Raw genomic sequence first — 57,671 nt, 5'->3', positions numbered from 1 at the left:
GGCAATGGCGAATCTGCCAGAGCAGCGCCATCACGCCCAGGCTGCGCTCAGGAAGCTGCGGATCGAAGAAGGTGTAGACCGCAGAAAGGCCGTCCTCCAGTTGGTCGGTGACCGCCACGGCCAGCAAGGTTTCGCCCTGGCGAAAGCAGTAGAAATGGGTGTCTGCCCAGTCACAGGTCAGAAAGTTGGTGAACTGCTCCTCTGAGGGGGGATACATATCTCCGTCACCATGACGTTGATCTATGTAGGCCGCATAGAGGTTGTAGAACTCGCGGGTGTAGCGAGCCGGCTCCCGGTGGACGGCGAGATCCTGATTGGTCTTCTCGATACGCCGGTGGCGGCGACGGGGACGGAAATCCGCCACCCTTACCCGGGCCGGTATGCAGGCGTTGCAGCCCTCGCAGTGGGGGCGATACAGATAATCACCGCTGCGACGAAACCCCAGCAAGCTCAATTCACTATAGAGCTCTGGTGACAGTTTGGCCTGTGGGTCCACAAACAGGGTAGAGGCCTGGCGGTCCTCCAGGTAACTGCAGCTGTGGGCCGGGGTGCGGAAAAATCGCAGCGTGGACAGATCGGTCATGCCTTAAGTGTAGAGGAAATAACGCCAGACGCCAGATGCGCGACGCAGGAAGCAGAAATCATCGTAAGGCGTTGATGCCAGCTGGCATGGACTCTCTAGGCGTCAGGCGTCAGAAGCAAGGACCGGTTCCATTCGGTCTCAGGCCAGCGTTCGGCCGTGGGCGTGTCAGGGATCAGTGCTTTGAGCAATCCCTCGAAGCTGGGGCGGTCGATGAGTTCGGCGCCCAGCGTCAGCAGATGCGGGTTTTCGACCTGGGCGTCGATAAGCTGGATGCCAAGGGCGGGCGCCAGCGCGCGCAAAGCGGCGAAGGCCATCTTGGAACCGTTGGGCCGAGGGGAGACCATGGATTCGCCAAAGAACACCCCGCCCAGCTTGATGCCATAGACCCCACCGGCAATCTGCCCGTCCTGCCAGATTTCCAGGCTGTGGGCGTAGCCAAGGGTGTGCAAGCGCACATAGGCGGCGATCATCTCCTCACTGATCCAGGTGCCCGTGCCATCAGCGCGAGGAGCGGCGCACTGTCGCATCACAGTCTCGAAAGCCCGATCCAGGGTGACGGTGAAATCACTACGACGCAGGTGGCGGGTCAGGCTACGGCTGACATGAATCTTGTGCGGATGGATCACGCAGCGCGGGGCAGGGGACCACCACAGGATTGGCTGGTAGTCCGCGTCATACCAGGGAAAGATGCCCAACGAATAAGCCCGGAGCAGCGTCTCCGGGCTCAAATCGGCCCCGGCGGCCAACAGGCCCTCCGGGTCGCTCAGGGCGGTGTCGGTATCCGGGAACGGGGTTCCCGGCTCCAGCCATGGCACCATGCCTCAGTGGTTCAGGTTGTCCAGGTACTTCTCCGCATCCAGAGCCGCCATGCAGCCGGCACCGGCGGAAGTCACTGCCTGACGGTAGACGTGATCTGCCACGTCGCCGGCGGCAAATACGCCCTCAACGGTGGTCGCAGTGGCATTGCCTTCGATACCACTGTGGATCTTGATGTAGCCGTCATTCATGTCCAGCTGGCCCTGGAAGATATCGGTGTTCGGCTTGTGACCGATGGCAATAAACACGCCCTGTAGCTCAACATCCTTGCTGCCTTCGCCCTTGGTGGACTGGATGCGCATGCCGGTAACGCCGCTGTCATCGCCCAGCACTTCTTCCAGGGTGTGGTCCCACTCAACGCTGATGTTGTCCTTGGCGATCAACTTGTCCTGGAGAATTTTCTCCGCACGCAGGCTGTCGCGGCGGTGTACCAGGGTCACGTGTTCGGCGATATGCGACAGATACAGCGCTTCCTCGACAGCGGTGTTGCCGCCGCCGATAACGGCCACGCGCTGGTTCTTGTAGAAGAAACCATCACAGGTGGCGCAGGCGGAAACGCCGCGGCCCATAAAGGCTTCCTCGGATTCCAGGCCCAGATACATGGCAGTGGCGCCGGTGGCGATGATCAGGGCATCACAAGTGTAAGTGCCGCTATCGCCCTTGAGCGTAAAGGGGCGATTGCGCACATCCACTTCGTTAATGTGGTCGTAGACCATTTCGGTTTCGAAGCGCTCGGCATGCTGCTGCATGCGCACCATCAGGTCGGGACCCTGCAAGCCTTCCACGTCCCCGGGCCAGTTATCCACCTCGGTGGTGGTGGTGAGCTGCCCACCCGGCTGAATCCCGGTAATGACCACCGGCTTGAGGTTGGCACGGGCGGCGTAAACGGCAGCGGTGTAACCCGCAGGGCCGGAACCGAGGATAATCAGGCGATGGTGCTGCACGTCGCTCATTGAGAACTCCAGTTGATAGGTAAGGTCAGGTACTGATGGCTCCCACACAAATGGGGGCGCGGCCCTTCGCATTCAAGGCGTGTGAAAACTACCGTAAAACAGGGGGTTCGTGAAGCCTATAAGTGTCATAGGATAAGCCAACTGCAGCCAGCCCGGGCAGGCAGTCGGGAGGATTTGTGCGATAATCCCCGCCGGCCCGCCAGTGGCGGGGCGACAAAGCTGGCCGCTCCCAGCGGGATTGACTACAATCGCAATAATTTCAATTCGTTATCGGCACTTCTTTAAGACTTTATCAACTCAAGGGGTAAGGCGTGAGTAAAACGGTTGCCGGGCAAGGACAGTCCGGGTTTTCCCGCCATCTCAAGCGCGGCTTGATCGAGGGCATGGTGATTGCTCTGATCGCCCTGTGCCTGTATCTGCTGCTGGCGCTGATCAGCTTCGACAGCCGTGATCCGGGTTGGTCCTACGTGGGCAACGTTGACGCGGTGCGCAATGCTGCCGGCCGTGCCGGCGCATTCAGCGCCGATCTGTTGCTGGGTCTGTTCGGCTATATGGCGTACCTGTTTCCAGTGCTGGTGGGCTTCTGGGCCACCAAGGTGCTGCGTGAACGTCACGCGGGCTTGCCTGGCAGCTGGCCACTATTCAGCCTGCGGTTGGTAGGCTTCGTGTTGACCATGCTGGCCGGCACCGCGTTGTCTTACATGCACTTCACCGTGGGTGATGCACTGCCTGAAGGCGCCGGCGGGATTCTCGGCCACGAAGTCGGCGCCGCGGCGCTGGCCAGCTTCAACCCCCTTGGCGGCAGCCTGATTATGGTTGCCCTGTTCCTGATCGGGGTCACCATCTTTACCGATCTGTCGTGGATTGCCCTGGCTGAAGGCCTTGGCGCCATGGTGCTGGGTGCGTTCGAGAAAATCCCCGCCTGGTGGCAGGCGCGACGCAAGAAACGTGAAGAGGCCCAGCAGAAGAAACAGGCCCATGAAAAGCGCGCCAAGGTAATCAGCGAGGCCAAGAAGAAAGCGGAAACCCGCACACCGCCGAAGATTGCCAAGCCTGCCAAGCCGGTGGAGAAGAGCGCCAGAGTTCATAAAGAGAAGCAGCAGAAGCTGTTCACCACCGAAGTGAGCGGCGAACTGCCGCCGTTGGTGCTGCTGGACCCGATGGAAGAGGCCAAGGGCGGTTTCTCTGAGGAAGCGCTTGAGGGCATGTCCCGCCTGCTGGAAATCAAGCTTAAAGACTTCAATATCGAGGCCGAAGTAGTGGCTGTGCAGCCTGGGCCGGTGATTACCCGTTTCGAGATCCAGCCGGCCCCGGGTATCAAGGTGTCCAAGATTACCAACCTGGCCAAGGATCTGGCTCGCTCTCTGGCCGTGATCAGTGTGCGAGTGGTGGAAGTGATTCCCGGCAAAACCACGGTTGGCATCGAAATTCCCAACGAACAGCGGGAAATGATTCGTTTTACTGAGGTGGTCGGCACACAAATGTTCGATCAGTCACAGTCACCGCTGACTATGGCGTTGGGCAAGGATATTGCTGGTAACCCGGTCATGGCGGATCTGGCGAAAATGCCCCATATGCTGGTGGCGGGCACCACCGGCTCCGGTAAGTCGGTGGGTGTGAACGCCATGTTGCTGTCCATGCTGTTCAAATCCAGTCCGGAAGATGTGCGGCTGATCCTGATTGACCCGAAGATGCTCGAGCTGGCGGTCTACGACGGTATACCTCACCTGCTAACCCCGGTGGTTACCGATATGAAGGAAGCTGCCGGAGCCCTGCGCTGGGGGGTTGGTGAGATGGAGCGGCGTTATCGCCTGATGGCCTCCATGGGCGTGCGTAACCTTTCCGGCTACAACCGCAAGGTGGCGGATGCCAAAAAGGCCGGCCAGCCTCTCAAGGACCCGCTCTGGAAGCCCGACGACCCCATGAATCTGGAGGAAGAAGCCCCTCTGGCGGAGCATTTGCCGTATATCGTCATCGTAATCGATGAATTTGCCGACATGATGATGATCGTCGGCAAGAAGGTGGAAGAGCTGATCGCCCGTATCGCCCAGAAGGCCCGGGCTGCCGGCATCCACCTGATTCTGGCCACCCAGCGCCCGTCTGTGGACGTGATTACCGGCCTGATCAAGGCCAACGTCCCGTCCCGGATCGGCTTCCAGGTATCCTCCAAGATTGATTCCCGTACGGTGCTGGATCAGGGCGGGGCGGAGCAACTGCTCGGCCACGGGGACATGCTTTATTTGCCCGGCGGCAAAAGTGTTCCGGAACGGGTTCACGGTGCCTTTGTCTCAGATGAAGAGGTACACCGTGTCTGTGACGATTGGCGCAAGCGTGGTGAGCCGAACTATCTGGAAGAAATTCTCGATGGCGGCAGCGACCTCAATGCGCCCATGCCCGGTATGGAAAGTGCGGGTGGTGGGAGTGATGACGAAAACGACCCGCTTTACGACGAGGCGGTGGCTTACGTGACCCAGTCGCGCCGGGCCTCCATTTCTTCCGTGCAGCGGAAATTGAAAATTGGCTACAACCGCGCCGCCCGTCTGGTGGAAGCCATGGAAATGGCCGGGGTTGTGACTGAGGCGGGGAATAATGGTCAGCGCGAAGTGCTGGCACCTCCGCCGGTATAACAAGGAGTTTTGATGCGTAATCTGGTAACCGGACTATTGATCATGCCAACCCTGCTGTGGGCGGCACCCACTGACGAACTGTTGTCCAAGCTGCAGAAGCTGGAGTCCATGAAGGGTGAGTTCGAACAGATGGTGCTGGATCAGGGCGGCACCCACATGCAGGAAGCGGAAGGGGAGTTTCAGGTGGCCCGGGGCAACCGCTTTTACTGGTCCACGGAGATGCCCTTCGAGCAACTGGCAGTGTCCGATGGCAATACCGTCTGGGTCTATGACCAGGATCTGGAGCAGGTAGTCGTGCGCCCTCTCAGCCAGGATCTGGGTCAGACGCCGGCCTTGCTGTTTGGTGGCAAGCCCGCGGATGTGGCCGAAGCCTTCACCATTTCCGAGCGCAGCCGGGAGGCAGAAAGGATTACCTATCGGCTGAAGCCAAAAGGCAAGGATCCGTTGTTTGACCAGTTGGATGTGACCTTCCAGGGCGACCAGCCCAGCTCCATGCGCCTTCAGGATGCCCTGGGTCAGCAGACCGTGATTGATTTTCGCGATCTGACCGTTAACAGCGGCATTGATGACTCCCTTTTCAACTTCGTGCCGCCGGAAGGCACGGATGTCATTCAGCAACAGCAATGAACGACCTGTTCGCCACCGATGCTGCCCAGCAGGCCCAGCCCCTGGCGGCGCGCCTGCGTCCTACCTCGCTGGACGAGTACGTGGGCCAGCAGCATCTGGTGGGCGACGGTAAGCCGTTTCGGCAGGCGCTTGAGCGCGGACAACTGCATTCCATGATTCTGTGGGGCCCGCCCGGCACGGGCAAAACCACCCTGGCCCTGATTCTGGCCCAGGCAGTGGATGCGGCGTTTATTACCCTTTCTGCAGTACTGTCCGGGGTCAAGGATATCCGTGCCGCGGTGGAGCAGGCCCAGGTTCGCCTGGGACAGGGCCGCCGCACGGTGCTGTTCGTGGACGAAGTGCATCGTTTCAACAAGGCCCAGCAGGATGCCTTTCTGCCCCACGTGGAAGAGGGCACCATTACCTTTATCGGTGCCACCACAGAAAACCCCTCCTTCGAGCTCAACAACGCCTTGCTGTCCCGGGCCCGGGTATACCGGCTACGATCGCTGACTTCGGATGATCTGCGCGGTCTGCTGGCGCGGGCTCTGGCGGAGCCAAGCCTGAAGGGCATGCAGCTTGATGATGAAGCCCGCGAGTTATTGCTCAACTACGCTGATGGCGATGCCCGGCGCCTGCTCAACATGCTTGAAGTGGCGGCGGATCTGGCCGATGGCGAGACGCCCGTCATTGATGCAGAACTGATGCGCGAAGTACTGCGCGATGCGGTACGACGTTTCGACAAGGGCGGGGATCTGTTTTATGACCAGATCAGCGCGCTACACAAGTCCGTTCGCGGCTCTGACCCGGATGCCGCTCTGTACTGGTTTGCCCGCATGCTGGACGGTGGCTGTGACCCCCTGTACATTGCCCGCCGCGTAGTGAGGATGGCCAGTGAAGAAGTGGCCAATGCCGATCCCAGAGCGCTAACTCTGTGCCTGCAGGCCTGGGATGTGCAGGAGCGGCTGGGCAGCCCGGAAGGGGAGTTGGCCATTGCCCAGGCCATTGCCTACCTGGCGGTGGCGCCTAAGAGCAATGCGGTCTACAAGGCCTACAATCAGGCCCGTGCACTGGTGCGCGACCATCCCACTGACGAGGTGCCGCTGCATCTGCGCAACGCCCCTACCCAGTTGATGAAAGACGAAGGCTTCGGCGCCGAGTATCATTATGCCCACGATTTTCCGGATGCCTTTGTGGCCGGGGAAAACTATTTTCCAGCTAGCCTCAGTGGAACCCGCTTATATGAACCAGTTAATCGCGGGTTGGAGATCAAGGTGTCGGAAAAGCTGGCTCGCCTTCGCGGCCTGAATGCAGAGAGCGATTGGCAGCGTTACGGAGAGGAGCCATGAGTTTGGCGACCCTGGCGCCCTGGTTGGCGGTTGCCGGAGGTGGTGCCATTGGCGCCTGCCTGCGATTTGCCACCACCTTGTGGATCGGCGTGCCGTCCATGCCGACCTGGCCCTGGGCCACCTTCGGGGTGAATCTGGTGGGCAGCTTTCTGTTCGGCTTTCTGGCCGTGGCACTGGCCAGCCTGCCGGTGGGGGAGCTCTGGCGCCTGGCCCTGATGACCGGCATGCTCGGCGCCCTGACAACCTTTTCCACCTTTTCTTTCGAACTGGTTCGATTGGTGGAAATGAAAGCTTTTGGCATGGCGGCGGGCTACGGGCTGGCGTCGGTGCTGGTCTGTTTTTGCCTGGGTGGGCTGGGGCTGCTCTTGGGGCGGCTGCTCTTCGAGTAACCACTGCCGGAAAAATACACCGTAGGAGCTATGCTTGCATGGCGAACTTGCTTGCGATAACGCCCTGACTGGCGTTCGTCATGCAAGCATAGCTCCTACGGGAAAGAATCTTATCAGCGTCTTGCGGCAGGCATCTGGCGTCGGGCGTTTTTTGCTTGGAGTAAAACAAACATGCTGGATATTCGTGCCCTGCGACAGGACGGTGACGCCATCAAGGCAGCGCTGGCCAAGCGTGGTTTTGATCTGGATCTGGACGCCTTTGCCGCCCTGGATGCCTGCCGCAAACAGGCCGACGTGCGCTCTCAGGATCTGCAAGCCGAGCGCAAGAAAGCCTCCAAGCAGGTGGGCCAGCTGATCCAGTCCGGCATGGATGTGGAGCAGGCCAAGGCCCAGGTGGCCGAATCCCTGAAGACCATCGATCAGGAGCTGGATCAGGAAGTGGCCAACGCCAAGGCAATTCAGGAAGAAATCCGTGATTTCCTGATGGGCATTCCCAATGTGCCTCAGGACGCCGTGCCTGCCGGCAATGACGAAGACGACAACGTGGAAGTGCGTCAGTGGGGCACACCGAAGACCTTTACCTTCGAGCCCAAGGACCACGTGGATGTGGGCGAGGCGCTGGGGCAGGGCGGTCTCGATTTCGAGCGTGCCGCCAAACTCTCCGGCAGCCGCTTTGCGGTAATGACCGGTGGCCTGGCCCGTCTGCATCGGGCGCTGATCGACTTCATGCTCGACATTCACAGCAGCGAACATGGCTATGAAGAAGTCTATGTGCCTTATCTGGTGGGGCCGGAAGCCCTGCGCGGCACCGGCCAGCTGCCTAAGTTCGCGGATGACCTGTTCAAGATGGAAGGTGAGCGCGAGCTGTATCTGATTCCCACCGCCGAGGTGCCGGTCACCAATCTGGCCGCTGACGAGATTCTCGATGCGGAGGCGCTGCCCCGCCGTTATACCTGCCATACCCCCTGTTTCCGCTCTGAAGCGGGCAGCCATGGCAAGGACACCCGCGGCATGATCCGCCAGCACCAGTTCGAAAAGGTGGAGCTGGTGCAACTGGTACGCCCGGAAGAATCCGATGCGGCCCTGGAAGCCCTGACCGGTCATGCGGAAGCGATTCTGCAGAAGCTGGATTTGCCTTACCGGGTGGTGATCCTTTGCGGTGGTGATCTGGGCTTCTCCTCATCCAAGACCTATGACATCGAGGTATGGCTGCCTAGTCAGCAGCGTTACCGGGAAATTTCCTCCTGCTCCAATTTCCGCGACTATCAGGCGCGCCGCATGCAGGCCCGCTGGCGCAACCCGGAAACCGGCAAGCCCGAACTGGTACACACTTTGAATGGGTCTGGTCTGGCAGTAGGGCGTACACTGGTGGCGATCCTGGAGAACTATCAGAATGACGATGGTTCCGTGACCGTACCGGAGGCATTGCGCCCTTACATGAGAGGCCTGGAGCGGCTGCAGTAGCACGCTCCTGCTCATTAAAACCGGGAGCATTGATGGAATTCCTACCAATCAGCTGGCGACTGCAGGGCAAATCGGCCCTGCTTGTGGGGGGCGGCGAAGTGGCCCTGCGCAAAGGGCGTCTTCTGCATCGATCCGGTGCAAAGGTGAGCGTAGTTGCTCCCGATGTGTGCGCGGATCTGCGCGACATTGCGGTGCAAAGCCAGGGTGTCATCCATGAGCGGGCCTTTGAAAGTAGCGATCTGACCGGACAGACACTGGTTATCTGCGCCACCGATGACCCGGCGGTGAATGCGGCGGTGGCGCAGCAGGCCCAGGCTCGGGGATTGCCGGTCAATGTGGTGGACAACCCGTCCCTGGGTGACTTCATTTTCCCGGCTATTGTGGATCGTTCGCCGGTACTGATCAGCATTAGCTCCTCTGGCGCCTCGCCGGTACTGGCGCGCAAGCTGCGCAGCCAGCTGGAGTCCATGTTGCCGGCTCGCTGGGGCCGTCTTGCCGACCTGATGGCCAGGTTTCGCCAGCCCCTCAAGGACAAGCTCAACAATGTGGGCGCCCGCCGTCTGTTCTGGGAGCAGGCCCTGGAGGGGCCGCTGGTCGAGAAGGTCATGGCCGGCAAGGACAGTGAGGCGGAAGTCATGCTTGCCGAGGCCATTGAGGCGGCGGATGCGTCACGACTCAGTCGAGGGGAGGTGTATCTGGTGGGTGCCGGTCCCGGTGACCCGGATTTGCTCACCTTCAGGGCTCTGCGCCTGTTGCAGAAAGCGGATGTGGTTCTCTATGACCGCCTGGTGGGTAAGGGCATTGTGGATCTTGCCCGTCGGGATGCGGAGCTGGTCTACGTGGGCAAGGCCCGCGACAAGCATGCCTTGCCCCAGGACAACATCAACGAACTGTTGGTCCACTACGCCAAACAGGGCAAGAAGGTGTGCCGCCTTAAAGGAGGTGATCCTTTTATCTTCGGTCGTGGTGGTGAGGAAATCGACCTGATCGTGGCCGAAGGCATCGACTTTCAGGTGGTGCCGGGCATTACTGCGGCCAGCGGTTGTGCCGCTTATGCCGGTATCCCGCTTACCCACCGGGATCATGCCCAGTCCGTCCGTTTCGTTACTGGCCACCGCAAGGATGGCACGGTGGATCTGGACTGGCCGCACCTGGTCAGTGAAACCGAAACCGTGGTGTTTTACATGGGGCTGGTCGGTCTGCGACAGATCTGCAGCAAGTTGATGGAACACGGTCGCGCCGGGGACACGCCAATAGGGCTGGTCTCCCGAGGCACCACCAATCTTCAGGAAGTGATCACCGGCACCCTGGATAGCCTGCCGGATCAGATTGAAGGCCGCGAAATCCATGCACCCACGTTGATTATTGTCGGCAGCGTGGTGAGCCTGCATTCGCAGTTTGAATGGTTTGGGAAGGGCAATTGATAATTGAGAATGGATAATTGATAACGGCGCGTGAGAGGGAATCAGTCGCTCGTACGCAAGAGGCCGCGCTCATGGCTTGAGCGCGGCCTCTTGTGTTTCAGGTGGTGCCGCGTTGATTCGTAGTTATCAATTCTCAACTATCCATTATCAATTAGTCCCTTGTCCCTGTTTTGCCACAACTCACGTGCCTGCTCCTGCGCCTGCTTCAGGGAAGCCGCCCGGTCCAGCCCCCATAGCGCTACCGCTACGGTCTGGATCACTGCATTTTCGCCATAGTCATCGCTCTGCTCGCCACGCCATACCGCCCGCACCGTTTGTGCATCCGGCTCGCCAGGGGGGCTTTGCCGTGGCATGACGTTGTCCAGAACGGCTGCGCCTTCCAGATGTTCACCGTGGCGGATGCCGGTGATCTGGGTGCGGGCGTCCGGGCGGATTTCCAGTTCGCCGCCTTCGCCCTTGAACAGCAGCAGGTCCTGATCGCCGGCCAGGTCGGCTGCGCCCTGGTGCAGCTCGATATAGGCCGGGTGGAAGACGCTCTGCATGGACAGGGGGGCTCTGGACGGGTTGAGGCTACGCGCCAGGGTGTTGATGGGGGAGCGCAGGCCCAGGAAGTAGCGCAGGGTCAGCAAACGCGATAGAGGCGCGCAGAAGGTCTCCAGTGGCAGATACGCCAGGCCATGTTGATCCAGATGCGCGGCGGCCTCCTGTGGCGAACCAGCTACCGGCAGCCCCAGTTGTGGCAGCAGCTGGTCACTGTAAACCCGGTTGGGAGTGTGGGCGGGGCCACCGTGGAGCAGGGTGCGGATGCCCTGGTTGGCCAGCAACAAGGCAGCCAGCAGGTACCAGGGGTGGTGTTTCTTCTTGCCCGCATAGCTGGGCCAGTCCAGCTGCACTTCCGGCAGGGTTTCCAGTGCCTGATAACAAACCGGGCGGCAGGCATCCAGAAAGCCGGCCAGCTCCTCCGGGGTTTCTTCCTTTACCCGTAGCAGCATCAGGAAAGCGCCAAGCTGAATATCCTCCACCTGGCCATCCAGAATGGCTTGCATGGCCTCCCGGGCTTCCTCCCGGGTGAGGCTGCGCCGGGCCCGTTTGCCGCGGCCAAGCGTCCGTACAAAGGGGGCAAAAGCATGTTCAGTCATGGTCAACCTCGTAGATGCCCGGCAGGAGTGCAAGTTGCGAGCAGCGTACTGCGTGTGAGCGTTATATCAATACCAACTGGTACAAGGGCCATGCTCGGCGACCAGCTCCAGCAGCCGGGCATGGTCGATAACAGGCAAGGGGCTGTCCGGCAGGGCCAGTGCGGGATGCTGAAGCAGGTAGCCGTCGCCCTTCAGGGGTAACCGTGAAGCAAACAACAGGCCCGCATCGCTGAATACGCAGATATCGCCGTCCCGATACAGGCTTTCGAATGCCTGGCGCTGGGGGCTGTCCGGGGTGAAACCAATCAGGTGAATCATCGCCTTAGAACACCAGAACCTGACCGCACTGGTCGCGCAGCGTCTGCAAGGATTGAGAATCCAGAGTCTCTACCGGGATTGGCGCGACTGGCGCCAGCCCGTCAGTGACACAGCGTACGCCGAAGTCCGGCAACTGTGCCAGGCTATCGCTGGGAGCCAGTTGCAGCTGCTGCAGGCACACTTCGGTGAGCCACAGGATCGTGGGCTGGCCGAAGGCTGCCCCGGTTAGCAGCATATCCAGGGTTTCCTGAAACTGGCTGGACAGCGGTGCGCTGCCACTGGCGATATAGAGAATCTGATTAGCCAAACTGTATTACCCGATCGCTGTGAATCAGGGCATCTGCCCACTGGCCCAGTCCGGCCAGGGAGAAACCGTCCGCCAGGGTAGCCGCTACCACTCCCCGGCGCTGTGCTGCCCCCACACAAACCACCGCGTCCAGCGGGTTGTCAGCCAGCCATTGCTGCCATTGCTGGGCCGCATTGGCTTGGGCTCCGTCGGCACTCCAGGCATGACGATGTGCCAGGTGCACGGCATCCCGGTAGAAAAAAAGGCGATATAGTTGGTGATCTGAGTGGCCCAGCAGGGCTTGGGCGGTGTGGAGAGCGGTCAGTGCGGCGGCGGAATCCGCCGCCGCATTGACCAGAAGGGCAAACCGCATCAATCGTCGCCGCCGAGGGCGGTGAGCAGGTGCAGCAAAGACATGAAGAGGTTATACAGGGACACGAACAGGGTCACGGTGGCCATGATGTAGTTGGTCTCGCCGCCGTGAATGATGGCGCTGGTCTGCCACAAGATCAGCATTGAGGACAGCAATACGAAAGCGGCGGAGATCGCCAGGGCCAGTGCCGGTATGGCGAAGAAGATATTGGCGATTGCCGCAACAAAAGCCACCAGAATACCGACCATGATGAAGTTGGTCATGAAGCTGAAGTCTTTCTTGGTCACCAGCGCGATGGCTGACATGGCCACAAAGATGCCTGCAGTACCGCCCAGAGCCATGGTCACGGTTTCCATGCCGCCAGGCATTTGCGCGTACATGTTGATGATCGGGCCAGTGGTAAAGCCCAGCCACCCGGTCAGGCCGAATACGGCCAGGATGCCCCAGGCGCTATTGCGGAGCATATTGGTGGCGAACAGCAGGCCGAAGTAGACGCCGAGGGTCAGCCATACGTTGACGAAACCGATGTTGCTGGCCATGGCAAACCAGGATGCACCGGTAGCGACAATCAGTGACAGCCCCAGCAGCATGTAGGTGTTCTTCAATACCTGGGCCGCACGTTCTCCGGTGACGGCAGCGCCGTGCGAGGAGACGGAATAGGGGTTGGTCTGGTTATTCATGTGTTTGCACTCATCCTGCGAATTGTACCTGTGATCATAAGGGCGGCCGCGTCAAAATCAAGCAATGAAACAAGGGATAAACCGGGTTTGTCAGCTATTTCGTCGGCTTTGCTCGAACAAGGGTTTAACCGGAGCCCCGAGGCGCGCCTGACAGGTTCTTTGCGGCGTCCCAGGCATGCAATTTCGGCCATTAAGAGCAGAGGCAACGCTATGTGACCGAAACATCAGCGAATTTAGTCCTGTTGATGAATGATGAAGGCGATTAAGTGAGTCAGTCTGGTTAACTTTCAACCGTTTACGCTTGCCGAGATTGACTGACCTTACTGCTCATGTATTATTGCTGCCCTGTCCGGAGGGGTGGCAGAGTGGCCGAATGCACCGGTCTTGAAAACCGGCGACGGGAGACCGTCCGTGGGTTCAAATCCCACCCCCTCCGCCAAACAAGAAGCCCGCACTCAAATGAGTGCGGGCTTTTTTTATGCTCAGTGGGCGGCCTGTTGTTTCGCTTGTCATGACGCCAGGCGAGCAAATTCGCTCATTCCTCTGTCGAATGAATTGCTCGCCTAGGCCGTCGGTTCCAGTAGGGCGGCGAACGCCTGTAGTCCCTCAAGCCCTTGAATATCATCTTCCAGCAAAGGCAACTGGACTCTTGGCAGCCCTTTGAGAGCGTCACCCAGTTCGATCATATGTCGTTGCTGGCGTGCCAGTCGGGCCGCGAAGAAGGCGCTGTCGGCGGCATCCGCAAGCACACGGTTGACGATGGCCCCGGCTACCGGGATATGGCTGTCGCGCAGGGTTGCTACGGCACGGGCGGTTTCCAGAATAGGCAGGCGCTCCGGTGTCAGCACAAACAGGAAGGCGCTGTGCGCGGGGTCACTGAGCTGTCTGCGGGTGCGGTGGAACAGGCGTTGTCTGGCCATTAATGTCTCTGCGACGTCCCGGCTTCGTGGATCCAGGTCGGCGGTGGCGTGCTCGGTGGGGTCCTGCAGCGGGCTGTCCAGATCCTTGCCAGGCGTCAGGTGCCCGAGCACCTTGCCCAGGGTCCGAGCTTTCTCATTATGTCGCAGCAGGCCATCGGTCCAGGCGGCCATCACTTCCGGCAGGCTGAGCAGGCGCAGGGTGTGGCCGGTGGGGGCGGTGTCGAAAATCAGCAGATCATAGTCGCGGCTGTCATCGTCAATGATGCGGGAGATACGCTCCAGCAACGCTGCTTCCTGGGCTCCGGGAGACTGGCGGCTCAGGCGCAGCTGTTTTTCCAGTTCGCGCACCTGATCCGGGCCGGCAAAACGGCGCATCTGGGCGCTGACCCGGTCCAGGTAGGCATCCACTTCCTGGTCCGGGTCTATCTCCAGGGCCACCAGGTTGGTGGCCAGGCGGGTAGGGTGGTTGCCTATGGGGCGGTCGAAGGCATCGGCCAGGCTGTGGGCCGGGTCGGTGGACACTAGCAGCACGCGCCGCCCCTGTTCGGCAGCGCGCAGCGCCAGGGCGGAGGCGGTAGTGGTCTTTCCTACGCCGCCCTTGCCGCCGACCATCAGCAGGGATTTTTCCGCCAGCAATTTGTCTAGATTCAGTGAAGGCATCAGCAGCAGCGGAAATGGTCGAGCGGTGAGCGTTCCATGCCCATGCGGGTATGCCAGTCGTGAAAACGGTCCATCAGCAGTGGTTGCAGCTCCAGGGTGCTCCAGGCAGCGGGGTTGGGCACTCCCATCATTTCGGCAAATACCAGCAACATGAACAGATCTTCCTCATCCCGTTTGGCGCGGGCAATGGCCGCCCGGTAGGGGGCGTTGTAGTACTGGGCGCCCAGTTCTCCCAGGCGGCGGAAAAACAGCCGCGTCTTGCCTGGCATCAGATTCTCTCCGGTGGGGCGTTGAAGGCTCGTTTCAGGGCAGCGGCGCACTCCAGTGTGACCAGCAGGGCTGCCACCAGGACCACCAGATCCAGACCCAGCAGGAACCAGTCAGACTTGTCATAAAAGCTCTTCAGCTGGATCAGCAGCGCGTACAGGGTCATTACCAGCAGGAATACCAGTGGCGCCAGGGTATAAATGGCGGGTCGGCCGCGTTTGACCAGCATGATGGTAATCACCAGCAGTGTGAGGCCGGCGAGCAACTGGTTGGTGGTCCCGAAAAGCGGCCAGATCAGCAGGCCCCCCGAGCCATCCGCACCGCCGGCACCAAAGGCCAGCAGCAGGCAGCTAGCTACCGCCAACAGGGTGGCGGGCAGGGGGCGGGTCAGCCATTTTTGCTGATAGATTTCACCCCATTCCTGGAAGATATAGCGTTGCAGCCGCAAGCCGGTATCCATGGTGGTGCCGGCAAACAGGGCAGCCATCACGGTCAATAACGTTGCCGCCACCCCCACATCCATGCCGGTACCGCCGGCCAGGATATTGGCGCCGCCATTAACAAAGGCGGTGAGGCTGCCATCACCAAAGGCGGTGTAGACGGCCTGCCAGTCAGCTAGAGTGGCGAAGCCGGCAGTCGCCGCAATGATCGCTGCCAGGGCCAGGGCCCCTTCACCCACGGCACCGAAATAGCCGACAAAACGGGCATCCGGTTCTTTGTCCAGCTGTTTGGAGCTGGTGCCGGACGCCACCAGGCCATGGAAGCCGGAGATGGCGCCGCAGGCGATGGTGACAAACAACAGAGGCAGCAGGGAAGGTGTGCCGGCGGGCACATCATGATTGATCATCGGCGCCACCACTTGCGGGTTGCCGATGAGTACGGCGCCGTAGAGCAGGATCAGGCCGACAAACAATTGCAGACCGTTGATGTAATCCCGCGGCTGCAACAGCACCCACACCGGCAGCAGGGAGGCGATGGCGGCATAGCCGAACAGCAGCAGGATCCAGCTTGCATTGGCGGACAGGCCCATGACCTGTTCCGGCAATTCCACCGGGACCTGCGGGCCCACATAAATAAGGCTGTAGAGGGCTATCACGCCCACCACGGACACCACACCCAGGCCGATTACCCGCCGGTAGATCAACTGGCCGATTACCAGTGCCACCGCAATGGCGCCCCACACCGGCACCACGGCGCCGGGGTTGTTGATCAGCAGCTTGGCGATGACCACGCCGAAGACGGCGTTGACCATCAGCAACACCAGGAAGATGACGATCATGAACACGGTGCGGGCGCGTCGACCGACAACCTCGCCAGTCAGGGCGCCAACGGATTTCGCTCGATTGCGGACGCTGGCCCAGAGGGCGCCGCTATCGTGGACGCCGGCAAAGAAGATGGTGCCGAAAACGACCCACAGGAAGGCGGGCAGCCAGCCCCAGATTACCGCGATGGCAGGCCCGACAATCGGTGCGGCCCCGGCCACAGAGGTGAAGTGATGGCCCCACAGCACAAAGCGGTTGGTGGGGACAAAATCCACGCCGTCTTCGAATTCGTGGGCCGGAGTGCGAAAATTGGGGTCGAGCTTGTAGATGCGCGTGGCGATAAAGCGGGAGTAGAATAAATAGCCGGCGGCCATGCCACCCAGGCCGAGCAGAAGCAGGACGATTGCGCTCATGGGGTGTCCTTTGTCATTGTCGCTGTTGGTAGCCCGTTGGGGCGCAGGTTAACGCCTATGGTTAGTGCTTTTAGTCCGGGCGTCAACGCGACCAATGGCTAACAGGTTCTGGTTTGGGTCTGTGCGAGGCTGGGTCGTGATTTGGAAAATAGTTGCTTTGCATGGATGCTGGGCATACAAGAATGGAAATATCCGGGGTGGCGTGAGGAATGTCATCGTTTGATATCAAGACCCTATGCATGCGGGTGCACAGACGCTACCCTTCGTGCCTTACTGAAAAAGAAGTGGGTAAAGGAATTACCCGGGGGAAGCAGTAATGATCAAAGTATTGGTAGTGGACGACCATGATCTGGTCAGAACCGGCATTGCCAGAATGCTGGATGAAGTGGAAGGCTTGCGGGTGGTTGGCGAAGCCAGCTCCGGCGAGCAGGCAGTGCAGATGGCCAAGGATACCGTGCCGGATGTGGTGCTGATGGACATCAAGATGCCGGGTATCGGTGGTCTTGAAGCAACCCGTAAATTGTTGCGCGTGGACGAGGGTGTTCGTGTCATCGCCGTGACCATGTGTGAGGAAGAGCCCTTTCCTTCCCGCCTGATGAAAGCCGGTGCCGCAGGCTATATGACCAAGGGTGCGGACCTGGAAGAAATGGTCCGCGCCATCAAGATTGTCACCACCGGGCAACGTTATATCAGCCCGGAAATTGCCCAGACCATGGCCCTCAAGCCTTACACTGGCGATGATGCATCCCTGCTGGATATGCTCTCAGAGCGTGAGTTGCAGATCATGATGATGATCGTCAACTGCCACAAAGTGCAGGATGTGGCCGATAAACTTTGCCTGTCTCCGAAAACTGTCAACACTTACCGTTATCGCATTTTCGACAAGCTGGGCGTGACCAGCGATGTGGAAATGGCGTTGCTGGCAGTGCGCCATGGCATGCTGGATGCGGTAGAGAACACCGTTTCCTGAACGCAAAAGGGAGTAATAGGCCGGCCGGAACTGTTACACTTTTGGTGCAGTAACTGGCCGAGACCTATCCCTTGTCAGAGTTCGATCCCCAACATTTTCTGGATCATTGTGCCCGCAAGCCGGGTGTCTATCGCATGCTCAATGGTGGCGGTGACGTCCTTTATGTGGGCAAGGCGCGTAATTTACAGGCGCGTCTGAGCAGTTATTTCCAGAAGAACATCACCAGCGCGAAGACCCGGGCTTTGGTAGGCCGTATTGCCAGTGTCCAGACTACGGTCACCGGCAGCGAGGCAGAAGCCTTGCTGCTGGAGCAATCGCTGATCAAGGAGCTGCGGCCGCCCTATAACATTCTGCTGCGCGACGACAAATCCTATCCCTACATTCGTATCACCTCCGCGGACCGGTTCCCGCGCATCACCTTTCATCGAGGTAGCCGTCGCAGCGGCAGTCACTATTTCGGCCCTTACCCCAGTGGTGGTGCAGTACGGGAAGCGCTTTCCCTGGTGGAAAAAGTCTTTCGGGTGCGCAATTGCAGCGACAGCTACTTCCGCAACCGGACACGGCCCTGCCTGCAGCATCAGATCAATCGCTGTACCGCCCCCTGCGTTGGTCTGGTCAGCGAGGAAGCCTATGCCCATCAGGTGAAACTGGCCATGGACTTCCTCGATGGCCGCAGCAGGGAAGTGGTCGAGCAGCTTAGTGCGGAAATGGATGCCGCGTCCCAGTCTCTGGATTTCGAGCGGGCCGCGATCGTGCGCGACCAGCTAGCGGCGATTCAATCTGTACAGCAGAAGCAATACGCGGAAACCGGTCAGGGCAATCTGGATGTGGTGGCCATTGATAGCCGTCATGGCCTGGCAGTGGTTGAAGTGTTGATGATTCGCGGTGGCCGGATTCTTGGCCACCGCACCTTCCGGCCGGATACCCGTGGCGAAGAGGATCAAAACGAAATTCTGGAAGCGTTCCTGGCCCAGTATTACCTGGGCGACCGGGAAGATCCGGTGCAGCCTCAGGAAATCCTGCTGGGTCTGGAGCCCACCAGCGCGGAGGCGTTGCAGCAGGCTTTGAGCGGCCATTGGGGCAAGAAGGTTCGTCTGGCCTGGCGAGTAAGAGGCGAGCGGGCTGCCTGGATCGACATGGCGCAGACCAATGCCCAGCAATCCCTGGCAGCGGAACTGGCGGCCCGCGAGCACATGGAGCAGCGTTTTCTGTCTCTTGAAGCGTTGCTTGGGGCGGATGAGCCGGTGCGTCGCATCGAGTGTTTTGATATCAGCCATACCCAGGGTGAAAAAGCGGTGGCGTCCTGTGTTGTCTTCGATCAGCAGGGAGCCAGGAAAACCGACTACCGGCACTTCAACGTGGCCCCGGCCCATGCCGGGGATGACTATGAAGCGCTGGAAGAGGCGGTGCGACGTCGCTATCAGCGGGTAATCAAGGAGCAGGGCAGATTGCCGGATCTGTTGCTGATCGATGGTGGTAAGGGGCAGATGCAGCGCGCCTGGGATGTGGCGCAGGAGCTGGGTCTTCAAGACCGGGTTCGGGTGATGGGCATTGGTAAGGGGCCCAGTCGGCGGCCAGGCTTTGAAGTGTTGTATTTGCCTGATGGGCAGGAGCTGGTGCCGGGGCCATCCCATTCCGCGTTGCATCTGCTGCAACAGGTCCGTGATGAGGCCCACCGGTTTGCACTAACCGGGCATCGAGCCCGACGCGGCAAGACTCGCAAGCAGTCCTCCCTGGACGAGATTCCCGGTATTGGCCCGAAGCGCCGCAAGGCGCTGCTGACACATTTTGGCGGCCTCAAACAGTTGCGCAATGCCTCCGCCGGAGAGCTGGCGCGGGTGCCGGGTATCAATGCCCAGATGGCGCAAACTCTCTACGATTGGTTTCATGACTAGGCGCTGGTCGCAAAATCGGCAATGAGTCACAGTCGGCTTTCCGTTATACTGGTCCTTTCGGCCTGTTAGTGCCCGCTGTGTTCCAGTTCCGCGGGTATTGAGGCTGGCCATGCCCTGCGTTCGTGCCGCTTCCCATGCTTTTTTCAGGTATGCGACGGCCGCGCAGCGTATCAACAGGCCCTTATTTTGGCGGTAGTACCTATGCAGAAAACGAGCCCGATCCTGAATTTGCCCAATATTCTGACCATGATTCGTGTATTGGCAATTCCCGTTCTGGTTCTGGTGTTCTATTTGCCGTTCAAATGGAGCGACATGTGTGCGGCGGCCCTGTTTCTGGCTGCGGGTGTGACCGACTGGTTGGACGGCTACCTGGCACGGCGCCTGAATCAGACCAGCCCCCTGGGGGCCTTTCTGGACCCGGTGGCGGACAAGCTGATCGTTGGCGTGGCCCTGGTGATGCTGGTACAGATTCATGCCACGGCATGGCTGGCGGTGCCCGCCATGGTGATCGTTTCCCGGGAAATTGCAGTGTCTGCCCTGCGTGAGTGGATGGCAGAACTGGGGCAGCGGGGCAGAGTGGCGGTAAGTCAGCTCGGCAAGATCAAGACGGTGACCCAGATGACAGCCATCACCCTGTTGCTGGCCCAGAAGCCTGGTTTCGATGCTTTTGGCGATATCGTCATGACCCCCTGGTTGTGGCTCAGTTATGGCCTGCTGTATCTGGCTACGGCGTTGACCCTCTGGTCCATGGGCTCCTATCTGCGCGCGGCAGCCCCCGAGTTACTGAAAAGCGGGGACTGAGTCGGCCGTGGCAGCCTGCCTGGTGCCGAGGGCGGTGCGAATCGGGGATTTTTTAGTCAAAGTGCTGAAAAATCAGAAAAAACAATCAGGCCCGGCTTGACAGTGGGAGGGCGATGAGTAGAATTCTTCCCCGCAACGACGCATGATTCGGGGCAGAAAAAAGCGGGAATAGCTCAGCTGGTAGAGCACAACCTTGCCAAGGTTGGGGTCGCGAGTTCGAATCTCGTTTCCCGCTCCAAGTTTTCAAAAACCTCGGTTCCGCCGAGGTTTTTTCTTGGTAAACAGTTTAAAGGCGCGGTGGCAGAGTGGTTATGCAGCGGACTGCAACTCCGTTAACGCCGGTTCGATTCCGACCCGCGCCTCCAATTATTGACCTGCACGGTCACCGCCCGGGTGGCGAAATTGGTAGACGCAACGGACTTAAAATCCGTTGACCTTTGGTCGTGCGGGTTCAAGTCCCGCCCCGGGCACCAGCTTTACCCTTCCTGCTATACCCTCCATCTCCAGTATCATTTGCCATCACCGCTAGTCGAAAATAATTCCAGCCAAATCAACCACCTGGTTACGCAACTTCAGGCACTTTATTGTCGTGTTGCCAGGCTTTCTGGTAGCCTCACACTTTAGTCTTAGCCTGCTTCTGCAATCTGATCGCAGATTCAGGCTTAGCCCTTTCGGGGGGCACTGAGAACAAAAAGCCGGAAAGGCGAGAGGGCTATCTGAATGAACTGGTTCCAGAACCTGTCTGTGCGGCTGAAGATTCTGTCTGTGGCCGGACTGGGTATTGTGTTGTTTGTGGTCTATGCGGCCTACAGCTTCTACATTGCCGAAACCAATATTGATCATCTGAAACGGATCGAGAGTCAGGACTTCCCGGTTCTGGAGCTGGTTAACGCCAACAATGTGGATTTCATTGCCATCAGTGAGTCCTTTATTGCGGCCATCACCCAGGCCGATCCGGATCTCTTACAGGAAGCGCAGAGTCGTGCCGCCGAGTTCGAGCAACGGCTGGCGGATATCCGTCGCACCGACCCCAGCCTGTCGGGCAGCGTTGAAGACTTGCGCAGTAGTTTCAGTGCCTACATTGGTGAAGCCACCACTCTGGCGCGCAGCCTGATTGACAACGATACGGCTTCGGATGATCTGTATCAGCGCATCAGCCATGTTCGCAGCCTGCAGGATGCCTACGAGACCCACCAGAAAGCGTTTGAGAAGCAACGCTACGAAGCGTTTCGCGACACGCTCAATTCCAGTCGTTCCGATAATCTCAGTACCCAGAAAATCGGCCTGTTCCTTGGGCTGGTTGCCTTTACCTTATTGGCCCTGATTGCCCTGCGTGTCACACGCGCCATTACCTTGCCACTGGAAGGCGCAGTGAACGCGGCCGATAATATTGCCAATGGCAAGTGGGATACCAAGATTGAAAAGGGAGGCCGTGACGAGACTGGCCACCTGCTGCACGCCATTCGCAAGATGCGTGACTCGCTGATAAAGCGCCACACCGAGGACCGCCGCCAGGAAACCATCAAGAATCATCTGGCTGAGCTCAACAACCGCATGCGTGGTGAGATGAGCTTTGAGCAGCTGGGCAACAACATGCTCAGTTTCCTGGTGCCGGTACTGGAAGCTCAGGTGGGGGCGTTTTACAGCTTCGACCCATCCACCGAGCAGCTCACCCTGAGTAGTTCCTATGCCATGCAGCGGCGCAAGCATCTGGCCAACACCTTCAAGCTGGGCGAGTCTTTGGTTGGCCAGTGCGCACTGGAACGCAAAAGTATCCTCCTGGAGCAGGTGCCGGAGGATTACATCAGTATCGCTTCCGGAACCGGCGCCGGGCAGGCTCGCAATGTGATGGTGATGCCGGTTGTCCATGATGATGAGATCAAGGGCGTGCTCGAAATCGGCGCTTTCCGTGAATTCAGTGACGAAGACCTGACATTCCTGGAACAATGCGTGTCCGTAATCGCGGTGTCTGTGCATAGCGTGCAAAGCCGCATGCGTCTCGCGCAAATGCTTGAACAGACCCAGGAGCAGGCTGTCGCTCTTGAGCGACAGAAAGAAGAGATGGCCCAGGTCAATGAAGACCTGGAAGAGCAGGCCATGGAGCTGTCTGCTTCGGAGTCACGCCTGCAGCAGCAGCAGGAAGAACTCAAGGCGATCAACGAGGAGCTGGAGTCACAGACCCAGGCCTTGCGCGCGTCTGAAGAGAGTTTGCAGGCTCAGCAGGAAGAATTGCGCGTTACCAACGAAGAGCTGGAAGCCCAGGCGCGTTTGCTTACTGAACAGAAGAGTGAGATGGCGCAGAAGAATGACGAGCTTGAGCTGCTGCGCCACGAGCTGGAAGACAAGATCCGCGAACTGGAAATGTCCTCCAAGTACAAATCCGAGTTCCTCTCCACCATGAGCCACGAACTGCGGACGCCGCTCAACTCGATCCTGATTCTCTCCAATGCGCTGGGCCAGAACAAGAAAGGCAATCTGGATGATAAACAGGTAGAACACGCCCAGGTAATCCATTCTGCCGGCTCGGATCTTCTCAGCCTGATCAACGATATCCTCGATATTTCCAAGATCGAGGAAGGCAAGATGGATGTCATCATTGATGACCTGTCACCGCAGGAAATTAGTGAGCATTTCCGGCGCAACTTTGCCCATGTGGCGGAAAGTCGCAATCTGGATTTTCACGTCAATCTGGGCGACAACCTGCCCGATTACTTCTACACCGATCGTCAGCGCCTGGAGCAGATCATCAAGAATCTGCTTTCCAACGCCCTGAAATTCACCGAGCAAGGTTCGGTGACGCTGACCATTGCCCGCCCGGAGGAAGACGAATCACTGCCTTCTCGCCAGTTGCTGCGTGACCAGACGATCAAGTTTGCTGTGACCGATACTGGGACTGGCATTGCGTCGGAAAAACAGAAGCTGATCTTCGAGGCCTTCCAGCAAGCAGATGGGACTACCAGCCGGAAATATGGCGGTACCGGCCTGGGGCTGACCATTTCCCGGGAGCTGGCACGCCTGCTGGGCGGCGAGATCAGCCTTTACAGTGACGGGGAAGGCACGGGTTCTACCTTCATGCTGTATCTGCCAGAAGGCTCCGAGGAGTCCATGGAAGCGTCAGCCAGCGGTGCGACCCAGGAAGCAGATATTGGCACGAATGCGGAAGCGCATACCGCACCACTGACGCATGCGGAAACAGCCCGGGATGATTTCGTTGTACGCGAAAAGACCGTACTGATCGTCGAGGATGACAGCGAATTCGCCAATGTCTTGCTGGAATTGGCCGCCGACTATGGGCTGGAAGGGAATATCTGTTCGGACGGGGAGGCAGCACTTGAATACGCCAGCCACTACCGCCCCAGTGCCATCATTCTGGATATCGGCCTGCCGGGCATTGATGGCTGGGAAGTGATGGAAAAACTCAAGGCAGACCCGCGCACCAAGGATATTCCTGTGCATTTTCTGTCGGGACGTGATGAGCGCAAGAAAGCCCTCGAACTGGGTGCCATCGATTTCCTTACCAAGCCGGCCAAGCAGGATGACATCCTCTCTGCCTTTGCCAAGATTGAAGGTGCCATCGAAACCAATGTGCGCCGTTTGCTGGTGGTGGAAGACAGCGAGATCCAGCACGAGAGTATTCGCGAGCTGTTTGACCAGAAAGGGGTGGAAATCACGGCTGCAACCAGTGGTGAGGAGGCGCTGAAAGCCCTGCGTGAAACCGTGTTCGACTGCATGATTCTGGATTTGACTCTGCCAGACATGAGCGGTTTCGAACTGCTGGAAACCCTTCATGCCAGTGAAAGCTATGACAGCGTTCCGGTGGTCATTTACACCGGCAAAGACATGACCCGGGAAGAAGAAGCGAAGCTGCGCAAATACGCTGACCGGATCATTCTCAAGACAGAGCGCTCTCATGAGCGGCTGCTGAATGAAGCGTCCCTGTTCCTGCACTGGCTGGAGTCCACGTTGCCGGCCAACCGCCGCACCAGCACAGATGCCATCGAGCATCGTGACGATATTTTCGAAGGTAAGCAGCTACTGCTGGTGGATGATGATATGCGCAATATCTATGCGCTGTCGGCCCAGCTTGAAGAGCTGGGTTTCGATATCACCATTGCCAACAATGGTCGAGAAGCACTGGATGTTCTGGAAGAGCACCCGGATATGGATATCGTGCTGATGGATATCATGATGCCGGAGATGGATGGCTATGAGGCCATGACGCATATCCGCGAGCAGGGCCGCTTCCAGAAACTGCCGATGCTGGCACTCACCGCCAAGGCCATGAAGGACGACCGGGCCAAATGTATTCAGGCGGGCGCCAACGATTATTGCTCCAAGCCGATTGATATGGCAAAACTCACCTCGCTGTTGCGGGTTTGGCTCCACAAGTAGGCCCTGGAGGATCAATAAATGGCTGAGCCGTACCCCATCGATGATGATGAGATCAATGTGGAGGATATCGAGATCCGGCTGTTGCTGGAGGCTATCTACCAGATGTACGGGTACGATTTTCGCTCCTACAGCAAGGCCTCCATTCGTCGCCGGGTCATGCATCGGATGACCATGTCCGGCTTCGCCTCGATCATGGAAATGACCGACAAGGTACTGCGGGACCGGCCGTTCTTCGTGACCCTGCTCAACGATCTCACCGTCAATGTGACCGAGATGTACCGGGATCCGGAGTTCTACCGGGCCTTCCGTGAGGACGTGGTGCCGGTATTGAAAACCTTTCCCTTTATCAAGATATGGCATGCCGGTTGCTCAACCGGCGAGGAAATTTATTCCATGGCCATCCTTCTGGAGGAAGAAGGGCTCTACGACCGCGCCATGATCTATGCCACCGATATCGACAAGAATGTGCTGGCCTCCGCCAAAAAAGGGATCTATTCCATTGAGGCGGTAAAGCAGTATGGTGACAATTATCGCAGGGCAGGGGGGCGACACTCACTGTCTGACTACTTCACCGCGCGCTATGACAGCGTGATTATGGAGCAGCGCCTCAAGCGCAATATCGTTTTTGCTGACCATGACCTGGCAACGGATCAGGTTTTTGGTGAAATGCACGTTATCCTGTGCCGCAATGTGCTGATCTACTTTGATCGCGCCCTGCAGGCCCGAGTGATTCGACTGTTCAGTGACAGCCTGGACATGGGCGGCTATCTCTGCCTCGGCACCAAGGAAAGCCTGCGTTTCAGTGGTCAGGAAGAGACCTTTGATGTGATCAACACACCGCTGCGAATTTTCCGCAAGCGTCAATTACTTCACCACGCATGACTAGAGAAAACCAATGATAGTGCAGAAGCTGCTACTCGTGGATGACCAACCCGCCAACCTGGTGTCGCTGGAGGCAGTCCTGGAAGGCGAGGGGCGCACCCTGATCAAGGCGCATTCCGGTCAGGAAGCCTTAAAGGTTCTGCTTAAGGAAGATATTTCTCTGGTGCTTCTGGATGTGCAGATGCCAGGCATGGATGGCTTTGAAGTTGCAGAATTGATGCGTCAGCGCAAGGATACGCAGACCATCCCCATTATTTTTGTGACTGCCATCAGCAAGGAAAAGAAATACGTATTCAAGGGCTACCAGGCTGGGGCTGTGGATTACCTGTTTAAACCCCTGGATCCATTGATCCTAAAGAGCAAAGTGGATTTCTTTCTCAGTCTGGACAAACAGCGGCGCGAATTGCAGGAGAAACTGCGCGAAGCCCAGGCTCATCGTGCCGCCTACGAAGCCGGAAAAACCCAACGCGGGGAGGGCAGCGGTAACTCATCGTGATAAACAGAATCGGGCCGGTAAAGGCGATTGTCATGGGGGCCTCCTGGGGAGGCCTTAATGCGTATACTCGCATCTTGTCGGCGTTGCCGGCCGACTTTCCGGCTGCGATCTTGCTGGTTCAGCATCAACATGCCAGCGCGGAAAATCGTTTGCCGTGGTTGCTGGCCCGCTATTGCCAACTGCCGGTGATCGCGCCAGAAGACAAGGAAGAAATACAACCAGGTTGTGTCTATGTGGCCCCACCGGGGTACCACATGCTGGTAGAAGAGGATGGGACGTTGGCTTTTTCTGCTGGAAGGGCTGTACTCTTTTCTCGCCCATCGGTAGACGAGCTGTTTCTTTCCGCGGGGGCGGTTTACGGAAAACAGCTTGTCGGGGTTATTCTTACCGGCGCCAATGAAGATGGTGCAAAAGGAATTGACTATATTCACCGTCGTGGCGGGTTCACCATTGCCCAGTCACCGGTAAGTGCAGAAGCACCGGCCATGCCCGAAGCGGCAATAAAAACAGGTGCGGTTTCCAGAGTGCTCGATCTTGAAGCAATCGGGCCCTTTCTGGCAGAACAGGTTCCAGGGTAGTAGACCTATGAAGCAAAACATTTTGGTTGTGGATGACCACAGGGAAAATCTTATCGCCCTTGAAGCAATTCTCGATGGGGAAGGGCGTAACCTCGTTATGGCACAATCAGGTAACGAGGCTCTCTCGCTGGCTCTGAAATATGATTTCGCGCTGGTGTTGCTGGATGTGCAAATGCCGGATATGGACGGCTTTGAAGTCGCCGAGCTGATGCGCAAGAACAACAAAACCCGCCATATCCCCATCATTTTCGTTACCGCCCTCTCCAAAGAGCAGAAATACGTGTTCAAGGGCTATGAATGTGGCGCGGTGGACTATCTGTTCAAGCCCATCGACCAGAAAATACTGGAAGCCAAGGTCAATGTGTTTCTTGAGCTGGATCGCCAGCGAAAGAAACTGCAGCAGGCTGTGGTACAGATGAAACGCCTGAAGGACGAAAACGAACGCCTGCTACACGCCCTCGGCGAGGCTCTGATAGGGGCTGATGCCCGCGGCAAGGTGTCTTTCTGCAATGAGGCAGCCTGTGCGCTGCTGCGCCGCCCTCGCGATGAACTGGTAGGTAAGGATATTGCGGCGCTGATCTTCAATGATGATACCGGCAAGCGTCGCTGGGAGTGGAAGGACTCGCCGTTGCGTCAGGCCTGTCAGCAAGGTGAGGGCTGGAAAAACGAACACAGCCTGTACACACAGGATGAAGACGGACTGGTAGCCTTGTCGGTGCGTGGCAACGCCATCAACGATGATTCCGGCAATTTTACCGGTGTCGTCATTGTGTTGCGTAGGGCTGACGACGAAAATGATGTGAGAGACAGCCGCAAGGATCATCGCCGCCACCCGCGCAAGAAGCTGTTTCGGGAAATGGTGGTGTTCGATCGCAGTACCGGTGGTAACGTGGGCCGTCTGATGAATATCAGCCTGGATGGCTTCAAGCTGTTTACCCGTCGGGAGCTTCCCCATGGCGAAGTATTGCATATGGGGATGGTGTTGCCGGATCAGATTGCCGGGGTAAACACCATCAGCTTCGATGCCCGGGTGGTATGGTCGGAAATTCTGGATGCTCCCGGGGAATACCAGGTGGGTTTCCAGTTCATGGAACTGACAGAGATCACGGCGAATGTGATCGAGAATCTGATGGACAAATACTGAAATGAGCGAGCACATCGAGACGCCGGAAAATAAAGACCTTCCCCCGTCGCTGCTGCCTTATGGGTTTGCCCGGCGCTATGGTGTGCTGTTGCGAGAAAAGGATGGCCACCGCGAGTTGTGCTACCGAAAGGATGTGCCGCTGTCCGCGCTTAGTGAGGTCCAGCGTTATATAGGTCGGCTGCCGTCGCTGGTACCCATGGATGATGCTGCTTTTACCTCTGCCATGGCCATCGCCTATGAGCAGCAGCGCGGCGCTGCCGCGGAGGCGGCCGGTGATCTGGAAGGACTGGATCTGGCCAGTCTCGCGGATTCATTGCCGGAAACCTCTGATTTGCTGGAACAGGAAGATGATGCGCCGATTATCCGGCTGATCAACGCCCTGTTGCAGGAAGCGATCCGCGAGGATGCCTCCGATATTCATATTGAAACCTTCGAGCGCCGCCTGGTAGTTCGCATGCGGGTCGATGGGGTATTGCGTGAAATACTCACCCCGAAACGGGAGCTCGCGCCACTACTGGTTTCGCGTATCAAGGTAATGGCACGGCTGGACATTGCCGAGAAACGGATTCCCCAGGACGGCCGTATCTCCCTGAGAATCGGTGGCCGGGACGTGGATGTGCGGGTGTCCACCATGCCCTCCAGCAATGGTGAGCGTGTGGTATTGCGTCTGCTCGACAAGCAGGCAGGGCGACTACAGCTGTCCCATCTGGGCATGGGCGATGTCTGCGACCAGCACATGCGCGAGCTGATTCACAAGCCCCACGGTATTATTCTGGTCACCGGGCCTACCGGGTCCGGTAAGACCACCACGCTGTACGCCTCACTGGCGGATCTCAACGACAGCACCCGTAACATTCTCACTGTGGAAGATCCCATCGAGTATCAACTCGAAGGTATCGGCCAGACTCAGGTCAACACCAAGGTGGATATGACCTTTGCTCGCGGGCTGCGCGCGATTCTTCGCCAAGATCCGGATGTGGTGATGGTGGGTGAAATCCGTGACCTGGAAACCGCTGAAATTGCCGTGCAGGCATCACTCACTGGTCACCTGGTGCTCTCTACGCTACATACCAATACTGCCGTGGGCGCCATGACCCGGCTGCAGGATATGGGGATCGAGCCCTTCCTGCTCTCCAGCTCCCTGCTTGGCGCGCTGGCACAGCGGCTGGTGAGGGTCTTGTGTGATGACTGCAAGACGCCGTACCAGCCCAGTGCTAGCGAGTTGAGAATGATAGGGTTGCCGGAAGGGGAATCCTGTACGCTCTATCATCCAAACGGTTGTGATGCCTGTAATCAGCAGGGCTACCGTGGGCGAACTGGTATATACGAGTTGGTACTGATTGATGAAACCATGCGCCAGCTGATCCATGACCAGGCAGGCGAGCTGGCATTGAACCGACACGCCCGTACCCTCACCAGTGGCATCCGCGAGGATGGCTGGCGTAAAGTACTGGGTGGACACACCAGTGTCGAAGAAGTATTGCGTGTGACCCGCGAAGACTGACCGGACCCCTGATCCATGCCTGCATTCGAATACCGATCCCTGGATCACAGGGGCAAAATCAAGAAAGGCACCCTGGAAGCCGACAGTGCTCGCCAGGTACGCCAACAGCTCCGTGACAAGGGCTGGGTTCCCATTGAGGTCAACGAGGCTCAGGACAGCAGCAGCTCTGCCGGCCTGGGGCGTTTTTCCGGTTCCGGCAAGCTCAATGGCGCCGAGCAGGCATTGTTGACCCGTCAACTGGCCACGCTTCTCAAATCCGGCCTGCCTGTCGAGCAGGCCCTTTCGGCGGTGGCCAAGCAGGCTGCCAATGACCGTATCGAACGGATCATCCTGGCGGTTCGCGCCAGGGTGCGCGAGGGCTTCAGTCTTGCCCACAGCTTCGAATCTTTTCCTCGAGCTTTCCCGGAAATGTACCGTGCCACCGTGGCGGCAGGCGAGCAGAGCGGTCACCTGGAACAGGTCCTTGAGCAATTGGCGGATTACCTGGAGACCCGCCATGACACCGGGCGCTCGGTCGCTCAGGCGATGATCTACCCAGCCTTTATCATGGTGTTTGCCACCATTGTCATCATGCTGATGATGACCTTCGTGGTGCCCAAACTGGTGGCTGTGTTCGAAGGACGGGACCAGTCTTTACCGTTATTGACCCGTATTGTTATGGCTCTCAGCGACTTTACCCGCGACTGGGGCTGGCTGCTGATGCTGCTGATTATAGTCGCGATTGTGGCTTTCATGCGGGCGATGCGCGACCCCGCATTCCGTTTGCGGGTGCACCGCAGGCTGGTCACCATGCCGATGGTGGGCACCATGTTGAGGGCCGCCGACAGTGCCCGCCTCGCCAGCACTCTTGGGATTCTCGGTCGTTCCGGGGTCCCCCTGGTGGATGCCCTGTTTATTGCCGCCCAGGTGGTCGGTAACCTTGAGGTAAGAAACGCGGTCAAGAATGCCGCCGCCAAGGTTCGCGAGGGCGGTAGCCTGAGTCGGGCCCTGGATGCCAGTGGGTATTTTCCGCCCATGCTGGTACAGATGATTGCCAGTGGCGAAGCCAGCGGTGAGCTGGATCATATGCTCACCCGGGCGGCGGATTACCAGGAACGGGAACTGAGTAGCACTGTCAGTACTATGGTGGGCCTGCTGGGCCCCATCATGCTGCTGTTCATGGCGGGTGTGGTGGTGCTTATCGTGCTGTCGGTCATGTTGCCCATCATGCAGATGAACAATTTACTAGCCGGATAGGTGGAAGAATGAAAACGAAAGGCGCCATGTCGGGGTTTACCCTGCTGGAAATTATGGTGGTTGTGGCCATTATCGGCCTGCTGGCCGCAGTTATCGTGCCCAATGTTATCGGCCAGGGTGAAGGGGCTAAAGTGGACTTGACCAAGGCCAACATGGGCAAGATTGTCCAGCAGCTGGATCTCTACAAGTTCAACAACGGCAGTTACCCCTCCAGTGAAGAAGGGCTCAATGCATTGGTTGAGCGCCCGGCGTCTGCCCGCAAATGGCCTGACGGTGGTTATCTGTCCAGCGTACCCGAGGATGCCTGGAATAACGACTATGTCTATATCAGTCCCGGTGTCGAAGGGCCTTTCGATCTGCTTTCCCTTGGCGCCGATGGGGTAGAGGGTGGTGAAGGTTCTGATGCGGACATCAACTGGCGCGACATTCAGTAACATGCGCCTACGCCCCGTCGGTCAGGCTGGATTCACACTGCTGGAAATCATGGTGGTGGTGATGCTGATGGGGCTGCTCACGGCGGTGCTGGTGTCCCAGGGCAACTGGACCAGCGACGACCGACAGCTCGAGGAGGAAGCCGCCCGCCTGGAAGACACCTTGGCACTACTCAATGAGCGCAGCCTTTTCTCCGGTCAATTGCTGGCCCTGCGACTGGAAGCCACCGGCTGGACCCCACTGGCCTACGACAGAATCGAGGGTGATTTTCTGCCCGTGGATGATACGGCGCTGAAGGCTCACAAACTGCCGCCTTCACTGGAACTGGTCTGGGAGCTGGATGATCTGGGTGAAGATCAGGCCAGCCTGAGTGAGGTGGCCGAAAACCTGGTTCAGGACGATGTGATGGCCGGGTCGGGCAAGGAATTTCTTGATGGCGAACAAAGCGACGACTCCGATCAGGACGAGGCGGTTTTTCCCCAGGTGTTTTTCTTCCCCAGTGGTGAGGTCTCGCCGCTGACACTGACGCTTCGTGCCTATGATGATCTGGAAGCCGAGCAACGTTTGCGTGTGTCCGCCCTGGGCCAGTTCAGTGATCCCGACGCCAGGGATGACGAGGAGAGCGAACAGTGAGGAGTGGACAGCGGGGTTTTACGTTGGTCGAAGTGCTGGTCGCCGTGTCCATTCTGGCGCTGGTTATGGTCACTCTCGGCCAGAGCATGGGCGCCACTGCCAGGGCTTACACCAATATCAACGAGACCCATCTGGGGTTCCTGGTGGCGTCTGACAAACTGGTGGAAATGCAGGTGTACCAGCAATGGCCAACCACGGGCACCTCCGACAGTGAAGTCACCCGTAACGGCCGTGACTGGTGGATAGAAACCACCATTTCAGAAGGCCCTTACCCGGATACCCGGCGTGTGGATATCGAAGTGGGCCCGCTTCAGGGTGACGACAAGGGTGGTATGGCCTACCGCTTGGCTAGCTTGATCGGCAAGCCGGCGTCATGATCACAGGGCGCTCTGCGAACAAAGGGTTCACGCTGCTGGAGATGGTTGTCACTATCGCCATCTTTGCGTTTATCTATGTGTGGGTAGCCAGTTTCCTCGGCAGTGCGCTGCAGGGCCGTGAGCAACTCAATGCCAACGCTAGCATCATGGAACGCAACCAGCGCGCCATCACCTACCTGACCCTGGATTTCGAACAGCTGATCAGTCGTCCGGTCCGCGACCCCTATGGTGACCCGCAGCCCGCCATCATCGGGCGTGACAATTATGTGGAATTTACCCGGCTGGGTTGGTCCAACCCCTTCGGGCTGCGACAGCGCAGCGAAATGCAGCGGGTTATCTATACCCTGGAAGATGGCAAACTCTATCGCCGTTACTGGCCGGTGCTTGATACCAATGTGGCCACCGAATATCAGGAAGACGTGCTGATCGACGACGTGGCCCGTTTTACGGTGCGTTATCTGGACAAGACTCCACAGGGCGAGTGGCAATGGCTGGAACTGTGGCCGGACGTGGCCCTGGCTGCCGTTCCGGTCTGGCAGCAACGGTTACCGAAAAGCATCGAGGTGGAAATCGAGCTGGAAGATGGCGATACCATTCACCGGTTTTACCGTACGGTGGTGAATCCATGGGCCTGACGCCTCGAAGAAAGCAGCAGGGGGTGGCACTGATTATCGTGCTGATGCTGTTCGCTATTCTGACCACCATTACCCTGGAAATTATCTTCCGCCAGGATCGGTTCCTGACCCGGGCAGATAACCTGCTGCAATGGGATAAACGCTATCAATACGCCATGGCGGCTGAAGTGGTGGCCCAGCAGGGGCTGATCGATGATCTGGATGATGATCGCAATAACAATGCCATGGTGGACGACTGTGTCGAGGAGCAGTGGGCAGTGCAGTTGCCGCCGACGCCCTACGACGATGCCATGCTCAGTGCCAGCGTTCAGGATCTGCAGGGTCGCTTTAATCTGAACTGGCTGATCACTGCTTCCGGTGATGAGTTTATTCGCAGCCCCCAGGCCATCTCTCAATTGACCCGCCTGATCGAGCAGACCTTTCCCGGTGAGGCCAATGCTTCGCGGCTGGCCAATGAAATGGCCGACTGGCTGGACAGCAACAATATTGTCGACAATGTGGAAGGGGCGGAAGATCCGGAATACCGTAGCCGCCGCACACCTAATATGCCGGCGGCGCACGAATCCGAGTTGCGCGCGTTGCTTAGTTTCCGCCTAACAGACCAGCCCAAGGACGCCATGGTGTGGGGGCTGTTCACTGCGTTACCCTTGGGCACCACGTTGAATGTGAATACTGCGCCGCCGCAAGTGCTGGATGCCGTTATTGGTGACGTGGCTGGCGCCGCAGCAGTACAGGCAGTACTGCAGGCGCGCAAGGAGGAGCCCATCACCGATATAAACAGTATGATGCAGCTGGGGGCTTTCAATGGCCTTTCAGCCAATGTGAAGAATGATCTTGCCAGTCTATTGGGTGTCAGCAGTGAGTATTTTCAGGTAATGGTAGATGTGGAAGTGGACGGCCAGCTCAGTCGCCTGGTCAGCCGCCTTCATCGTGCCAATGGCCAAGGGAAAACAACCTCCGTGTTCAGTCGTCAGGTCAGTCCACTGCTGACGCCACTCGAACCGGCATGCAATCCCTTCTACAATGCTGCCGGTACCTGATTAGAAGCCAGATGTAGCCCCGCAAGAGCGTGGTGCATGCTGAAGAATAATGATGGAAGGACGGATTAGCGTGGCAGATGCTCCCTTGATTTACCTTGCCGGCGCCGGGGAAACCGAATGGCAACCGGACAACCCGGTGCTTTACCAGTCCCGCAACGGTGAAACCGTACAATGGCTTGCGCTGGGTGAGGCGCTGGCTGCCTGTCAGGGCAGCAACGTCTCTGTGGTTGTCAGTGTTTCCTGTGCAAGGCTGACCCATGTCACTCTCAGCCGGAAACAGGCGCGTCACCTCCAGCGCGTGCTTCCTTATTTGCTGGAAGAGCAGCTGCTCGATAATCCGGATGACCTTTGGTTCGTTTCCCGCAAGGGTAGTGGCGACGACTATCAGGTGTCGGCGGTGCGTCGCGAACTGATCACCAACCTCAAGCAATGGGCTGGGGAGGCCGGTGCCCACCTGGCCTCTTTACAGGTCGATGCGGATTGCCTGCAGGCCATGCTGCCTTTAACTGCAGACCTGGGGAATGGCCAACAACTGTTGTTAATTGACCGGGAGCAGGGTCTGGTCATCGACGAAGACCAGCAGGAAGCGTTTGCTCCCCTGTTAGGCGATAGCCTGGATCAGGCCCGTCAGGTCGACCTGCAAGCCCTGTTTACTGACCTGCGCCATCGCCATGGCCAGGAGCTGCTTACCGGCCCCTATATGCCACGCCAGACCCGCAGGGAAAGTGCACTGCTTGGGCCCTGGCGTCCGGTTGCCTATCTGGCCGCGGCCGTCTTCCTGGTTGCTGTAGTGGCTGTTTGGGTGCAGCAATGGCGTTACCAGCAGGCGGCGGATGCCGCCCTGGCGCAAGCCAAGAATCGTTACGAGCAGTTATTTCCCGGAGACAAGGCAACCTCTGCACTGAATCGCCAGTTCCAGGGCCGCCTGGCCCGCCTCGGTGGCGGTGCTGATGGTGGCGGAGCGGCCTTTTTCCCGCTGCTGGCGCCGGTAGCGCAGGTACTCAAGGACATGAAAATGGAGCCCAAGCGGCTCCAGTATGATCAGCGTCAGAATGTGTTGCTGGTGGATGTGGGTGCCAAGGATTATGCCCAGCTTGAAGCCCTGCAGAATGCCATAAGGAAGCAGGGAGGCAATGCTTCCATTGCCAATTATCGCAACGGCGCACAGGGCGTCAGTGCGCGGATCAAGGTGGAGCAGCCAGGATGACATCTGCTGAATTGAAGAAACTGGCTTCCGAACGCTGGTCGCAGCTGGAGCAATGGTATGCCAGCCGAGAAGCCCGCGAAAAAACGGTACTCAAAGTGCTCGCCGGGGTGGCGGTTTTCGTGGTGCTGTATTGGCTGATCTGGGCGCCGTCACTGGCTGCCAGGGATCAAGCCCGCCAGCAATACGTGGCTAACATGCAGACCTTGGAATGGATTAACGCTAACAGCGGTGCGGTGCAGGCCGCCCGTGCCGGCAGCAACAGCAATAGCCGTTTGCCCGACAACTGGGTCAGTGATGTGAGCCGCAGTGCGGATGAGTTTGGCCTTACCCTGAAAGGCTTTTCCCCGGATGGCAATCGCTCAGTCCGTATCCAGCTTGAAGAACAGCCTGCCGCCCAGACCGTGCTCTGGTTGCAGTCCCTGCAAGAGAAGGGGGTGCAGCTGGGGAACCTGGAAATGACGCCGGGAGGCAAATCCGGCACTGCAACCGTTCGGGCAACCCTGCAGCAATAATATGACGCTTCGCCTCCTTCTGGCTTTCAGTACGCTGATTCTCGCCGCTACGGCCGACGCCCAGTGTCGCTTCGACCCTCTTGACCGCGGCCGAGTGGTGAAAATTTCCGGTGCCCAGCTCCCGGCTGCATCCGCAATGGAGCTGTCGGCACTGTCGGTAATGCGGGTTGAGGGGGGACGTTTTGTCCCGGTGGCCTATCAGTTTGATGAAATGGACCAGAAGGGCATGGTCTGGTTTGAGGATTCCGGCTTTGCGCTTGCCGGTTCACCGGGCCAGCTGGATGCAGATGACCAGCTTTTGATGATGCTGACAGATGCCGGACCGCACGCTCCGGAGGGGCTCGAGCCTGAACAGGGCGAAGTGATCAGCGAACTCACCGTTGCCGATAGTTGCCATTTTTATCTGGTGCGAGGCAACAATGAGCGTAGTGGCAATTATTATGTGGCTCACGATGTTGATAGCGGGGAAACCCGTACAGCGCTCTATCGGCTGGACGTGGATCCAGACAACGAACTGAATTGGCATTATCTCGGCTACCGCGGGTATCAGGGTGAAGGCTCCATCATTGATACCTTGAAGATGCGCATGAGCGCAGGGGTGCTGTCCCGGTTTACCCGCATGACACTGGATAACCATAATCTGCGGCCGAAACGTGTGGGATTTTCTGTGGGGCCGATCCGCTCGGTCATGCACCTGCGCACCCGGGTGGTGCTAGCCGGGATTCCCGTCATGACCATCCAGGTGCAAGCCATGCGTTATGCCTCTCATTACGAAGCCCACACCTACGCCAAAATTCCGGATCTTTACCGGGCTACACTAAAAGAGCCGGAAGTGTCGGTGACGGTGGATGGAAATGGTCAGTCAGGGGCCGCTGTGTATACGGCAAATTTTGTCGATAATCCGGTCATTGTTGACGGCAAGGCGGATGATCAGGCCTTTGCAGATCAGACCATGACCATGAATGCCAACTGGATCCTGTTTGACAGCAAGCGGGATTTTGCCTTGCTCACTCATCTGACCGTCCCTGATGAACTGATGGAAACGCCGTTGGCGCTAATTTATCAGGATGACGCTTTGCTGGCCGTTGAACCCGAGCAGTTCCCCGGCCAGTGGCCTAACCTGGGATATTCTCTGCATGGATGGCCGCAGCCGGAAGAGCTGCGCTTTACGGTAAGTCTGTTTTTCGAGGATGGCCTGGAAGGCTTTGCGGCGGACGAGTTCGCGCGCCAACGGTCTGCCGTGGTGCCTGTACAGATCAATCAATGAGAGGGCGCGGAATTTACTACGTCATGTGTTCCGCACCCTCTTTCTCCCACCGCCAAGGTGACTTTTTCGGTTAGAAAGGTCGCTCCGGTACCAGCGAAATAGCCTCTTCACGGGTCAACGGTAACCATATATCCCCTTTGACCGTGGCGTTTCTGGCCAGGAAGGCGGAGTTCAGCGGGAACTGGGCCGTAAATCCGTAAATAATCAGGCCAACACGATCCCCGTCTTCAAGCGGCTGGCTAACCGCCGGTAATTCCATGTTGTGGATGCCTTTTTCCGGCAGGGGTGTCAGTTGTTCGCTGGCAACGTGTACCCGACGGCGATTGGCGTGCTGAATCCCCACCCCCACAAATACGGGCATGCTTTTGCCACCGGAGGTACCGGCCAGGTTCAGTTCAATACGTGGCTTGCCCAGTAGAACTTCATCATCGCCTCGAGCCACATAGAGGGGAACAAATTTGGGGCGCCCGAAGCCGCCATTGGGTTTTAATTCCCGCAGGTCGGCACCGGGCCACATGGCACGGAACATGTCACCGCCGATATCGAAACCGGCCATCAACCACTCGAAGGCACCGGCCAGGGGAATGGTCACACGGGTAGGGGAGAGGGCATAGCGGCTGCCGCCATTCATAATGCCTTCGCCCTCCATGGCAAGTCCCCGGTCGCTGGTAACATTGATGCAGTATTGCGGTACGCTGGGTTCTTCGCCGCGCAGTTTCTCGTCCCACCAGTTGATAATCGTGTCCACGGTGGTTTCGCTATAGTCGCCACAGTGAACCATGTCGTCGGTCTGGTAAAAGGGTAACCAGCCACGCCATTTCTGGATTGGCCAGGGCATCACGTGGCCGCTTTCCATACCGATGATCCGGGCATCGCGACCCTGTGCCTGCCAGCAGTCGTAGTTCATTTCTGCCTGCTGGAAAGGGAACAGGCTGTCACTGAAGCCCTGAATAAAGAGGGCATCGGCATAGGGTGTCTTGCCCTGGTCGCAGAAACTGGCAGCGCTGCGTTTGTACATCAGTGCCTGCATGTCTCGGCTGACAGTGCCATCGAAAGCGCTGCGCCAGGGGTCGGCAAACATCTCGCCAATATCAAAACCGCTATTGATTCCGCCAAAGCCAAGTAATACTGCGCCCCAGGCAGTGCGAAATTCGCCATTGGGGGCGATACTGTTCATGTCGTACCAACCGGTGAGCGGCACCAGGGCTTTCAGACGAGGCTCGGTAAATGCCGCCAGAGTTTGCAGGCCAGCACCGTAGGATTCGCCGATCATGCCGATGGCCGGGCTGCCGTCTTCCAGGCGTTGAACGCCGGGCAGATGGGACAGGGACCAGTCGATCACTTGACTCAGGTCCGCCACTTCATAATCCGGGTCCATCATATGGACTCGGCCATCGGACTGGCCCCAGCCACGCTGGTCATAGAAGACTACCCAGTAGCCGGCTTTCCAGGCGGCAATGGCGGCTTCACCAGTGAGAATGGCCTTGCCGTACACGGATAGCGGCCGCTTGGCGCGGAAGCCGCCAAAGCCATGGGTGGCAATCACCAGTGGCGCACTCTGGCCACTCTGCAGCTCCGGTTGATATACCGTGGCAGCCAGTTTTTTGCCGTCCCGGGTCGGGATGCGAACCTGGTAGTAATCGGCTTCCAGAGCTTGCCTGGCAAAACGATCATTGGTGTTGGGAAGTGTGGTGGTACAGCCGGTAATGGCGATGGCGCCCAAAAAAAGGGCTATCGACATGAAGAGCGGTCGCATGGCGCTACGTCCTCTGTTTATTATTCTGGTTTATGCTTGTGGGGTACTATGAAAAAAACAGTACAAAAATGCCCGATCGCTGCCACTTTAGTGTGGTTCTTCTACGCTGTCACGGCTGTATTGCTTTCCGTGCTGATCAGTTGGGCGCTGTACAGTCAGGCAAATTATGGGTATGGCTTCTGGTATCAGCAGCTCGATATCGGCGCGCACATAGAAGAATACGGTCCCCAGAATCGCTTCCGTTACGGTTTTGAGCAATTGCCGAGCGAGCAACACCATCGGGCATTCGAGCAAATCCGCGATGCCGTTCACCAGCAGGGCGAAGGCCTGGCAGACATTCACTACACGCTACCGGGCAGGGCACCGATACCGTTGCTGCATGACGCGGAGGTCCGCCATTTGCAGGATGTGGCAGACCTGATTGATTTCGGGTGCTGGTTGATGCTGGCCCTGGCGTTGCTGTGGCTGCCGCTGGCCTTGTTGTGTATCCGCCTGGGGATACCGCCCATGCGGCAGCGCATGGGGATAACTGTTTTCGGGGTAGGGGCTGTGATAGCGTGGTTGGCCGTTGCCGGGCCGACTCAGGTTTTCTATCAGTTACACGTGTGGCTATTTCCTGCCGAAAATGAGTGGTTCTTCTACTGGCAGGATTCGCTGATGAGCACCTTGATGAAGGCGCCGGTACTGTTCGGGGGAATTGCCGCGGCAATCGCTATTGGGGCGCTGTTGCTGATACCGGTGTTGTACTGGTTAGGGCTGCGGCTGTCGAAAAACATCGTCAAACAAGAATCAGGTCATGGGCATTGAAGTACTGACTGCTGACGCGCAGGGCAGCGAAAACCTGCAGCGCTGGGCGGCCATGGGGCTGCCTGTGCCGCCGAGCTGGCGGGTGAAACGGGACGTGGTGCAGGACAGCTCCCCGGAATCCCTGGCACAACAACTGCGCGCCTTGCCGCGCATGTTCAGCGAAGAACGTTATTGGGTCCTGCAACAAGGCCCGATGAATCCGGATTCCCAGCGTGAAAGTCTGCTCAATCTGGATTCCGATGAATCTCTTGCGGCGGCGTTACGCAGCATCTTCCAGCGTGAACAGGGGCCGGATCATGTGGTGATCCAGGCATTGCCGCGCCAGCAGGCCGCCGGCGTGCTCTTCACCCGCCACCCATTAAGACAGGACCTTCCTCACATGGTGGTAGAAGGGGTTCTTGATGGTAGCAGCGAGCGCCAACGGCTGATTTTCGATGATGACGGCCGCCTGGTGCATGCTTCCCACGAGGAGCTGGCTCTTGGTGACCAGGTTGGCGCGCCACTGTTGCGAGATCTCCATGAGCAGCTTAAACAAAATTTCCAGCGCCCCCAGGCGGGCGAATGGGTCTTTGATGGGCAGCAGTTGTGGCTGTTGCAAACCCTGCCGGTGGGGTCGCTCCCCATGCCCAAGGAGGCATGGACGCGCCGGGCAGGGAACGGATTGTTCACTCAGGTGGAAACGCCATTGTGGTACACCCTGGCAGGGCGCTGGCTGAAGACCGCCTTCTGGGAGCCTCTGGTGGCCCGTGAGGGCTGGCAATCGCTGGCCAAGGTCGAACCCTACCGTCGCCAGCACAGTCACCTGTACACCAACTGTGCATTTTTCCGTGAGCTGCAGAGTCAGCACGCCGGGGCCAGCCGCTTCCTGCCGCCGGCATGGCAACAGCTTGAGAGCCGTGCCGATACGGTGTCTGGCAGCAACCTGGTGGACAGATTCACTGTTTACCGGCATCAGTTGACGCTGGCCAGGGTGGGCCGGGACTTGAAACGCTGGCAGCATCCAGCTGCTACCCAGGAAGGGCTATGGCGAGCCTTCATGCAGCTTGACGGCATGGGTGAGCGGCTCAGTAGCGTTGAGGGGGAAGTCGGATACCTGGCCTTGCCGGACCGCAGTCACTCCTACACGGCACCTTTCCCCCTGAAAATGCTGGTTACCGGCTCTGAGAAGGACGCAATTGACGCTCTGGTGAAGGGGCGGTCCGAGGCATTAAGGGAAACCGGCCTGCGCCCGGGGGCTGACCCGGTGCACGCGCCGTTGAACGAAAGCCCGGCCCAGGCAGGCAATCTGAATGGTTTGTATGCCAGCGCCACAGGGGATCTGCCCAGCTGTGCCGAGCCTTCAGTGGAAGATGCACGCTGGTTGTCACTGGCCCGTCAGGCTCGTGGCCTGCGCTTTGCCATCGGCAACCGGCTGCGTGGTCTGCTGCGCGCCATGGGTGCTGTGGCGGTGAATCAGGGACGGCTGCAACATCCGGATGATATTTATTTTCTGTACTTCGATGAACTGTGGCAGCTCTGGATGGCGCAGCAATTGCCTGCCAGTGCCAATCGCGAGGTGATTGGCGACCGCAAACTGCGTTACCTGGATGACGGCTTGCAGGGTGCGCCGGACTGGAAAATGGATCAGATTGGTTACGGTTTTGGCGGCGGTCAACGCCTTAGTCCGCTGCTGCGGGGCTTGCCGCTGGTGCCGGGCAGGGTAGAGGGGCCGATACGACGGGTGTGCAGTGCCTGGAGCCTGAATCGGATCTGCCCCGGGGATATTGTGGTCGTCGACCAGGTTGAGCCTGCCTGGTTGCCCTGGCTGGTTCAGGCTGGTGGTCTGGTTATCGCCGAGAAAGATCCCTGCAATGGTGCTGCCAGCCTGGCGGTCAGCTATGGGATTCCTGCCATCTGGTCCGCCAGCGATGTGATGCACAGTGTTCAGGATGAACTGCCCGGTCATCTGGATGCCACCCATGGCAGTCTTGATGTGTCCGCGAAGATTGCCGAAGATTGAGCTGGTATCGTTTCACCACGCGGGCATGTCATGAACAACGATAACCATCATCAGGAAGAAGATACCCGCCCCTTTGTGGCTCCCTGTCATAACATTGCCCCTTCGGCGCCTTTGCGCTGGTTGCGCAAGGGCTGGCAGGACTTTCGTGCCGCGCCGGGGCCGAGCCTGATCTACGGGTTTATCATGGTCGGACTCAGTTACCTGATCACGGCTGCCACCTGGTGGTTCGGCAATATGGGCCTCTACCTGGGGCTGATTTCCGGTTTTGTTTTTCTCGGGCCGATCCTTGCCCTGAACCTCTACGATATCAGTATTCAAATCCAGCAGAATCAGACCCCGACACTCAGGGAAAGCCTGCGTCAGGCCCGCCATTGCATGGGGGATGCGCTGACCTACACCGTGATAATGATTGTGGTCTTTCTGATCTGGGCGCGGGCGGCCAACCTGATTTACATCTTCTACCCGGTCAATGAATGGCACTGGAATGACATCCTGCTGTTTTTCGGCGTGGGCAGCAGTGTTGGTGCGGTTTTCTGCGCCATCATCTTTACCGCCAGCGTGTTCTCGCTGCCGATGATCATGGATCGTCGCACGGATATGGTGACCGGGGTGATTACCAGCATTAATGCGGTATTGCGCAACAAGCTGGCGCTGTTCCTGTGGGCGTTTCTAATCGGGGTGTGTTTGCTGGTGGGGCTGCTGACGGCCTATCTGGGGCTTGCTGTGCTGCTTCCGGTGCTCGGCTATGCCACCTGGCATGGTTACCAGGAATCCATCGATGCCAGTGAATGGGAAGCCCGTTTCGAGCTTCCGCATCAGCGCGGGTGAAATAGCTCAGTTGAGGAGCGCCTCTCGAGGCGCTCCTCGTACAAATCATCTCTGTTCTTCGTCCATATAACCCAGCAGATGTGGCACCATCCGCTCAATTTCCTTGCGGGTCATTCCCTTGCGGGCGGCATAGTCGTCCATCTGGTCCTTGGCCAGCTTGCCAGTGCCGAAGTATTTGGCCTCCGGGTGTGAGAAGTACCAGCCGGAGACAGCCGCGGCTGGCAGCATGGCGTAGCTTTCCGTCAGCGTCATGCCGGCATTCTGTTCCGGGTCCAGCAGCTCCCACAACAGGGCTTTCTCGGTGTGGTCCGGGCAGGCCGGGTAACCGGGGGCAGGGCGGATGCCCTGATATTTTTCGCTGATCATGTCCTGATTGCTGAGCGCCTCGTTATTGGCATAGCCCCAGTATTCCTTGCGGACTTTTTCGTGCATGCGCTCGGCCAGGGCTTCGGCGAGACGATCCGCCAGGGCCTTGATCATGATCGAGGAGTAGTCGTCGTGATCTGCCTCGAAGCGGGCCACGTGTTCGTCAATGCCGCTGCCTGCGGTAACGGCGAAGCCGCCCAGCCAGTCGGTGAGGCCGGTTTCCCTGGGCGCGATAAAGTCGCTAAGGCAGAAATCCGGTTTGTCATTCTTGCTCCGGTCGAGCTGCTGGCGCAGGTGGTGGAGAGTCATAAACGCCTCCTTGTCACCCGGGTTACGGTACAGCTCGATGTCGTCCATGACCGAGTTTGCTGGCCAGAAACCTATTACAGCACGGGCAGTTAGCCACTTTTCTTCAACGATTTTCTCAAGCATGGCCTGGGCATCCCGGTAGAGCTTGGTGGCTTCCGTGCCCACCACCTCGTCTTCCAGAATGCGTGGAAACTTGCCAGCCAGCTCCCAGGAGCGGAAGAAGGGTGTCCAGTCGATGCGTTGAACCAGATCTTCCAGCGGGTAGTCGTCGAAAACCTTCAGCCCTTTTACCTTCGGCTCGGGCGGGGTGTAGCCGGACCAGTCTGGCTGGAAACGATGCTGTCGGGCCTGCTCGATGGAAATCAGGCTGCGATCTACCTGTTGCTGTTTACGACGGACACGCAGGCCTTCGTAGGTTTCCTTCAGCTCCGCGACATAGTCGGCCTTGGCGGTCTTGGAGAGTAACTTGGAGGCCACACCCACGGCCCGGGAGGCGTCGGCTACGTGAACTACCGCTTCCTGGTAAGCCGGGTCGATTTTCACGGCGGTATGGATGCGGCTGGGGGTGGCCCCGCCGATCATCAATGGCAGGTTCATGCCCAGTCGCTGCATTTCGCTGGCCACATGGACCATTTCTTCCAGTGACGGAGTAATCAGGCCCGACAGACCGATGATATCCACCTTCTCGGCCTTGGCGGTTTCCAGGATTTTTTCGCAGGGCACCATGACGCCCATATCCACCACGTCGTAGCCATTACACTGCAGCACTACGCCAACAATATTCTTGCCGATATCGTGGACATCGCCTTTCACCGTGGCCATCAGAATCTTGCCATTGGCTTCGTCCTGGGTGCCCAGCTCTTCCTTTTCCTTTTCCATGTAGGGAAGCAGATAGGCCACTGCTTTCTTCATCACCCGGGCGGATTTGACCACCTGAGGCAGGAACATCTTGCCCTCGCCAAACAGATCACCGACCACGTTCATGCCATCCATGAGCGGGCCTTCGATTACATGCAGGGGGCGGGTCGCATTCTGCCGGGCCAGCTCGGTGTCTTCTTCCACGTAATCGGCGATGCCTTTGACCAGGGCATGCTGCAGGCGCTTTTCCACTTCCCATTCGCGCCAGGCCAGGTCTTCCTTCTTGACCTTCTCTGCACCGCTGCCACGGTATTTCTCCGCCAGATCCAGCAGAACCTCGGTGCTGTCCTCACGGCGATTGAGCACCACGTCTTCCACAGCGTTACGCAGTTCTTCGGGGATGTCGGCATAAATCGCCAGCATGCTGGGATTGACGATGCCCATGTCCATGCCGTTCTTGATGGCGTAGTAGAGGAAGACCGCGTGAATCGCTTCGCGCACGGTGTCGTTGCCACGGAAGGAGAAACTGACATTGGAGACCCCGCCGGAAATCATGGCGTGGGGCAGGGTGCGTTTGATGTCCCCTACGGCTTCGATAAAGTCCACGGCATAGTTGTTGTGCTCTTCGATGCCAGTGCCGATGGCAAAGATATTCGGGTCGAAGATGATGTCTTCCGGCGGGAAGTTCACTTCTTCTGTGAGCAGTTTGTAGGCGCGGGTGCAGATTTCCACCTTGCGTTCGCGGGTGTCAGCCTGACCTTCTTCATCAAAGGCCATGACGATCACGGCGGCGCCGTAGCGACGCAGCAGGCGCGCCTGATGCAGGAAGGCTTCTTCGCCTTCCTTCATGGAGATGGAGTTCACCACCCCCTTGCCCTGGATGCATTTGAGACCCGCCTCGATCACCTCCCACTTGGAGGAGTCGATCATGATCGGCACCTTGGAAATCTCCGGTTCCGATGCCACCAGGTTGAGGAATTTCACCATGCACTCGGCGGATTCAAGCATCCCCTCGTCCATGTTGATGTCGATGATCTGGGCGCCGTTTTCCACCTGATCGCGGGCCACATCCAGAGCAGCGTCGTAATCCTCTTCCTTGATCAGGCGCAGGAAGCGCTTGGAGCCGGTCACATTGGTGCGCTCGCCCACATTGACGAACAAGGAATCCTTGCTGATGGTGCATGGCTCCAGCCCGGACAGTCGGCAGGCTACCTCAATCTCGGGAAGCTGGCGCGGCGGTAAATCCGCCACGGCTTCAGCCATGGCAGCGATATGCTCCGGGGTGGTGCCACAGCAGCCGCCGATGATGTTGAGGAAGCCTTTTTCCGCCCAGCCACGGATTTCTTTGGCCATGGTGGCCGGGTCCAGATCGTACTCACCCATTTCATTGGGTAGCCCGGCGTTGGGGTGGGCGGACACATAGGTCTCGGAGATCCGGGATAGCTCTTCGATGTAGGGGCGCAGCTCCATGGGTCCCAGGGCACAGTTGAGCCCGACGCTGATCGGTCTTGCGTGGCGCAGGGAGTTGTAGAAGGCCTCGGTGGTCTGGCCTGTGAGGGTCCGCCCGGAGGCGTCGGTGATGGTGCCTGATAGCATCACCGGCAGGTCCAGATCATTCTCGTAACAGTACTGATCCACCGCGAATACCGCAGCCTTGGCATTCAGGGTATCGAAGATGGTCTCAATGAGGATCAGGTCGATACCGCCTTCCACCAGGCCATCCAGTGCTTCCAGGTAGGCTTCGACCAGTTTGTCGAAATTGGTGTTGCGGTAGCCGGGATCATTCACGTCCGGGCTGATACTGGCGGTACGGTTGGTGGGGCCGAGTACGCCGGCCACATAGCGCGGCTTGTCCGGGGTGGAGGCTTCGTCAGCAGCCTGTCGGGCCACGCGGGCGGCCGCCACATTGATCTCCCGCGCCAGATCCTGCATGTCGTAGTCGGCCATGGCGATGGAGGTGGCGTTGAAGGAGTTGGTCTCGATGATGTCAGCGCCAGCGTCCAGATAGCCTTTGTGCAATTCCTTGATCCGCTCCGGCTGAGTCATGCAGAGCAGGTCGTTGTTGCCTTTCAGGTCACTGGGCCAGTCGGCAAAGCGGCTGCCCCGGAAGTCTTCCTCGGTGAACTTGCAGCCCTGGATCATGGTGCCCATGCCACCATCCAGAATCAGGATGCGTTGTTGCAGTTGGGCGGTCAGGGGCGCACGAACGCTCTTGAACATTGAAGACTCCGACAGGACAGCAAATGTGACCGGGCATTATACCGGCCAGCTCGGCAGATACCCAGACATGGAGACGTATTGGCAGCTAAATGGACTCGAGTGAGCGCCGGGACTGGTCACCAGAGCACGAAGGTTTCATTATGTGTAGCAAGCTGGCAGCGGGCGGGTTGTTTACGTCGTTGTTGTCAGGTGAAACCTTTGTAAAATTCTGCACTTGTCTGTGTCTGCATCTTGGGCCAGCCACAGGAATGGGCATAATTCGCGCTCACTGGATGAGGAGTACGTTTAATGGATCAATATCTGTCTCAACTTGAAACCTTTGCCAACGAAAACCTGATGCCCTACGCCTGGAATATCATCGCAGCGCTGGTCATCTTTATTGTCGGTAAGTGGATTGTGGGCAAGCTGGCTGCATGGCTAGGCCGAGTGATGGATAAAAAGCTGGACACGGAAGTGGCCAAGTTTCTGGGCAACATCATTCATGTCCTGTTATTCGTTTTCGTCATCATCGCCTCTCTGGACCAGCTGGGCGTGGAAACCACCTCACTGGTAGCTATCCTCGGTGCTGCCGGCCTGGCTGTTGGCTTGGCCCTGAAGGACTCCCTGGGTAACTTTGCGGCCGGCGTGATGCTGATCATGTTCAAGCCGTTCCGGGTTGGTCACTATGTGGAAGCTGGTGGCACCTCCGGTACCGTGAAGGAAATACGGATATTCGCTACCGTGATGAATAGCCCTGACAACAAGGTAATTACCGTGCCAAACGGGTCAATCATGTCCAGTAACATCACCAATTACTCCGAATTACCCACCCGCAGGGTAGATATGGTGTTCGGGGTTGCTTACGATGCGGACCTTTCCGTGGTGAAAAAAGTGCTGGAAGAGGTTCTGGCTGCTGATGAACGCGTCCTGAAGGATCCGGCACCGACTATCGTGGTGGGCGAGCTGGCCGACAGCTCCGTCAATTTCCTGTGCCGCCCTTGGGTCAAGAGCGGCGACTACTGGCCGGTACTCTGGGACACCACGGAAACCGTGAAGCGCCGTTTTGATGAATCTGGTATCGGCATTCCGTTTCCACAGATGGATGTACATCTGGACAAAAGTGAGTAGAGGAGAGATTCATGCGCAGTAAGTATCTCGCTGCCATGCTGATTGCCGCCGCCTTGCCGGCGGTTTCAGTAGCGGCCGAGGAAGGCACCAGCGAAGCTAGCAAATGGTCCGGGGATGTTTCCGTAGGCCTGCTTTTCAAGCGTGGCAACACCGATTCAGATTCGGTTAACGCTCACGCTAACGCCAGCCGTGACAGCGCGTTTTGGCGTCATCATTTCAAAGCTGATGCCAACAATGAGAAAGAGCGGGATCAGGAGACGGATGAATATAACCGTACCGATGAGAATTACTTTGCCTCTTATAAGCTGGATCGCAAGCTTGGTGAGGAATCCCGTAATTATCTGTTTAACGTGGTGACCTACGAGAAGGACAACTTCTCCGGTTTCCATTATCAGGCCAGCTACGCTGTCGGTTTGGGTCGCCGCGTCATCGAACGCGAAGCGCATACCCTGGACATAGAAGCGGGTCCCGGTTATCGCGTCCAGTGCCTGGAGCCGGAAGATTCCTACAGCGACTGTGCAGACACAGAAGAAAGCGCCATTGCCCGTCTGGCTCTGAAGTATCACTGGCAGATCAGTGAAAACGCCGAGTTCCAGGAAGAAATCAGCAGTGAAGTCGGTGAAGACTCCACCAGCACCCGGATGGAGACTTCCCTGACCAGCAAGATCAACAGCCACTTTGCTCTGCGGCTGCGCCATCTGCTGGAGCATGAATCCAAGGTGCCGGCAGGCAGCAAGGAGACGGATCATCAGGTGACTGTAGGCCTGGTTTATACGTTCAAGTAATGCGAGCACGTTTCCGCTGCAGCAACACAAAAAAAGCCCGCCTCAACGAGGCGGGCTTTTTTGTGGGTAGTCGCCTGGAAGCAAACAAGCAACGCCGCATGACTGGGTAGCGTGGATGCGTGATCCACCCGTTGCGGCGTTGTTTATGGGTGGCGCCTTTCAGGTTGACCCAAGTCCACAGAGAAAGCGCAGGCGGAAACAAAAAAGGGGAGCCGAAGCTCCCCCTTTTCCTGATCCGCTTACCGATCAGCCTTCTTTCAGGGCGGTGGTGATATCCAGCACCGCGCCTTTGCCATCGCCGAACAACATAAGAGTGTTATCCTTGGCGAACAGCGGGTTGGGCAGGCCGGCAAAACCGGCGCTCAGAGAGCGTTTTACCACAACCACGGTTTTGGCCTTGTCTACGTTGAGGATAGGCATGCCGTAAATCGGGCTGCCCTTGTCTTCGCGGGCCATGGGGTTGGTCACGTCATTGGCGCCCAGCACGATGGCTACGTCGGTCTGCTCGAAGGTGGGGTTGATGGTATCCATGTCCTTGAGCTTGTCGTAGGGCACTTCGGCTTCCGCCAACAGTACGTTCATGTGACCGGGCATACGGCCAGCAACCGGATGGATGGCGTATTCGACTTCGATACCCATCGCTTCCATGGTATCCGCCATTTCGCGGACCGCATGCTGAGCCTGAGCCATGGCCAGACCAAAGCCGGGCACGATGACAACGCGACGTGCGGTTTCCAGCATCATGGCAACTTCGTCTGCAGAGGTAGACTTCACCTTGCCAGCATAGACTTCGTCTTCGTCCATGGCTTCGCCAGCTTCCGCCATCACACCGAACAGAACGTTGGTGAGGGAGCGGTTCATGGCTTTACACATGATACTGGTCAGGATCAGACCAGAAGCGCCGACCAGCGAACCGGTGATGATCAGGGCGCTGTTGCCCATTACAAAACCGGCAGCGGATGCCGCCACACCAGAGTAGGAGTTCAGCAGGGCGATAACCACCGGCATGTCTGCACCACCAATTGGCAGTACCAGCAACAGGCCGAGGACCATGGCCGCAGCCACCAGACCCCAGAACACCATCTCATTGCCCGGATTGGCAACCAGGTAACCGATGCCGACGATGGAGCCGATGAACAGGACAGCATTGACCAGCTTCATGCCAGGGAAGCCCATGGGCTTGCCATCAATCAGTTCCTGCAGTTTGGCGAACGCGACCAGGGAACCGGTCAGGGTGACCGCACCGATCAATACGGCAGCGCCGGTAGCAATGATGGACACCGTGTCGTTGGCAGAGCCGCGGAAGAACTCGGCGGAAGCCACGGAAAAGGACGCACCACCACCAAAACCGTTCAGCAGAGCGATCATCTGCGGCATGGCAGTCATCTGCACCTTCTTGGCCATGACAGCGCCAATCAGACCGCCGACCACGACGCCGGCGATGATGACTTCATAAGTAACAATATGCTCGTTGAGCAGGGTGACCACGGCGGCAACACCCATACCGGCGGCAGCCAGCAGGTTCCCGCGCACGGCAGTTTTCGGCTTGGTTAGCCCCTTGATGCCCACCACAAACAGGCAGGCGGCGATCAAGTAGGCGATATCAATCCAGTTCTGCATGAATTACTTCCTCTTGAACATCGCCAGCATTCGATTGGTGACCATGAAGCCGCCAATCACGTTGATGGTGGCCAGCACCACAGCGATAAAGCCCAGCACATTGATCAGCATGCCGGAATCAGAACCGGCGGCGATCAGGGCACCCACCACGGTAATACCGGAAATCGCGTTGGAACCGGACATCAGTGGGGTGTGCAGGGTGGGCGGAACCTTGGTGATCAGTTCCACACCGAGGAAGATCGCCAGCACAAACAGGGTTAGTTGGGCTACGAAATCCATTATTTCTCCTCCTCCTTAGTGGCGTCGGAGTCCGCATCCGCGGATTCGTCTGCCTCGGGCTCAGGTTTCGCCAGAGCGGGCAGGCCGAGCAAGTCACGCAGGCGAGCCTGGGGTACGTCGCCATTGTGGCTGACCACGGTTTCGGCAACGATCTCGTCTTCGAAGTCCAGTTGCAGATCGCCGTTATCGTCCAGCAGCAGGTTGAGCAAGTTTTCCATGTTTTTGCCGAACATCTGGCTGGCATGGAACGCCACGGAGGAGGGGACGTTCTCCGGGCCGACGATGGTAACGCCGTGCTTCACAACAGTCTTGCCGGATTCGGTCAGATCACAGTTGCCACCACGTTCTGCGGCCAGATCCACGATAATGGAGCCGGGTTTCATGGCCTTGACCATGTCTTCGGTGACCAGAATCGGGCTCTTGGCGCCGGGAACGGCAGCGGTGGTGATCACCACATCCATTTCCTTGATGACTTCCGTCATCAGCTCGCGCTGACGCTTGAGGAAGTCTTCGCCCTGAGCCTTGGCGTAACCACCGGAGCCTTCGGCTTCACCGGTATCCAGGTCCAGCTCTACCGGCTTGGCGCCGACAGACAGGATCTGTTCGCGGGCCGCGGGGCGCACGTCATAGGCTTCGACCACGGCACCCAGGCGTTTGGCGGTAGCACAGGCCTGCAGGCCTGCCACACCAGCACCCATTACGAACACGCGAGAGGCGTTCATGGTGCCGGCAGCGGTCATGTTCATGGGGAACATGCGCTGGGATTCGTTGGCGGCCAACAGGACGCATTTGTAACCAGCAATCATCGCCATAGAAGAGAGTACATCCATGGCCTGGGCGCGGGTGATCCGCGGTACCAGCTCCAGCGCCAGGCCGGTGACTTTCTTGTCGGCCAGGGTCTGGGCAAATTGCGGGTTGGCCAGCGGATCGGTCATACCGATAACGATCTGGCCTTGCTTGAATTTCTCCAGATCTTCATTGCCGTTCTGGGTGTTGCTGCCAGGCGTTTGCACCTGCAGTACCACCTGCGCGGAAGTAAAGATCTCGTCGCGATCAACCAGCTTGGCTCCGGCAGCTTCAAATGTGCTGTCCGGGTAACCGGCAATATCACCGGCACCACGCTCGATGATGATCTCGACACCTTGTTTTTTCAGCAGTGCGCTGACATTGGCAGGCGTTATAGCAACGCGCTGCTCGCCAGGGCAGATTTCCTTGGGAACACCGATAATCACCTGCGTTACCCCCGTTGTGGTTCGCAAATAATCAGCTATCAGGGCGGCAGAGTTGGCAACCCGGCGCCTTGAAAGCCTCGTTAAACGGTCGCTTCATGGGAGCCGACCGACAAGAGCCTGTCTCAGGCCCTTGCGTCCCGAGTGTGCTGGAGAAGCGGGGCCGGCTGGCCGTTACTGTCATCCATCACACTGCGAAGGTCGAATACCGCCGGTGGACCTGATACTGCAATCTTTGCAGTGAGGCAAACCGGACGACGATCTTCGTCGGTGGCGCAAAGGCCTGAAACAGGCTCTCAGCAGGGTGCTAACCTTATTGTGGCTATGCCACCTTGGCAAATGACAATTCGTTATCGCACCGATAAGCGGGTGATAAAACCGCATTTTTGTCACTTTCTGAGCAATTAATCTACCGGACTGATGGTTTTTTGATCAACCAAGATCACATCAGCCTCTTCCTGCATGTGAATAAAAGGCTCGAGAATAGTGTTTCCCCGCACTTCCGCCTCAATGACGTGCAAAAAGGTGTAGGCGCCGAGTAGCTTGCGGGCCAGGAAGATAAACTCCTTGGGTGGCACGTCAAAGTGCACCGACAAGGCATTGCGGCTGGCCCGATTCATGATGCGATTCGGCAGATCGCTGTTGCCTCAGCAGTATTCCCCTTTGTCATTGAGTACTTCTGCCGGGGGTGGGTAGCGGTCCGGGTCCTGCAGCACTTCAATGGCTTCAAAGCACAGCGAACAGAAATCATCCAGCAGCCGGCGCGGGGCGCCACGAGACAGAAAATCCAGGGCGTTGAGGGCACGGACCAGGCGGTCGCCGTCGTGATGGAAGGAGGCACGAATCATTTCCCGGCCCGGACCCAGCACCTCGTTATCAAAGTCCCGAATGGCGCCGAAATCCAGTAGCACAATCTGGTCGTTCTCCGGGCTATCACCAAAACGCAGCAGATAGTTACCGAAATTCGGGTCGGTCTGCATCTTGTTCCATTCGAACACTTCCCGACAGCACAGCTCCATAATGGCGCGACCGATAAAGTTGCGGCGCTCCTGGGACAGCTTCAGCACGGACGGGTCGGTGACGCTGATACCGCGCTCGAAGGTCATGCACATGATGTTGTGGCTGGAGTACTCCGTGACGATTTCCGGCACCACAAAACGGGTATCTTCGGCCAGCACCTGTCGAAAATGGCGGGTGGTGTGGGCTTCCAGATCGTAATCCACTTCCCGCTGGAGCATTTCGCGCACTTCATCGAGCCACAGATTGAATTGCTCGGTCATCGGTACCAGCCGGCTCAGCTTGAGCAGGCGAACGAGGGCGCGCATGTCCGAATCAATGGCATCGGCCACGCCGGGGTACTGGATCTTGAGCACCAGCTCCTTGCCGTCGGATTTGCGAATCGCCTTGTGAACCTGAGCCAGGGAGGCTGCCCCGAGTGGGGTCTCCTCAATATCCAGCTCCGCCATTTTGACCTCGCCAAGCTCTCGCTTGAGATGGCGCTCAATGGACGGCCACTCCAGGGCGGTGGTCTGGTTTTCCAGCGTATGCAGCGCCGTGGTCACTTCTTCGGGCAGGAAATGCTCGCCGAACAGGGCCATCATCTGGCCGATCTTGACCACAGAGCCCTTGAGCCTGCCCAGTTCATCCACCAGCTCCTGGGCACGGGCGGACAGGTTCTCCTTGCGGCGGGCCTCACGCTGGTCTTTTGGGGTAAAGATGGCCCCGGCACTGGCGGTCGCATACTTGGCGCCAGCCAGAAATCCGGCCTTGGCCATGGAAAAGCGTCGCTCTACCGAGCCGGTCTTAACCCGTTTTACGGTTTTTCGTGTCATAGTCGCGAAGAAACTCCATTTGCCATCCTGAACGCCGGTGGCATTCTAGCCGGTATTGGATATCGGGTCATTGGCTGCACCGAAAGTCACTGTTTGATTTTGTCTGTATCTCGGGAGGTAAGTCAGCATGGGAAGAACCTGGGTGTTGTTGCGGGGCCTGGTTCGTGAGCAGAGACACTGGGAGGACTTTCCTGAACAGTTTCAGGCCAGTGTGCCACAGGATCGGGTGGTAACGGTGGATTTGCCCGGAAATGGCCACTTCTGTGAAGAGAAAAGCCCCACTCGGATTGCTGCCATGGTAGTCCATCTACGCGACCAGTTGACCGCGCAGGGGCATCAGGGCCCCTATCACCTGGTCGCTTTATCACTGGGAGCGATGGTGGCTGTGCAATGGTTGTGTCAGGCCCCCCGTGAAGTGGCCTTTGCGGGCCTCATCAATACTAGTGCCAGCCGTTACAGCCCGTTCTGGCGTCGCTTGCGCCCGGCCAATTACCGGCGCCTGCTCAGCGATGCGGTGTTCAGTCGTAACCGGGTACGCAAGGAAACCGCGATTCTGGAAATTACCTCCAATCTGCGCGAGCCGGCGTTTCTGCATCAGCTTGCAGAAACCTGGGCGGAATATGCGCGCGAACAACCCGTATCGCTGCGTAACAGCCTGAGACAGCTACTTGCTGCCATGCGTTTTCGCGCCCCGGCCGCTTTACCGGAAAGCGTTCCAGTGCTGATCATCAATGGGGCAGGGGACCGTCTGGTCAACCCGGCCTGCTCGCTGGCTCTTTCACAGGCCTGGGACCTACCCATCAAATGCCACCCCCAGGCTGGCCATGACCTGCCTCTGGATGCGCCTCAATGGCTGATCAACACCCTTATCGAAGGGGTAACAGATTTCACTGTTTAGTGTGTTGACCGTATAGCCCTGGCAGCCTAGCGTTATCTCAGAACTCATGAGTTCCGAAATAACAACAATGGCGAGGTAATGATGGCAACACCGCAGGAACTGATCCGCTTCGAGCGAGGCCCGCAGAGTCCCCGCGAACGGGTCTGGTGGGATCGCTATTCCCATGAACGTCTGAATGCCTGGCGGCAGGTGCAGGACCCGCTGGCAGATCGATGTGCTGCGCAAATCACATTCACCCGGCCTTCCGGGCTGCTCGACGAGGTGGAAAAACGGGCCAGGGAAGAGGGTGGGGATTTTCAGGCCTTTCTGGACCACTGCCATACGGTGCCATCCTGGGTGGATTTCGACGCCATGGAGCTGGGTCGGCGCATGTACCGACGCAATGGCGCACTGCAGGGTCTGGTGCTGATGTGTTCAAGCCTTGTGGAGGGCTACGCGCACAACAAGCCCTCCCAGGTACTGGTGGCCACCGGTCGCCTGCAGAAAGACGTTTCCCGCAGAATTTACGAAACCGGACAGATGCTCCACAACATCGTCGGCGACGACGGTATCCGGCCGGGTGGCCTGGGGCACCGCACGCTGATGGAAGTGCGGCTGCTACACGCGGCAGTTCGCCAGTTTCTTGCCCGGAATCCCCGGTGGGACAATGCCAAATACGACCTGCCAATCAATCAGGAAGACATGGCCGGCACCATCCTGGAGTTCGATTTCATGGTGGTCAGGGGGCTCAAGCGTCTTGGCCTGCAGATCAGTCGGCATGAGCATGAATCCATGCACTATTTCTGGCGTTATGCGGGTTACCTGCTCGGAGTCGACGAGGCACTGCTGACAACCACCCTGGAAGAGCAGGAAATCCTCGCCATGCAGTTGACCTCTCATCTGTACGAGCCCACTGCGGACAGCGAGTCCCTCGCCAAGGCGCTATTGCGCGACATGGCCGGCAAGCCGCCATTCAATTTGTCCTATGAGGTATTGCTGGGCTTCAGCCGCTATCTTATCGGTGACAAGGTGGCGGATGATCTCAACATCAACAGCAGTGTTCCGGCCGCCACAGCAGTGCGAGTGGTAAAGACCGCTGTCAGTGCCGCCAGTTTCGGTGTGCGGTTTCTGCCAGACCCGGCCAAGCGAGCCCTGGAAAACCTGAACCACCAACTGGGCCGGCGAACACTGAAAGCCGGGCTGGGGGACAACCCGGCTCGCTGGGGCTTCAAGGCTCTGGCCTGAAAAATAAAAAAAACCGGCGAAAGCCGGTTTTTTATTACAGCAGCCAAGATCAGCCCTGCCGGGCCACCTGGTTCTCTCGTATCAGGCTCATGTAATCCACCAGGATCTCCCCGGTTTCCCGTACGTAGGGATCTTCGTCGATGGACTCTTCATCACTTTCCGGGTCCAGCGCCCGCTGCTCCTCCAGATCACGCAGTTCCTTGATGCTGCCCAGCGGCTCTTCATCGCGGGATTTGCGGCGACTGTTCTCAATGGCAAGGCGTTCGCTGTCCAGCGCTTTCTGTGTAGCGGTGCGACTTTTCTCATTCAGAGACAGTTCGATCCGGTTGCGATTTTCCTCCAGAAGCTTGCGCAGGGACTCCACGTAGATGAACTCCGGGTCCTTATCAATACGGCTGGAGTGCTTTTCGCGCAGCTGAGGCAGGTAGGGGACAATATCACTCACCCGCTGGTATTTTGCCGAGTCGATTTCATCCCAGGGCAGGGCGTTGGGCAGGGAGCTTTCCCCCACCTCATCCTTGTCGATCAGCGAAGGCATATCCACGTCCGGTACGATGCCCAGATTCTGGTTACTGGAGCCGGAGACCCGATAAAACTTGGCATTGGTCATCTTCAATTTGCCGTGATTCAGATCCAGCAGGGTCTGTACCGTGCCTTTGCCGTAGGTCTGGTCACCGACAATCAGGGCGCGGCCATAATCCTGCATGGCACCGGCAAAAATCTCCGAGGCGGAAGCACTGAAGCGATTGACCATCACCGCCATGGGGCCGGCATACAGTACTCCGGGAAACTTGTCGCCTTCGATACTGACGCGGCCACTGGACTCGCGCACCTGCACGGTGGGGCCTCGATTGATAAACAGGCTGACCAGCTTGTTAACTTCCAGCAGGGAGCCGCCACCATTGTTGCGCAGATCAATTACCAGGCCGTCGATGTTTTCCTTGCGTAATTCCACCAACAGCTTGGCCACATCACTGGTGGTGCTGGTGTAGTTGGGATCGCCCCGGTGGAAGGCGGCAAAATCCAGGTAAAACGCTGGAATTTCGATAATGCCCAGCTTCATGGTTTCGCCATCACGCTCAATGGTGATCACATCCTTCTTGGCGGCCTGTTCCTCCAGCACCACCTTGTTGCGCTCGATGGTGATGGTACGGGTGTCGTGCTCGCTGGCACTGCCGGCAGGGATGATCTCCAGGTTGACTTTGGTCCCCTTGGGGCCACGGATCTGATCCACCACTTCATCCAGGCGCAGGCCGATTACCGGCTCCGGTGCTTCGCCATCCTGGGAAACCCCGACGATCCGATCAGCCGGTTTCAACTGGCCGCTTTTGGCGGCAGGGCCGCCAGGAACCAGGCGTACCACCTTGGTATAACCGTCTTCGTATTGCAGCACTGCCCCGATACCTTCCAGGGAGCGGCTCATGCTGATGTCGAAATTTTCCGAGTTATGCGGTGTGAAGTAGTTGGTATGCGGATCAAAGGTCTGTGTCAGGGCATTGATATAGACCTGAAACACATCCTCCGGGGTGTTCTGGTTAATTCGTTTGAGCTGGCTTTCATAGCGCCGAGTCAGACGGGTACGAATGTCGTCCAATGAGCTGTCATTGAGCCGCATGGAAAGCACTGCATTTTTCAGCTGGCGTTGCCAGATGGTGTCCAGCGCCGCCTCGTCCGCTGCCCAGGGCGCTTCACCCCGATCCACCAGCACGGTTTCCTCATCATCGAAGGTCAATGACTCCAGATCGTTCTCGATGGTGTCCAGCAGCTTCTCCAATCGGGTTTCCAGGCGTTCCTGGAAACGATTAAAGATGGTGTAACCGGCTTCCAGCTGGCCATCGCTTAGCTGGTCATCAAGCTTGTTGCGGTAACGCTCGAATTCGCGAATGTCGCTGGCCAGGAAATACTGGCGATTGGGGTCCAGGTCCTCGAGATAGCTGTCCAGCACCTGGCTGGACAAGGAGTTGTCGAATTCCAACCGCCGATAGTGGTGCTTCAAGTTGGCAGCAATTTCCGCAGCGGCATCCAGCTGGTCGCTGGTGGGTTTCAGGTCACCCTGAACCTCCGGCTCTGAACGAAGGCCGCTCACTCCCTGAATGGCGCCACCCAGCAGGACCAGTGCCAGTGCCAGAGGGAAGAACTTACGAACTAGTGACATGCTGTTTCTCAAACGGTTTACCTGCAGTATAGACGACGGCCTGAAAGCGGTCATTCGCGGTTGAATTTCTCTATAACCTGTAGACTACCGTGAAAGCGCGAAGTTGCACCGTCATAAAAGTCGCCAAATTACGGATTTTCAACAAATTACCACGACCCTAGCGTACGGGGGATGCTTTGCACAGACTGTTCAGCCTGTTTTTCCTTGCGGGTATCGCCGGAGCGGTGACCCAGCTCATTGGTGGTGACATGGCGGCGCCGGGGCGTTTGATCAATGCCCTTTGGTCGGCGGCCGACCTGGCCGTTGAGGTCAGCCTGGGCCTGATCGGGGTACTGGCACTGTGGAGCGGGCTATTCAAGATGGCCGAGGCCAGCAATCTGGCCGCACGGTTGTCGTCCTGGGTGGAGCCGGTTCTGGCCCGCTTGATGCCGGGGGTTCGGCGCACTCCTGAAGCATCCGCACCGGTTTCCATGAACCTGGCCGCTAACATGCTGGGCCTGGACAATGCCGCCACACCGCTTGGACTCAAGGCCATGGAGCGCCTGCAGCAGGGTAATCCGCAGCCGACACGGGCCACGGATAGTCAGATCATGTTCCTGGTGCTCAACACCTCGTCAGTGACCCTGGTGCCGGTGACAGTGCTGATGTTCCGGGCCCAGCAGGGCGCCAGTGACCCGGCTGCTGTCTACCTGCCTTTGCTGATGGCCACCACGGTATCCACTCTGGTGGGCATTCTGGTCACCGCCCGGGTCCAGCGTATATCTCTGCGCGATCCGTTGTTGCTGGTGGTGGCCGGTATCTGGCTGGCCATGCTGGCCGCGCTGGGGACCATTGTTTGGCTGGCGCCCACGGAGCTCGCCAACACGCTG

General features: G+C 58.2%; 51 protein-coding genes and 4 tRNA genes (2 of these 55 cut by a window edge). 36 read left to right on the top strand and 19 right to left on the bottom strand.

Annotation, left to right across the window (positions count from 1 at the left end; all coding sequences use genetic code 11):
• From T9A_RS01590 to trxB, 3 genes are all read right to left on the bottom strand, one after another.
• A protein-coding gene (locus T9A_RS01590) for an arginyltransferase (protein WP_035244496.1) crosses the window boundary here: on the bottom strand, nucleotides 1-583 show its 5' portion. The gene continues 131 nt to the left of window position 1, outside the view; 583 of the gene's 714 nt are visible here — the first part of the coding sequence; its start codon is at nucleotides 581-583; its stop codon lies beyond the left edge, outside the window.
• Between the two features lie 95 nt (nucleotides 584-678).
• Nucleotides 679-1,401: a leucyl/phenylalanyl-tRNA--protein transferase gene (aat, locus tag T9A_RS01585; protein WP_035244494.1), complete on the bottom strand. Its 723-nt coding sequence runs from the start codon at nucleotides 1,399-1,401 to the stop codon at nucleotides 679-681.
• A gap of 3 nt (nucleotides 1,402-1,404) precedes the next feature.
• On the bottom strand, nucleotides 1,405-2,352 hold the full coding sequence (gene trxB, locus T9A_RS01580; RefSeq protein ID WP_035244493.1) for a thioredoxin-disulfide reductase: 948 nt from the start codon (nucleotides 2,350-2,352) through the stop codon (nucleotides 1,405-1,407).
• A 311-nt stretch (nucleotides 2,353-2,663) separates the two neighbouring features.
• Between trxB and T9A_RS01575 the strand changes: the two genes are divergently transcribed.
• The 6 genes from T9A_RS01575 (at nucleotide 2,664) to cysG (ending at nucleotide 10,211) form a co-directional block, all read left to right on the top strand.
• A complete protein-coding gene (locus T9A_RS01575) occupies nucleotides 2,664-4,979 on the top strand; it encodes a DNA translocase FtsK (protein WP_035244492.1) in 2,316 nt (771 codons plus the stop codon).
• A 12-nt stretch (nucleotides 4,980-4,991) separates the two neighbouring features.
• A complete protein-coding gene (gene lolA, locus T9A_RS01570; protein WP_052042424.1) occupies nucleotides 4,992-5,606 on the top strand; it encodes an outer membrane lipoprotein periplasmic chaperone LolA in 615 nt (204 codons plus the stop codon).
• The gene (locus T9A_RS01565) at nucleotides 5,603-6,934 is read left to right on the top strand and encodes a replication-associated recombination protein A (RefSeq protein ID WP_052042423.1); all 1,332 of its coding nucleotides are present in this window, start codon (nucleotides 5,603-5,605) and stop codon (nucleotides 6,932-6,934) included. The genes lolA and T9A_RS01565 overlap by 4 nt, the downstream gene beginning before the upstream one ends.
• A complete protein-coding gene (locus tag T9A_RS01560) occupies nucleotides 6,931-7,323 on the top strand; it encodes a fluoride efflux transporter FluC (RefSeq protein WP_035244491.1) in 393 nt (130 codons plus the stop codon). The genes T9A_RS01565 and T9A_RS01560 overlap by 4 nt, the downstream gene beginning before the upstream one ends.
• 171 nt (nucleotides 7,324-7,494) lie before the next feature.
• Nucleotides 7,495-8,787 carry a serine--tRNA ligase gene (serS, locus tag T9A_RS01555; protein WP_035244490.1) on the top strand — a complete coding sequence of 431 codons (1,293 nt, stop codon included), beginning with the start codon at nucleotides 7,495-7,497 and terminating at the stop codon, nucleotides 8,785-8,787.
• 32 nt (nucleotides 8,788-8,819) lie between these two features.
• Entirely contained in the window at nucleotides 8,820-10,211 is a 1,392-nt protein-coding gene (gene cysG, locus T9A_RS01550) for a siroheme synthase CysG (protein ID WP_035244489.1), read from the top strand.
• Between the two features lie 137 nt (nucleotides 10,212-10,348).
• Here cysG and T9A_RS01545 read toward each other — a convergent pair whose 3' ends face one another.
• The 5 genes from T9A_RS01545 to T9A_RS01525 form a co-directional block, all read right to left on the bottom strand.
• Nucleotides 10,349-11,350: a glycosyl transferase family protein gene (locus T9A_RS01545; RefSeq protein ID WP_035244488.1), complete on the bottom strand. Its 1,002-nt coding sequence runs from the start codon at nucleotides 11,348-11,350 to the stop codon at nucleotides 10,349-10,351.
• Between the two features lie 66 nt (nucleotides 11,351-11,416).
• Nucleotides 11,417-11,668, bottom strand: a complete 252-nt coding sequence (locus T9A_RS01540) for a hypothetical protein (protein ID WP_035244487.1) — start codon at nucleotides 11,666-11,668, stop codon at nucleotides 11,417-11,419.
• A gap of 4 nt (nucleotides 11,669-11,672) precedes the next feature.
• A complete protein-coding gene (locus T9A_RS01535) occupies nucleotides 11,673-11,975 on the bottom strand; it encodes a hypothetical protein (RefSeq protein ID WP_035244486.1) in 303 nt (100 codons plus the stop codon).
• A complete protein-coding gene (tusD, locus tag T9A_RS01530) occupies nucleotides 11,968-12,327 on the bottom strand; it encodes a sulfurtransferase complex subunit TusD (protein WP_035244485.1) in 360 nt (119 codons plus the stop codon). Before tusD ends, T9A_RS01535 begins: the two co-directional genes overlap by 8 nt.
• Entirely contained in the window at nucleotides 12,327-13,007 is a 681-nt protein-coding gene (locus tag T9A_RS01525; protein WP_035244483.1) for a Bax inhibitor-1/YccA family protein, read from the bottom strand. The genes tusD and T9A_RS01525 overlap by 1 nt, the downstream gene beginning before the upstream one ends.
• Before the next feature lie 351 nt (nucleotides 13,008-13,358).
• Between T9A_RS01525 and T9A_RS01520 the strand changes: the two genes are divergently transcribed.
• Nucleotides 13,359-13,446: transfer RNA gene (locus T9A_RS01520), tRNA-Ser, on the top strand.
• Nucleotides 13,447-13,570: 124 nt separating this feature from the next.
• Here T9A_RS01520 and T9A_RS01515 read toward each other — a convergent pair.
• From T9A_RS01515 to T9A_RS01505, 3 genes are read right to left on the bottom strand one after another with little or no spacing between them, the layout of a single operon-like run.
• On the bottom strand, nucleotides 13,571-14,587 hold the full coding sequence (locus tag T9A_RS01515; RefSeq protein ID WP_035244482.1) for an ArsA family ATPase: 1,017 nt from the start codon (nucleotides 14,585-14,587) through the stop codon (nucleotides 13,571-13,573).
• Complete coding sequence (locus T9A_RS01510; protein WP_052042422.1) at nucleotides 14,587-14,856, bottom strand: cory-CC-star protein; 270 nt, start codon at nucleotides 14,854-14,856, stop codon at nucleotides 14,587-14,589. Before T9A_RS01510 ends, T9A_RS01515 begins: the two co-directional genes overlap by 1 nt.
• Nucleotides 14,856-16,529: a carbon starvation CstA family protein gene (locus T9A_RS01505; RefSeq protein ID WP_035244480.1), complete on the bottom strand. Its 1,674-nt coding sequence runs from the start codon at nucleotides 16,527-16,529 to the stop codon at nucleotides 14,856-14,858. The genes T9A_RS01510 and T9A_RS01505 overlap by 1 nt, the downstream gene beginning before the upstream one ends.
• Before the next feature lie 316 nt (nucleotides 16,530-16,845).
• On the opposite strand from T9A_RS01505, the gene uvrY reads away from it, so the two are divergent.
• From uvrY to T9A_RS01400, 21 genes are all read left to right on the top strand, one after another.
• Nucleotides 16,846-17,499 (top strand): UvrY/SirA/GacA family response regulator transcription factor, encoded by a 654-nt coding sequence (gene uvrY / locus T9A_RS01500; RefSeq protein WP_035244478.1) that lies wholly within the window; start codon nucleotides 16,846-16,848, stop codon nucleotides 17,497-17,499.
• Nucleotides 17,500-17,570: 71 nt separating this feature from the next.
• Complete coding sequence (gene uvrC / locus T9A_RS01495; RefSeq protein ID WP_035244476.1) at nucleotides 17,571-19,394, top strand: excinuclease ABC subunit UvrC; 1,824 nt, start codon at nucleotides 17,571-17,573, stop codon at nucleotides 19,392-19,394.
• A gap of 201 nt (nucleotides 19,395-19,595) precedes the next feature.
• Entirely contained in the window at nucleotides 19,596-20,195 is a 600-nt protein-coding gene (pgsA, locus tag T9A_RS01490; protein WP_084573356.1) for a CDP-diacylglycerol--glycerol-3-phosphate 3-phosphatidyltransferase, read from the top strand.
• 162 nt (nucleotides 20,196-20,357) lie between these two features.
• Nucleotides 20,358-20,433, top strand: a tRNA-Gly gene (locus T9A_RS01485).
• 53 nt (nucleotides 20,434-20,486) lie between these two features.
• A tRNA-Cys gene (locus T9A_RS01480) sits at nucleotides 20,487-20,560 on the top strand.
• Nucleotides 20,561-20,582: 22 nt separating this feature from the next.
• Nucleotides 20,583-20,668 (top strand) — tRNA-Leu (locus tag T9A_RS01475).
• A gap of 247 nt (nucleotides 20,669-20,915) precedes the next feature.
• Nucleotides 20,916-24,587: a response regulator gene (locus tag T9A_RS01470; RefSeq protein ID WP_035244474.1), complete on the top strand. Its 3,672-nt coding sequence runs from the start codon at nucleotides 20,916-20,918 to the stop codon at nucleotides 24,585-24,587.
• Between the two features lie 18 nt (nucleotides 24,588-24,605).
• Nucleotides 24,606-25,469, top strand: coding sequence for a CheR family methyltransferase (locus T9A_RS01465; RefSeq protein ID WP_035244473.1), 864 nt, complete (start codon nucleotides 24,606-24,608; stop codon nucleotides 25,467-25,469).
• A gap of 13 nt (nucleotides 25,470-25,482) precedes the next feature.
• Nucleotides 25,483-25,965 carry a response regulator gene (locus T9A_RS01460; protein WP_035244471.1) on the top strand — a complete coding sequence of 161 codons (483 nt, stop codon included), beginning with the start codon at nucleotides 25,483-25,485 and terminating at the stop codon, nucleotides 25,963-25,965.
• Nucleotides 25,962-26,543 (top strand): chemotaxis protein CheB, encoded by a 582-nt coding sequence (locus T9A_RS01455; protein WP_232221957.1) that lies wholly within the window; start codon nucleotides 25,962-25,964, stop codon nucleotides 26,541-26,543. Before T9A_RS01460 ends, T9A_RS01455 begins: the two co-directional genes overlap by 4 nt.
• Nucleotides 26,544-26,550: 7 nt before the next feature.
• Nucleotides 26,551-27,687 carry a response regulator gene (locus T9A_RS01450; RefSeq protein ID WP_035244467.1) on the top strand — a complete coding sequence of 379 codons (1,137 nt, stop codon included), beginning with the start codon at nucleotides 26,551-26,553 and terminating at the stop codon, nucleotides 27,685-27,687.
• Between the two features lies 1 nt (nucleotide 27,688).
• On the top strand, nucleotides 27,689-29,191 hold the full coding sequence (gene gspE / locus T9A_RS01445; RefSeq protein WP_052042421.1) for a type II secretion system ATPase GspE: 1,503 nt from the start codon (nucleotides 27,689-27,691) through the stop codon (nucleotides 29,189-29,191).
• 15 nt (nucleotides 29,192-29,206) lie between these two features.
• A complete protein-coding gene (gene gspF, locus T9A_RS01440; protein ID WP_035244465.1) occupies nucleotides 29,207-30,427 on the top strand; it encodes a type II secretion system inner membrane protein GspF in 1,221 nt (406 codons plus the stop codon).
• Between the two features lie 8 nt (nucleotides 30,428-30,435).
• Nucleotides 30,436-30,861 carry a type II secretion system major pseudopilin GspG gene (gene gspG / locus T9A_RS01435; RefSeq protein WP_035244463.1) on the top strand — a complete coding sequence of 142 codons (426 nt, stop codon included), beginning with the start codon at nucleotides 30,436-30,438 and terminating at the stop codon, nucleotides 30,859-30,861.
• 1 nt (nucleotide 30,862) lies between these two features.
• Nucleotides 30,863-31,492, top strand: coding sequence for a type II secretion system minor pseudopilin GspH (gene gspH / locus T9A_RS01430; RefSeq protein ID WP_035244819.1), 630 nt, complete (start codon nucleotides 30,863-30,865; stop codon nucleotides 31,490-31,492).
• Complete coding sequence (gene gspI / locus T9A_RS01425; protein ID WP_035244461.1) at nucleotides 31,489-31,869, top strand: type II secretion system minor pseudopilin GspI; 381 nt, start codon at nucleotides 31,489-31,491, stop codon at nucleotides 31,867-31,869. Before gspH ends, gspI begins: the two co-directional genes overlap by 4 nt.
• On the top strand, nucleotides 31,866-32,504 hold the full coding sequence (gene gspJ, locus T9A_RS01420; protein ID WP_035244460.1) for a type II secretion system minor pseudopilin GspJ: 639 nt from the start codon (nucleotides 31,866-31,868) through the stop codon (nucleotides 32,502-32,504). Before gspI ends, gspJ begins: the two co-directional genes overlap by 4 nt.
• Complete coding sequence (gene gspK / locus T9A_RS01415) at nucleotides 32,495-33,544, top strand: type II secretion system minor pseudopilin GspK (protein ID WP_035244458.1); 1,050 nt, start codon at nucleotides 32,495-32,497, stop codon at nucleotides 33,542-33,544. Before gspJ ends, gspK begins: the two co-directional genes overlap by 10 nt.
• 70 nt (nucleotides 33,545-33,614) lie before the next feature.
• The gene (gene gspL, locus T9A_RS01410; protein ID WP_035244817.1) at nucleotides 33,615-34,751 is read left to right on the top strand and encodes a type II secretion system protein GspL; all 1,137 of its coding nucleotides are present in this window, start codon (nucleotides 33,615-33,617) and stop codon (nucleotides 34,749-34,751) included.
• Nucleotides 34,748-35,263: a type II secretion system protein M gene (gene gspM, locus T9A_RS01405; RefSeq protein WP_035244455.1), complete on the top strand. Its 516-nt coding sequence runs from the start codon at nucleotides 34,748-34,750 to the stop codon at nucleotides 35,261-35,263. Before gspL ends, gspM begins: the two co-directional genes overlap by 4 nt.
• Before the next feature lies 1 nt (nucleotide 35,264).
• A complete protein-coding gene (locus T9A_RS01400) occupies nucleotides 35,265-36,530 on the top strand; it encodes a hypothetical protein (protein WP_035244454.1) in 1,266 nt (421 codons plus the stop codon).
• 70 nt (nucleotides 36,531-36,600) lie between these two features.
• On the opposite strand, the gene T9A_RS01395 is transcribed toward T9A_RS01400, so the two are convergent.
• Nucleotides 36,601-38,286 carry an alpha/beta hydrolase gene (locus T9A_RS01395; protein ID WP_232221956.1) on the bottom strand — a complete coding sequence of 562 codons (1,686 nt, stop codon included), beginning with the start codon at nucleotides 38,284-38,286 and terminating at the stop codon, nucleotides 36,601-36,603.
• A gap of 48 nt (nucleotides 38,287-38,334) precedes the next feature.
• Between T9A_RS01395 and T9A_RS01390 the strand changes: the two genes are divergently transcribed.
• From T9A_RS01390 to T9A_RS01380, 3 genes are read left to right on the top strand one after another with little or no spacing between them, the layout of a single operon-like run.
• Entirely contained in the window at nucleotides 38,335-39,093 is a 759-nt protein-coding gene (locus T9A_RS01390; protein WP_035244452.1) for a lipoprotein intramolecular transacylase Lit, read from the top strand.
• Complete coding sequence (locus tag T9A_RS01385; protein ID WP_035244451.1) at nucleotides 39,083-41,092, top strand: PEP-utilizing enzyme; 2,010 nt, start codon at nucleotides 39,083-39,085, stop codon at nucleotides 41,090-41,092. Before T9A_RS01390 ends, T9A_RS01385 begins: the two co-directional genes overlap by 11 nt.
• Nucleotides 41,093-41,122: 30 nt before the next feature.
• Nucleotides 41,123-41,920 carry a DUF2189 domain-containing protein gene (locus T9A_RS01380; protein WP_035244449.1) on the top strand — a complete coding sequence of 266 codons (798 nt, stop codon included), beginning with the start codon at nucleotides 41,123-41,125 and terminating at the stop codon, nucleotides 41,918-41,920.
• Nucleotides 41,921-41,965: 45 nt separating this feature from the next.
• On the opposite strand, the gene metH is transcribed toward T9A_RS01380, so the two are convergent.
• Nucleotides 41,966-45,673, bottom strand: coding sequence for a methionine synthase (gene metH, locus T9A_RS01375; RefSeq protein ID WP_035244447.1), 3,708 nt, complete (start codon nucleotides 45,671-45,673; stop codon nucleotides 41,966-41,968).
• Nucleotides 45,674-45,961: 288 nt separating this feature from the next.
• On the opposite strand from metH, the gene T9A_RS01370 reads away from it, so the two are divergent.
• Nucleotides 45,962-46,780 carry a mechanosensitive ion channel family protein gene (locus tag T9A_RS01370; protein ID WP_035244445.1) on the top strand — a complete coding sequence of 273 codons (819 nt, stop codon included), beginning with the start codon at nucleotides 45,962-45,964 and terminating at the stop codon, nucleotides 46,778-46,780.
• Between the two features lie 11 nt (nucleotides 46,781-46,791).
• Nucleotides 46,792-47,565, top strand: a complete 774-nt coding sequence (locus T9A_RS01365; RefSeq protein ID WP_035244443.1) for a DUF481 domain-containing protein — start codon at nucleotides 46,792-46,794, stop codon at nucleotides 47,563-47,565.
• 246 nt (nucleotides 47,566-47,811) lie between these two features.
• Here T9A_RS01365 and T9A_RS01360 read toward each other — a convergent pair whose 3' ends face one another.
• The 5 genes from T9A_RS01360 to T9A_RS01345 form a co-directional block, all read right to left on the bottom strand.
• Nucleotides 47,812-49,185 carry an NAD(P)(+) transhydrogenase (Re/Si-specific) subunit beta gene (locus tag T9A_RS01360; RefSeq protein WP_035244441.1) on the bottom strand — a complete coding sequence of 458 codons (1,374 nt, stop codon included), beginning with the start codon at nucleotides 49,183-49,185 and terminating at the stop codon, nucleotides 47,812-47,814.
• A 3-nt stretch (nucleotides 49,186-49,188) separates the two neighbouring features.
• A complete protein-coding gene (locus tag T9A_RS01355; RefSeq protein ID WP_035244439.1) occupies nucleotides 49,189-49,464 on the bottom strand; it encodes an NAD(P) transhydrogenase subunit alpha part 2 in 276 nt (91 codons plus the stop codon).
• Complete coding sequence (locus tag T9A_RS01350; RefSeq protein WP_035244437.1) at nucleotides 49,464-50,696, bottom strand: Re/Si-specific NAD(P)(+) transhydrogenase subunit alpha; 1,233 nt, start codon at nucleotides 50,694-50,696, stop codon at nucleotides 49,464-49,466. Before T9A_RS01350 ends, T9A_RS01355 begins: the two co-directional genes overlap by 1 nt.
• Before the next feature lie 401 nt (nucleotides 50,697-51,097).
• Nucleotides 51,098-51,313, bottom strand: a complete 216-nt coding sequence (locus tag T9A_RS17245; protein WP_232221955.1) for a hypothetical protein — start codon at nucleotides 51,311-51,313, stop codon at nucleotides 51,098-51,100.
• Nucleotides 51,314-51,340: 27 nt separating this feature from the next.
• Nucleotides 51,341-52,525 carry an ABC1 kinase family protein gene (locus T9A_RS01345; RefSeq protein ID WP_232221954.1) on the bottom strand — a complete coding sequence of 395 codons (1,185 nt, stop codon included), beginning with the start codon at nucleotides 52,523-52,525 and terminating at the stop codon, nucleotides 51,341-51,343.
• A gap of 127 nt (nucleotides 52,526-52,652) precedes the next feature.
• Between T9A_RS01345 and T9A_RS01340 the strand changes: the two genes are divergently transcribed.
• Together T9A_RS01340 and T9A_RS01335 are read left to right on the top strand one after the other, a co-directional pair.
• The gene (locus T9A_RS01340; protein WP_035244435.1) at nucleotides 52,653-53,423 is read left to right on the top strand and encodes an alpha/beta fold hydrolase; all 771 of its coding nucleotides are present in this window, start codon (nucleotides 52,653-52,655) and stop codon (nucleotides 53,421-53,423) included.
• A 78-nt stretch (nucleotides 53,424-53,501) separates the two neighbouring features.
• Entirely contained in the window at nucleotides 53,502-54,647 is a 1,146-nt protein-coding gene (locus tag T9A_RS01335) for an oxygenase MpaB family protein (RefSeq protein ID WP_232221953.1), read from the top strand.
• Between the two features lie 49 nt (nucleotides 54,648-54,696).
• On the opposite strand, the gene T9A_RS01330 is transcribed toward T9A_RS01335, so the two are convergent.
• Nucleotides 54,697-56,802, bottom strand: a complete 2,106-nt coding sequence (locus tag T9A_RS01330; protein WP_035244434.1) for a carboxy terminal-processing peptidase — start codon at nucleotides 56,800-56,802, stop codon at nucleotides 54,697-54,699.
• Nucleotides 56,803-56,978: 176 nt separating this feature from the next.
• Here T9A_RS01330 and T9A_RS01325 point away from each other — a divergent pair, with 176 nt between their 5' ends.
• Nucleotides 56,979-57,671, top strand: partial view of a spore maturation protein gene (locus tag T9A_RS01325; RefSeq protein ID WP_035244432.1) — the 5' portion only. Its footprint extends 531 nt past the window's final position; only the first 693 of its 1,224 coding nucleotides appear in the window; the start codon lies at nucleotides 56,979-56,981; its stop codon lies beyond the right edge, outside the window.

The sequence above is a fragment of the Alcanivorax jadensis T9 genome, from assembly GCF_000756655.1.
In the GTDB taxonomy this organism is placed as follows: Bacteria; Pseudomonadota; Gammaproteobacteria; order Pseudomonadales; family Alcanivoracaceae; genus Alcanivorax; species Alcanivorax jadensis.
Note: the sequence above shows the minus strand (reverse complement) of the source record. Positions and strands in the feature narration are given on the sequence as shown.

Coding starts and splice junctions, on each gene's coding strand:
- metH (WP_035244447.1), bottom strand. CDS start 45,673: ATGTTCAAGAGCGTTCGTGCGCCCCTGACCGCCCAACTGCAACAACGC.
- gspE (WP_052042421.1), top strand. CDS start 27,689: ATGAGCGAGCACATCGAGACGCCGGAAAATAAAGACCTTCCCCCGTCG.
- T9A_RS01510 (WP_052042422.1), bottom strand. CDS start 14,856: ATGCCAGGCAAGACGCGGCTGTTTTTCCGCCGCCTGGGAGAACTGGGC.
- T9A_RS01560 (WP_035244491.1), top strand. CDS start 6,931: ATGAGTTTGGCGACCCTGGCGCCCTGGTTGGCGGTTGCCGGAGGTGGT.
- T9A_RS01565 (WP_052042423.1), top strand. CDS start 5,603: ATGAACGACCTGTTCGCCACCGATGCTGCCCAGCAGGCCCAGCCCCTG.
- T9A_RS01380 (WP_035244449.1), top strand. CDS start 41,123: ATGAACAACGATAACCATCATCAGGAAGAAGATACCCGCCCCTTTGTG.
- gspG (WP_035244463.1), top strand. CDS start 30,436: ATGAAAACGAAAGGCGCCATGTCGGGGTTTACCCTGCTGGAAATTATG.
- T9A_RS01340 (WP_035244435.1), top strand. CDS start 52,653: ATGGGAAGAACCTGGGTGTTGTTGCGGGGCCTGGTTCGTGAGCAGAGA.
- gspF (WP_035244465.1), top strand. CDS start 29,207: ATGCCTGCATTCGAATACCGATCCCTGGATCACAGGGGCAAAATCAAG.
- T9A_RS17245 (WP_232221955.1), bottom strand. CDS start 51,313: ATGAATCGGGCCAGCCGCAATGCCTTGTCGGTGCACTTTGACGTGCCA.
- T9A_RS01465 (WP_035244473.1), top strand. CDS start 24,606: ATGGCTGAGCCGTACCCCATCGATGATGATGAGATCAATGTGGAGGAT.
- serS (WP_035244490.1), top strand. CDS start 7,495: ATGCTGGATATTCGTGCCCTGCGACAGGACGGTGACGCCATCAAGGCA.
- T9A_RS01525 (WP_035244483.1), bottom strand. CDS start 13,007: ATGAATAACCAGACCAACCCCTATTCCGTCTCCTCGCACGGCGCTGCC.
- T9A_RS01395 (WP_232221956.1), bottom strand. CDS start 38,286: ATGCGACCGCTCTTCATGTCGATAGCCCTTTTTTTGGGCGCCATCGCC.
- T9A_RS01390 (WP_035244452.1), top strand. CDS start 38,335: ATGAAAAAAACAGTACAAAAATGCCCGATCGCTGCCACTTTAGTGTGG.
- aat (WP_035244494.1), bottom strand. CDS start 1,401: ATGGTGCCATGGCTGGAGCCGGGAACCCCGTTCCCGGATACCGACACC.
- trxB (WP_035244493.1), bottom strand. CDS start 2,352: ATGAGCGACGTGCAGCACCATCGCCTGATTATCCTCGGTTCCGGCCCT.
- T9A_RS01540 (WP_035244487.1), bottom strand. CDS start 11,668: ATGATTCACCTGATTGGTTTCACCCCGGACAGCCCCCAGCGCCAGGCA.
- T9A_RS01355 (WP_035244439.1), bottom strand. CDS start 49,464: ATGGATTTCGTAGCCCAACTAACCCTGTTTGTGCTGGCGATCTTCCTC.
- T9A_RS01470 (WP_035244474.1), top strand. CDS start 20,916: ATGAACTGGTTCCAGAACCTGTCTGTGCGGCTGAAGATTCTGTCTGTG.
- gspM (WP_035244455.1), top strand. CDS start 34,748: ATGACATCTGCTGAATTGAAGAAACTGGCTTCCGAACGCTGGTCGCAG.
- T9A_RS01450 (WP_035244467.1), top strand. CDS start 26,551: ATGAAGCAAAACATTTTGGTTGTGGATGACCACAGGGAAAATCTTATC.
- T9A_RS01505 (WP_035244480.1), bottom strand. CDS start 16,529: ATGAGCGCAATCGTCCTGCTTCTGCTCGGCCTGGGTGGCATGGCCGCC.
- T9A_RS01385 (WP_035244451.1), top strand. CDS start 39,083: ATGGGCATTGAAGTACTGACTGCTGACGCGCAGGGCAGCGAAAACCTG.
- T9A_RS01330 (WP_035244434.1), bottom strand. CDS start 56,802: ATGTCACTAGTTCGTAAGTTCTTCCCTCTGGCACTGGCACTGGTCCTG.
- gspK (WP_035244458.1), top strand. CDS start 32,495: ATGGGCCTGACGCCTCGAAGAAAGCAGCAGGGGGTGGCACTGATTATC.
- T9A_RS01360 (WP_035244441.1), bottom strand. CDS start 49,185: ATGCAGAACTGGATTGATATCGCCTACTTGATCGCCGCCTGCCTGTTT.
- lolA (WP_052042424.1), top strand. CDS start 4,992: ATGCGTAATCTGGTAACCGGACTATTGATCATGCCAACCCTGCTGTGG.
- T9A_RS01365 (WP_035244443.1), top strand. CDS start 46,792: ATGCGCAGTAAGTATCTCGCTGCCATGCTGATTGCCGCCGCCTTGCCG.
- T9A_RS01545 (WP_035244488.1), bottom strand. CDS start 11,350: ATGACTGAACATGCTTTTGCCCCCTTTGTACGGACGCTTGGCCGCGGC.
- T9A_RS01335 (WP_232221953.1), top strand. CDS start 53,502: ATGATGGCAACACCGCAGGAACTGATCCGCTTCGAGCGAGGCCCGCAG.
- tusD (WP_035244485.1), bottom strand. CDS start 12,327: ATGCGGTTTGCCCTTCTGGTCAATGCGGCGGCGGATTCCGCCGCCGCA.
- T9A_RS01345 (WP_232221954.1), bottom strand. CDS start 52,525: ATGACACGAAAAACCGTAAAACGGGTTAAGACCGGCTCGGTAGAGCGA.
- T9A_RS01400 (WP_035244454.1), top strand. CDS start 35,265: ATGACGCTTCGCCTCCTTCTGGCTTTCAGTACGCTGATTCTCGCCGCT.
- T9A_RS01515 (WP_035244482.1), bottom strand. CDS start 14,587: ATGCCTTCACTGAATCTAGACAAATTGCTGGCGGAAAAATCCCTGCTG.
- uvrY (WP_035244478.1), top strand. CDS start 16,846: ATGATCAAAGTATTGGTAGTGGACGACCATGATCTGGTCAGAACCGGC.
- T9A_RS01370 (WP_035244445.1), top strand. CDS start 45,962: ATGGATCAATATCTGTCTCAACTTGAAACCTTTGCCAACGAAAACCTG.
- gspH (WP_035244819.1), top strand. CDS start 30,863: ATGCGCCTACGCCCCGTCGGTCAGGCTGGATTCACACTGCTGGAAATC.
- gspJ (WP_035244460.1), top strand. CDS start 31,866: ATGATCACAGGGCGCTCTGCGAACAAAGGGTTCACGCTGCTGGAGATG.
- pgsA (WP_084573356.1), top strand. CDS start 19,596: ATGCAGAAAACGAGCCCGATCCTGAATTTGCCCAATATTCTGACCATG.
- cysG (WP_035244489.1), top strand. CDS start 8,820: ATGGAATTCCTACCAATCAGCTGGCGACTGCAGGGCAAATCGGCCCTG.
- T9A_RS01460 (WP_035244471.1), top strand. CDS start 25,483: ATGATAGTGCAGAAGCTGCTACTCGTGGATGACCAACCCGCCAACCTG.